This is a genomic window from Pseudoalteromonas sp. SWXJZ94C (genome assembly GCF_015864385.1).
Classification (GTDB): domain Bacteria; phylum Pseudomonadota; class Gammaproteobacteria; order Enterobacterales; family Alteromonadaceae; genus Pseudoalteromonas.
Genome location: NZ_JADYXF010000034.1, coordinates 1 through 57671, shown reverse-complemented (window position 1 = coordinate 57671; position 57671 = coordinate 1). Strand labels below are relative to the sequence as shown.

The 57671-nt window shown below is 38.7% G+C and carries 60 protein-coding genes and 1 tRNA gene (1 of these 61 running past the window's edge); 34 read left to right on the top strand and 27 right to left on the bottom strand.

What is annotated here, in order from left to right; genetic code table 11:
• From nusA to I6F65_RS14875, 14 genes are all read left to right on the top strand, one after another.
• Positions 1–783: the 3' portion of a transcription termination factor NusA gene (nusA, locus tag I6F65_RS14940; RefSeq protein ID WP_024610133.1), read on the top strand. It extends 717 nt beyond the left edge of the window; only the last 783 of its 1500 coding nucleotides appear in the window; the start codon falls outside the window, past its left edge; its stop codon occupies positions 781–783.
• A 25-nt stretch (positions 784–808) separates the two neighbouring features.
• Positions 809–3469, top strand: a complete 2661-nt coding sequence (gene infB / locus I6F65_RS14935; protein ID WP_166111100.1) for a translation initiation factor IF-2 — start codon at positions 809–811, stop codon at positions 3467–3469.
• A gap of 158 nt (positions 3470–3627) precedes the next feature.
• Entirely contained in the window at positions 3628–4134 is a 507-nt protein-coding gene (gene rbfA, locus I6F65_RS14930) for a 30S ribosome-binding factor RbfA (RefSeq protein ID WP_197113644.1), read from the top strand.
• Positions 4118–5077, top strand: a complete 960-nt coding sequence (truB, locus tag I6F65_RS14925; RefSeq protein ID WP_166111103.1) for a tRNA pseudouridine(55) synthase TruB — start codon at positions 4118–4120, stop codon at positions 5075–5077. The genes rbfA and truB overlap by 17 nt, the downstream gene beginning before the upstream one ends.
• 156 nt (positions 5078–5233) lie before the next feature.
• A complete protein-coding gene (rpsO, locus tag I6F65_RS14920) occupies positions 5234–5503 on the top strand; it encodes a 30S ribosomal protein S15 (protein WP_024610129.1) in 270 nt (89 codons plus the stop codon).
• A 352-nt stretch (positions 5504–5855) separates the two neighbouring features.
• The gene (gene pnp, locus I6F65_RS14915) at positions 5856–7982 is read left to right on the top strand and encodes a polyribonucleotide nucleotidyltransferase (RefSeq protein WP_166111107.1); all 2127 of its coding nucleotides are present in this window, start codon (positions 5856–5858) and stop codon (positions 7980–7982) included.
• A gap of 284 nt (positions 7983–8266) precedes the next feature.
• On the top strand, positions 8267–9145 hold the full coding sequence (gene nlpI, locus I6F65_RS14910; RefSeq protein ID WP_024610127.1) for a lipoprotein NlpI: 879 nt from the start codon (positions 8267–8269) through the stop codon (positions 9143–9145).
• Positions 9146–9179: 34 nt separating this feature from the next.
• Positions 9180–10259 (top strand): hypothetical protein, encoded by a 1080-nt coding sequence (locus I6F65_RS14905; protein WP_231613205.1) that lies wholly within the window; start codon positions 9180–9182, stop codon positions 10257–10259.
• A gap of 197 nt (positions 10260–10456) precedes the next feature.
• On the top strand, positions 10457–13249 hold the full coding sequence (locus I6F65_RS14900; protein WP_166111110.1) for a monovalent cation/H+ antiporter subunit A: 2793 nt from the start codon (positions 10457–10459) through the stop codon (positions 13247–13249).
• Positions 13249–13602 carry a Na+/H+ antiporter subunit C gene (locus I6F65_RS14895; RefSeq protein ID WP_024610124.1) on the top strand — a complete coding sequence of 118 codons (354 nt, stop codon included), beginning with the start codon at positions 13249–13251 and terminating at the stop codon, positions 13600–13602. Before I6F65_RS14900 ends, I6F65_RS14895 begins: the two co-directional genes overlap by 1 nt.
• Positions 13599–15116 carry a monovalent cation/H+ antiporter subunit D gene (locus I6F65_RS14890; RefSeq protein ID WP_166111113.1) on the top strand — a complete coding sequence of 506 codons (1518 nt, stop codon included), beginning with the start codon at positions 13599–13601 and terminating at the stop codon, positions 15114–15116. Before I6F65_RS14895 ends, I6F65_RS14890 begins: the two co-directional genes overlap by 4 nt.
• The gene (locus I6F65_RS14885; RefSeq protein WP_166111116.1) at positions 15116–15652 is read left to right on the top strand and encodes a Na+/H+ antiporter subunit E; all 537 of its coding nucleotides are present in this window, start codon (positions 15116–15118) and stop codon (positions 15650–15652) included. The genes I6F65_RS14890 and I6F65_RS14885 overlap by 1 nt, the downstream gene beginning before the upstream one ends.
• Positions 15646–15915 carry a K+/H+ antiporter subunit F gene (locus I6F65_RS14880; protein ID WP_013464545.1) on the top strand — a complete coding sequence of 90 codons (270 nt, stop codon included), beginning with the start codon at positions 15646–15648 and terminating at the stop codon, positions 15913–15915. The genes I6F65_RS14885 and I6F65_RS14880 overlap by 7 nt, the downstream gene beginning before the upstream one ends.
• A gap of 9 nt (positions 15916–15924) precedes the next feature.
• On the top strand, positions 15925–16257 hold the full coding sequence (locus I6F65_RS14875; protein WP_166111119.1) for a Na+/H+ antiporter subunit G: 333 nt from the start codon (positions 15925–15927) through the stop codon (positions 16255–16257).
• Positions 16258–16338: 81 nt separating this feature from the next.
• On the opposite strand, the gene I6F65_RS14870 is transcribed toward I6F65_RS14875, so the two are convergent.
• The 3 genes from I6F65_RS14870 to I6F65_RS14860 form a co-directional block, all read right to left on the bottom strand.
• On the bottom strand, positions 16339–16899 hold the full coding sequence (locus I6F65_RS14870) for a hypothetical protein (RefSeq protein ID WP_166111122.1): 561 nt from the start codon (positions 16897–16899) through the stop codon (positions 16339–16341).
• On the bottom strand, positions 16893–17036 hold the full coding sequence (locus tag I6F65_RS14865; protein WP_197113641.1) for a hypothetical protein: 144 nt from the start codon (positions 17034–17036) through the stop codon (positions 16893–16895). The genes I6F65_RS14870 and I6F65_RS14865 overlap by 7 nt, the downstream gene beginning before the upstream one ends.
• A gap of 213 nt (positions 17037–17249) precedes the next feature.
• Complete coding sequence (locus tag I6F65_RS14860) at positions 17250–17810, bottom strand: hypothetical protein (protein WP_197113639.1); 561 nt, start codon at positions 17808–17810, stop codon at positions 17250–17252.
• 346 nt (positions 17811–18156) lie between these two features.
• Here I6F65_RS14860 and I6F65_RS14855 point away from each other — a divergent pair, with 346 nt between their 5' ends.
• From I6F65_RS14855 to I6F65_RS14825, 7 genes are all read left to right on the top strand, one after another.
• Positions 18157–18591, top strand: a complete 435-nt coding sequence (locus tag I6F65_RS14855) for a MerR family transcriptional regulator (RefSeq protein WP_197113637.1) — start codon at positions 18157–18159, stop codon at positions 18589–18591.
• Complete coding sequence (locus I6F65_RS14850; RefSeq protein WP_197113635.1) at positions 18591–20837, top strand: heavy metal translocating P-type ATPase; 2247 nt, start codon at positions 18591–18593, stop codon at positions 20835–20837. Before I6F65_RS14855 ends, I6F65_RS14850 begins: the two co-directional genes overlap by 1 nt.
• 30 nt (positions 20838–20867) lie before the next feature.
• Positions 20868–21221, top strand: coding sequence for a cupredoxin domain-containing protein (locus I6F65_RS14845; RefSeq protein WP_197113633.1), 354 nt, complete (start codon positions 20868–20870; stop codon positions 21219–21221).
• Positions 21222–21296: 75 nt separating this feature from the next.
• A complete protein-coding gene (locus tag I6F65_RS14840; protein WP_197113631.1) occupies positions 21297–21512 on the top strand; it encodes a TIGR02450 family Trp-rich protein in 216 nt (71 codons plus the stop codon).
• A 532-nt stretch (positions 21513–22044) separates the two neighbouring features.
• Positions 22045–22257, top strand: coding sequence for a calmodulin (locus I6F65_RS14835; protein ID WP_197113629.1), 213 nt, complete (start codon positions 22045–22047; stop codon positions 22255–22257).
• Positions 22258–22422: 165 nt separating this feature from the next.
• Entirely contained in the window at positions 22423–22635 is a 213-nt protein-coding gene (locus I6F65_RS14830; protein WP_197113626.1) for a calmodulin, read from the top strand.
• A gap of 81 nt (positions 22636–22716) precedes the next feature.
• Positions 22717–22932, top strand: coding sequence for an EF-hand domain-containing protein (locus I6F65_RS14825; RefSeq protein WP_197113623.1), 216 nt, complete (start codon positions 22717–22719; stop codon positions 22930–22932).
• 361 nt (positions 22933–23293) lie between these two features.
• On the opposite strand, the gene I6F65_RS14820 is transcribed toward I6F65_RS14825, so the two are convergent.
• Together I6F65_RS14820 and I6F65_RS14815 are read right to left on the bottom strand one after the other, a co-directional pair.
• Positions 23294–24913, bottom strand: a complete 1620-nt coding sequence (locus tag I6F65_RS14820) for a M28 family metallopeptidase (protein WP_197113620.1) — start codon at positions 24911–24913, stop codon at positions 23294–23296.
• A gap of 705 nt (positions 24914–25618) precedes the next feature.
• The gene (locus tag I6F65_RS14815; protein WP_197113617.1) at positions 25619–25858 is read right to left on the bottom strand and encodes an RNA-binding protein; all 240 of its coding nucleotides are present in this window, start codon (positions 25856–25858) and stop codon (positions 25619–25621) included.
• A gap of 219 nt (positions 25859–26077) precedes the next feature.
• Between I6F65_RS14815 and I6F65_RS14810 the strand changes: the two genes are divergently transcribed.
• On the top strand, positions 26078–26395 hold the full coding sequence (locus I6F65_RS14810; RefSeq protein WP_197113614.1) for a hypothetical protein: 318 nt from the start codon (positions 26078–26080) through the stop codon (positions 26393–26395).
• A gap of 23 nt (positions 26396–26418) precedes the next feature.
• On the opposite strand, the gene I6F65_RS14805 is transcribed toward I6F65_RS14810, so the two are convergent.
• Positions 26419–26670 carry a hypothetical protein gene (locus tag I6F65_RS14805; protein WP_197113610.1) on the bottom strand — a complete coding sequence of 84 codons (252 nt, stop codon included), beginning with the start codon at positions 26668–26670 and terminating at the stop codon, positions 26419–26421.
• Between the two features lie 199 nt (positions 26671–26869).
• Between I6F65_RS14805 and I6F65_RS14800 the strand changes: the two genes are divergently transcribed.
• Positions 26870–27319: an SMI1/KNR4 family protein gene (locus tag I6F65_RS14800; RefSeq protein WP_197113607.1), complete on the top strand. Its 450-nt coding sequence runs from the start codon at positions 26870–26872 to the stop codon at positions 27317–27319.
• 160 nt (positions 27320–27479) lie between these two features.
• Positions 27480–27866 (top strand): hypothetical protein, encoded by a 387-nt coding sequence (locus I6F65_RS14795; RefSeq protein WP_197113604.1) that lies wholly within the window; start codon positions 27480–27482, stop codon positions 27864–27866.
• Positions 27867–28056: 190 nt separating this feature from the next.
• On the opposite strand, the gene lipA is transcribed toward I6F65_RS14795, so the two are convergent.
• The 13 genes from lipA to leuS form a co-directional block, all read right to left on the bottom strand.
• Positions 28057–29022 carry a lipoyl synthase gene (gene lipA, locus I6F65_RS14790; RefSeq protein ID WP_002958515.1) on the bottom strand — a complete coding sequence of 322 codons (966 nt, stop codon included), beginning with the start codon at positions 29020–29022 and terminating at the stop codon, positions 28057–28059.
• Positions 29019–29672, bottom strand: a complete 654-nt coding sequence (gene lipB / locus I6F65_RS14785; RefSeq protein ID WP_197113601.1) for a lipoyl(octanoyl) transferase LipB — start codon at positions 29670–29672, stop codon at positions 29019–29021. The genes lipA and lipB overlap by 4 nt, the downstream gene beginning before the upstream one ends.
• A 19-nt stretch (positions 29673–29691) precedes the next feature.
• Entirely contained in the window at positions 29692–29970 is a 279-nt protein-coding gene (gene ybeD / locus I6F65_RS14780; RefSeq protein WP_002958517.1) for a DUF493 family protein YbeD, read from the bottom strand.
• Positions 29971–30197: 227 nt separating this feature from the next.
• Complete coding sequence (locus tag I6F65_RS14775; protein ID WP_024610969.1) at positions 30198–31361, bottom strand: serine hydrolase; 1164 nt, start codon at positions 31359–31361, stop codon at positions 30198–30200.
• Between the two features lie 53 nt (positions 31362–31414).
• Positions 31415–32188 carry a septal ring lytic transglycosylase RlpA family protein gene (locus I6F65_RS14770; protein ID WP_166111151.1) on the bottom strand — a complete coding sequence of 258 codons (774 nt, stop codon included), beginning with the start codon at positions 32186–32188 and terminating at the stop codon, positions 31415–31417.
• Entirely contained in the window at positions 32188–33294 is a 1107-nt protein-coding gene (rodA, locus tag I6F65_RS14765) for a rod shape-determining protein RodA (RefSeq protein WP_024610967.1), read from the bottom strand. The genes I6F65_RS14770 and rodA overlap by 1 nt, the downstream gene beginning before the upstream one ends.
• A complete protein-coding gene (gene mrdA / locus I6F65_RS14760; RefSeq protein ID WP_197113598.1) occupies positions 33291–35159 on the bottom strand; it encodes a penicillin-binding protein 2 in 1869 nt (622 codons plus the stop codon). Before mrdA ends, rodA begins: the two co-directional genes overlap by 4 nt.
• A gap of 9 nt (positions 35160–35168) precedes the next feature.
• The gene (gene rlmH / locus I6F65_RS14755; protein WP_024610965.1) at positions 35169–35639 is read right to left on the bottom strand and encodes a 23S rRNA (pseudouridine(1915)-N(3))-methyltransferase RlmH; all 471 of its coding nucleotides are present in this window, start codon (positions 35637–35639) and stop codon (positions 35169–35171) included.
• A 37-nt stretch (positions 35640–35676) separates the two neighbouring features.
• Positions 35677–35994, bottom strand: a complete 318-nt coding sequence (gene rsfS / locus I6F65_RS14750) for a ribosome silencing factor (protein WP_024610964.1) — start codon at positions 35992–35994, stop codon at positions 35677–35679.
• 55 nt (positions 35995–36049) lie between these two features.
• Entirely contained in the window at positions 36050–36685 is a 636-nt protein-coding gene (gene nadD / locus I6F65_RS14745) for a nicotinate-nucleotide adenylyltransferase (RefSeq protein WP_166111157.1), read from the bottom strand.
• A gap of 20 nt (positions 36686–36705) precedes the next feature.
• The gene (gene holA, locus I6F65_RS14740) at positions 36706–37743 is read right to left on the bottom strand and encodes a DNA polymerase III subunit delta (protein ID WP_166111160.1); all 1038 of its coding nucleotides are present in this window, start codon (positions 37741–37743) and stop codon (positions 36706–36708) included.
• Positions 37743–38234: an LPS assembly lipoprotein LptE gene (lptE, locus tag I6F65_RS14735; protein WP_024610961.1), complete on the bottom strand. Its 492-nt coding sequence runs from the start codon at positions 38232–38234 to the stop codon at positions 37743–37745. Before lptE ends, holA begins: the two co-directional genes overlap by 1 nt.
• A 1-nt stretch (position 38235) precedes the next feature.
• Positions 38236–40824: a leucine--tRNA ligase gene (gene leuS, locus I6F65_RS14730; protein WP_024610960.1), complete on the bottom strand. Its 2589-nt coding sequence runs from the start codon at positions 40822–40824 to the stop codon at positions 38236–38238.
• 196 nt (positions 40825–41020) lie between these two features.
• On the opposite strand from leuS, the gene I6F65_RS14725 reads away from it, so the two are divergent.
• From I6F65_RS14725 to I6F65_RS14705, 5 genes are all read left to right on the top strand, one after another.
• On the top strand, positions 41021–41479 hold the full coding sequence (locus I6F65_RS14725; protein WP_024610959.1) for a hypothetical protein: 459 nt from the start codon (positions 41021–41023) through the stop codon (positions 41477–41479).
• A 77-nt stretch (positions 41480–41556) separates the two neighbouring features.
• On the top strand, positions 41557–43974 hold the full coding sequence (locus tag I6F65_RS14720) for a Lon protease family protein (protein WP_231613204.1): 2418 nt from the start codon (positions 41557–41559) through the stop codon (positions 43972–43974).
• 2 nt (positions 43975–43976) lie between these two features.
• On the top strand, positions 43977–44453 hold the full coding sequence (locus I6F65_RS14715) for an FKBP-type peptidyl-prolyl cis-trans isomerase (protein ID WP_197113592.1): 477 nt from the start codon (positions 43977–43979) through the stop codon (positions 44451–44453).
• A 25-nt stretch (positions 44454–44478) separates the two neighbouring features.
• Complete coding sequence (locus tag I6F65_RS14710) at positions 44479–44733, top strand: hypothetical protein (RefSeq protein WP_197113589.1); 255 nt, start codon at positions 44479–44481, stop codon at positions 44731–44733.
• Between the two features lie 135 nt (positions 44734–44868).
• Positions 44869–45396 (top strand): hypothetical protein, encoded by a 528-nt coding sequence (locus tag I6F65_RS14705; RefSeq protein ID WP_197113586.1) that lies wholly within the window; start codon positions 44869–44871, stop codon positions 45394–45396.
• A 163-nt stretch (positions 45397–45559) separates the two neighbouring features.
• Here the strand turns inward: I6F65_RS14705 and I6F65_RS14700 are convergent, their stop codons facing one another.
• A complete protein-coding gene (locus I6F65_RS14700; protein WP_197113583.1) occupies positions 45560–46084 on the bottom strand; it encodes a CIA30 family protein in 525 nt (174 codons plus the stop codon).
• An 82-nt stretch (positions 46085–46166) separates the two neighbouring features.
• Positions 46167–46910 (bottom strand): hypothetical protein, encoded by a 744-nt coding sequence (locus I6F65_RS14695; protein ID WP_197113580.1) that lies wholly within the window; start codon positions 46908–46910, stop codon positions 46167–46169.
• Between the two features lie 711 nt (positions 46911–47621).
• Between I6F65_RS14695 and I6F65_RS14690 the strand changes: the two genes are divergently transcribed.
• The 3 genes from I6F65_RS14690 to I6F65_RS14680 are packed head-to-tail and all read left to right on the top strand — an operon-like array spanning position 47622 to position 48870.
• On the top strand, positions 47622–47873 hold the full coding sequence (locus tag I6F65_RS14690; RefSeq protein ID WP_197113577.1) for a type II toxin-antitoxin system Phd/YefM family antitoxin: 252 nt from the start codon (positions 47622–47624) through the stop codon (positions 47871–47873).
• Complete coding sequence (locus tag I6F65_RS14685; protein WP_197113574.1) at positions 47863–48147, top strand: type II toxin-antitoxin system RelE/ParE family toxin; 285 nt, start codon at positions 47863–47865, stop codon at positions 48145–48147. The genes I6F65_RS14690 and I6F65_RS14685 overlap by 11 nt, the downstream gene beginning before the upstream one ends.
• 36 nt (positions 48148–48183) lie before the next feature.
• Positions 48184–48870 carry a hypothetical protein gene (locus tag I6F65_RS14680; RefSeq protein ID WP_197113572.1) on the top strand — a complete coding sequence of 229 codons (687 nt, stop codon included), beginning with the start codon at positions 48184–48186 and terminating at the stop codon, positions 48868–48870.
• Positions 48871–48932: 62 nt separating this feature from the next.
• Here the strand turns inward: I6F65_RS14680 and lnt are convergent, their stop codons facing one another.
• From lnt to miaB, 5 genes are read right to left on the bottom strand one after another with little or no spacing between them, the layout of a single operon-like run.
• Positions 48933–50483, bottom strand: coding sequence for an apolipoprotein N-acyltransferase (lnt, locus tag I6F65_RS14675; protein WP_197113571.1), 1551 nt, complete (start codon positions 50481–50483; stop codon positions 48933–48935).
• Positions 50464–51345 (bottom strand): CNNM family magnesium/cobalt transport protein CorC, encoded by an 882-nt coding sequence (gene corC / locus I6F65_RS14670; protein ID WP_024610060.1) that lies wholly within the window; start codon positions 51343–51345, stop codon positions 50464–50466. Before corC ends, lnt begins: the two co-directional genes overlap by 20 nt.
• 23 nt (positions 51346–51368) lie before the next feature.
• Complete coding sequence (gene ybeY / locus I6F65_RS14665; protein ID WP_197113570.1) at positions 51369–51827, bottom strand: rRNA maturation RNase YbeY; 459 nt, start codon at positions 51825–51827, stop codon at positions 51369–51371.
• 4 nt (positions 51828–51831) lie between these two features.
• Entirely contained in the window at positions 51832–52890 is a 1059-nt protein-coding gene (locus tag I6F65_RS14660) for a PhoH family protein (RefSeq protein ID WP_197113569.1), read from the bottom strand.
• A 57-nt stretch (positions 52891–52947) separates the two neighbouring features.
• On the bottom strand, positions 52948–54396 hold the full coding sequence (gene miaB, locus I6F65_RS14655) for a tRNA (N6-isopentenyl adenosine(37)-C2)-methylthiotransferase MiaB (protein WP_024610063.1): 1449 nt from the start codon (positions 54394–54396) through the stop codon (positions 52948–52950).
• A 244-nt stretch (positions 54397–54640) separates the two neighbouring features.
• Here miaB and I6F65_RS14650 point away from each other — a divergent pair, with 244 nt between their 5' ends.
• Together I6F65_RS14650 and I6F65_RS14645 are read left to right on the top strand one after the other, a co-directional pair.
• Positions 54641–55822 (top strand): FAD-dependent monooxygenase, encoded by a 1182-nt coding sequence (locus tag I6F65_RS14650; protein ID WP_197113568.1) that lies wholly within the window; start codon positions 54641–54643, stop codon positions 55820–55822.
• Between the two features lie 370 nt (positions 55823–56192).
• On the top strand, positions 56193–57590 hold the full coding sequence (locus I6F65_RS14645; protein ID WP_231613202.1) for a bifunctional diguanylate cyclase/phosphodiesterase: 1398 nt from the start codon (positions 56193–56195) through the stop codon (positions 57588–57590).
• Between the two features lie 5 nt (positions 57591–57595).
• Here I6F65_RS14645 and I6F65_RS14640 read toward each other — a convergent pair.
• A tRNA-Gln gene (locus I6F65_RS14640) sits at positions 57596–57670 on the bottom strand.
• Position 57671 lies beyond the last annotated feature (1 nt).

The window sequence follows — 57671 nt, the reverse complement described above, 5'->3', positions numbered from 1 at the left end:
AAAATCGCCGTGAAATCTAACGACAAACGCATTGATCCAATTGGTGCATGTGTTGGTATGCGTGGTGCTCGTGTTCAAGCTGTATCGTCTGAGTTAGGTGGTGAGCGTGTTGATATCGTACTTTATGACGATAACCCAGCACAGTTTGTTATCAATGCAATGTCACCAGCAGAAGTAGCTTCAATCGTAATGGATGAAGACACTCACTCAATGGATATCGCAGTAGAAGCTGATAACCTAGCGCAAGCAATCGGTCGTAATGGTCAAAATGTTCGTTTAGCAAGCCAATTAACTGGCTGGGAACTAAACGTAATGACTGTTGAAGATATGCGCACTAAAAATGAAGCCGAATCTGATAAGTTACTTAACTTATTCACTGAAAGTTTAGAAATTGATGATGAGTTTGCATCATTACTTATTAATGAAGGTTTCTCGACACTTGAAGAAGTGGCGTATGTACCTGCATCTGAATTTTTAGAAATTGATGGCTTAGATGAAGAAATGGTCGATCTTTTACGTTCACGCGCAAAAGATGCATTAACGACTAAAGCCCTTAAAACGGAAGAAAGCTTAGATGGTGCAGAACCAGCTGAAGACTTACTTGCGCTTGAAGGCTTAGAACGTCACTTAGCATTTGTTATGGCGAGCAAAGGTGTTGTTACACTTGAAGACTTGGCAGAGCAAGGTATTGACGAATTAGTTGATATCACAGAGCTTACATCTGAAAAAGCGGGTGAACTAATTATGGCTGCACGTAACATTTGTTGGTTTGCAGACGAGTAATTTATTAACGGAGGTATTACACACTATGGCAGAAGTAAATGTTGAAAAACTAGCCGGCGATATAGGTACAACTGTTGATAAATTGCTACAGCAGTTTTCACAAGCAGGTATCACTAAGCAGGCTACTGATAATGTAACTGAAGCAGAAAAAGCAACGTTACTTGATCATTTAAGCAAGCATCATGGCGGTACTGGTTCAGATGGCCCAGCGCGTATGACTTTACAACGTAAGAGTAAGAGCACATTAAGTGTAACTGGTTCTACGGGTAAAGCTAAAGCTGTTCAAGTTGAAGTTCGCAAAACACGTACATACGTGAAAAAAAGCGCAATGGAACAAGAACAAGAGCAAACACGCTTAGCCGCTGAAGAAAAAGTGCGCCTTGAAGAGCAGCAAAAAGCTGAGCTAGAAGCCGCAGAATTAAAAGCGAAACAAGAGGCAGAACGTAAAGCGAAAGAAGACGCTGATCGTAAAGCCAAAGAAGAAGCTAAACGCAAAGCTGATGCAGAGCGTAAAGCGAAACAAAAGCAGATGACCCCAGAGCAAAGTGCTAAGTCTGAGAAAGATCGCATAGAAGCTGAGCGTCTGCAAAAAGAAGCAGAAGAGGCCGCATTGAAGAAAGCTGAAGAAGAAGCGAAACGTCAAGCAGAAGAAGCAAGAAAGCTAGCTGAAGAAAACTCGGCACGCTGGAAGAAAGAAGAAGAAGAACGTAAGAAACGCGAAGAAACAGCGGATCACCATCTTACGACTTCTACTTATGCACGTGAAGCAGAAGATGTTGCCGATGCTCGTGATGAGCAAGGTACACGCCGTGTGAAGAAAAAGAAAAAAGCGCCAGCAAAAGATAAATTTGCAGCGTCAAGAGGCCGTAATAAAGCCAAGCTAAAAGCACCAGCATCATTACAACATGGTTTCCAAAAACCAACTGTTGATGTTAAAAATGAAGTGCGTATTAGCGAAACAATTACAGTAGCTGAGCTTGCATCACGCATGGCAGTTAAAGGCGCTGAAGTTGTTAAAACAATGATGAAAATGGGTGACATGGTTACCATTAACCAAGTGATTGACCAAGAAGCTGCACAATTAGTTGCAGAAGAAATGGGTCACAAAGTTATCATTGTTAAAGAAAACGAATTAGAGCAAACAGTACTTAATGATCGCCATGAAGATGGCAAATCAGAGCCACGTGCTCCAGTAGTTACTGTTATGGGTCACGTTGACCATGGTAAAACATCTACGCTTGATTACATTCGTTCAGCAAAAGTTGCTTCAGGCGAAGCCGGTGGTATTACACAGCACATTGGTGCATACCACGTAGACGTGAACGGTCACATGATCACGTTCTTAGATACACCAGGACATGCTGCATTTACTTCAATGCGTGCTCGTGGTGCTAAAGCGACAGATATCGTAATCCTTGTGGTTGCAGCAGATGATGGTGTAATGCCACAAACTAAAGAAGCGGTACAGCATGCTCGTGCTGCTGGCGTTCCTTTAATTATTGCTGTAAACAAAATGGATAAAGAAGGCGCAGATCCAGATCGCGTTAAAAACGAACTTGCTGTACTAGACGTTATTCCAGAAGAATGGGGCGGTGATACGCAGTACGTTCATATTTCTGCAAAAACAGGTTTAGGCATCGATGACCTTCTTGAAGCTGTATTAAACCAATCAGAGCTTTTAGAGCTTTCAGCTCCTACTGTAGGTATGGCTGCTGGTGTTGTTATTGAATCTCGTCTTGATAAAGGTCGCGGTCCAGTAGCTTCTGTTCTTGTTCAATCTGGTACGCTTAACCAAGGTGACATTGTATTATGTGGTCTTGAGTACGGTCGTGTTCGTGCAATGAGAGATGAGAACGGTAAAGACATTAAGTCTGCTGGTCCATCTATTCCAGTAGAGATTTTAGGTCTTTCTGGTATTCCTGCTGCAGGCGATGAAGCGACAGTTGTTAAAGATGAACGTAAAGCGCGTGAAGTTGCTTTATACCGTCAAGGTAAATTCCGTGACGTTAAGTTAGCTCGTCAACAAAAAGCTAAGCTTGAAAACATGTTTACTAACATGACTGAAGGCGATGTCTCTGAAGTTAACGTGGTACTTAAAGCAGACGTTCAAGGTTCAATCGAAGCAATTTCTGATTCACTAACTAAGCTTTCTACTGATGAAGTAAAAGTGAAGATTGTTGGTTCAGGTGTTGGTGGTATTACCGAGACTGACGCAACACTTGCTGCAGCGTCTAACGCGATTGTAGTTGGCTTTAACGTTCGTGCTGATGCATCAGCTCGTAAAGTTATCGAGACTGAAAACTTAGACTTACGCTACTACAGCGTAATCTACAGCTTGATTGACGAAGTTAAGCAAGCAATGTCAGGTATGTTAGCACCAGAATTTAAGCAAGAGATTATTGGTCTTGCTCAAGTTCGTGACGTATTCAAATCTCCAAAAATTGGCGCTATCGCTGGTTGTATGGTTACTGAAGGTGTTATTAAACGTAGCGCGCCTATCCGTGTACTTCGTGAAAACGTTGTTATCTACGAAGGTGAACTTGAGTCACTTCGTCGCTTTAAAGACGACGTTGCTGATGTTCGTAACGGTATGGAATGTGGTATCGGCGTTAAGAACTACAATGACGTTCGCGTTGGTGACCAAATCGAAGTATTTGAAACAGTTGAAGTACAACGTACTCTATAATTGTTACTAGGGCATATTGAACCGCTGGGGTTAACACCTCGAAGTTTGATACGCTCTACGCTAAGATTTTAAATGGGGGCTTAGCCCCCATTTGTGTATCCATTATTTAGTTAACTTATTATTTAATTTCAATAAGTTATTATTTTAGGACAAGTATAATGAGAGAATTTTCTCGCACTGATCGTGTTGCTCAGCAAATTCAAAAAGAAATTGCTGTAATTTTACAACGCGAAATTAAAGATCCACGCTTAGGTATGGTGACAGTGTCAGCGGTAGAAGTGTCGCGCGATTTATCTTATGCAAAAATCTTTATTACTGTGTTTAATACACAAGATGAAGATGCAGCAAAGCAAAGCGCAAAAGTACTCAACGAAGCGACTGGTTATATTCGCTCGTTACTTGGTAAGCGTATACGCGCACGTATTATGCCTGAGTTAAAGTTTGTTGTTGATAACTCACTTATGGAAGGTATGCGTATTTCTAACTTAGTTGATTCGATTATTCGTGAAGATAATGCTAAGCATGTAGATGACGAAGTTGAGCATGTAGATGACGAGGCTGAGAGTGTTGATGCTGTTGAAGTTTCAGACAGCGAAGAAAGTACTAAGCACGTAGACGATACAGATAGCGAAGAAGGCACTAATACAGATGGCAAAACGCAGTAAAGGCCGTGCGGTTGACGGTATTTTGTTGTTAAACAAACCTGAAGGCATTTCATCAAATAAAGCACTACAGCAAGCAAAAGGTGTTTATTTTGCGCAAAAAGCTGGACATACAGGTGCTTTAGATCCACTTGCTACAGGTATGCTGCCAATTTGTTTTGGTGAAGCAACTAAGTTTACGCAGTTTCTACTCGATACAGATAAAACCTATATTGTTCGAGCGCAACTGGGTGAGCGTACAACAACATCAGATTCTGATGGTGAAATTGTTAGCACAAAAGATGTGAACGTAACGCGTGAGCAGCTAACAAAAGAAATTGCCGCATTTGTTGGCGAGTCTGATCAATATCCATCAATGTATTCAGCGCTTAAGTACCAAGGCAGACCTTTATATAAGTATGCTCGCGAAGGTATTGAAGTACCTCGTAAATGCAGAAAGATAAATGTATTTAGCTTATCATTTGACGAATTTGATGAAGAAAGCAACATATTACAAATGACGGCCCATGTATCTAAAGGGACTTACATTCGTACTATCGTTGATGACTTAGGTGAAAACCTTGGCTGTGGTGCTCATGTTATTATGCTTCACAGAACTGCTGTTGGTCAGTATCCCGCAGATAAAATGGTAACGCTTGACGAAATTGAAGCGTTGCTTGCTAAAGCGAAAGAAGAAGAGGTTGCTCCTTCTATCTACTTAGATTCGCTATTATTGCCAATAGATACTGCTTTAACCGATCTGCCTGTTGTTGAAATAACAACTGAACAGGGTTCGGTGTTTAGCCACGGGCAGGCGGTAGAACTTCCTGTTACTTTGCCTGAAGGGGCAATTAAAGTGGTTGCAGAAGGGGTGTTTATTGGTACTGGTGAGCGTAATTCAAGCGGTCATTTAAAAGTCAAACGTGGTCTTGCTAGTCAGCAAGATGATTACGTTAAACCGCAATAAAAAGTAATATGTATTATTAACGACAGCTTATTAATACATATTGGGGATAATTAACTTGTAGTTATCCCCACAGTTGGTAGAATACGCCCGCTTAATCGTTTTGGCTGAATTAGTGATCGGCTAAGACACCTTTTAAATTTAATTTCTGGAGTTATTATGTCACTAAGTAATCAAGAAAAAATCGATATCATTGCTAAATTTGCACGTGCTGAAGGCGACACTGGTTCACCTGAAGTACAAGTAGCTTTACTTACTTTTGATATCAACAAGCTTCAAGGTCACTTTGCTGACCACAAGCATGACTTCCACTCACGTCGTGGTCTGCTTCGTAAAGTAAGTACTCGCCGTAAACTGCTTGATTACCTTAAAGGTAAAAACATCACGCGTTATACAGCATTAATCCAAGAACTTGGCCTACGTCGCTAAGAACTTGATTACAAAGAAAGGAGCTTTTTAGCTCCTTTTTTTGTGCCTAAAATTCCTGCTAAAACCTGCAATTCGTTTTTAAACTTCTTGAATTTAAAAATAAAAACCCCATTATTCAAACTAGATAAAATGATTTTAAATACGTATTTAGAGTCGTGTTTATCTGATTGCTAGGCTCGCATTTTAACGGTGCTTTGGTATATACTACGGCACAAGCTAAAAAGGTTTAGCTTGATTATTTACGTCATCGCCAATTGTAGTACTTAATTGATTTTAAAATAAATACAATTATGTACTGTAATTGGTTCTTTGATGGCAACTTATTTAAGAACACATTTAAGGAACATTTTAAGTGCAAGCAATTATTAAAAAATTTCAACTAGGTCAACACACAGTAACCCTAGAAACAGGTGCTATTGCTCGTCAAGCTGACGGCGCAGTACTTGTAAGCATTGGTGATACTTCAGTTTTAGTAACTGTTGTAGGTAAGCGTGAAGCTCAACCAGGTCAAGACTTTTTCCCACTAACAGTTAACTACCAAGAGCGTATGTACGCTGCTGGTCGTATTCCAGGTGGCTTCTTAAAGCGTGAAGGTCGTCCTAACGATGGCGAAACACTTATTGCACGTCTTATTGACCGTCCAATTCGTCCACTTTTCCCAAGCGGTTTCGTAAACGAAGTACAAGTTATTGCTACTGTTGTTTCTGTAAACCCTGAAATCCAACCTGATATGGTTGCGATGATTGGTACTTCAGCAGCACTTGCTATCTCTGGTATCCCGTTCAGTGGTCCAATTGGTGCATCTCGCGTTGGTTACATCAACGGCGAATACGTACTTAACCCTACATTAAAAGAGCTTGAAGAAAGCCAACTTGATTTAGTGGTAGCCGGTACTGATAAAGCGGTACTTATGGTTGAATCAGAAGCTAACGTACTTGCAGAAGACGTAATGCTTGGCGCTGTTGTATATGGTCATGAGCAATCTCAAGCGATCATCACTGCAATCGAAGAATTTAAAGCAGAAGCAGGCAAACCTACTTGGGATTGGACTGCACCGGCTAAAAACGTTGCACTTGAAGATAAAGTAGCAGCAATTGCAGCTGATAAAGTAGGCGCAGCTTACTTAATCACTGATAAAGTAGCGCGTAAAGAAGCACTTGGCGAAGCGAAAGACGAAGTTGTTGCAGTACTAACAGCTGAACTTGCTGAAGGCGAGTCTTTAGACAAGCAAGAAGTTGGTAAAATCTTCGGTTCACTTGAGAAGAAAATCGTTCGTGGTCGTATCGCTGCTGGCGAAAAACGTATCGATGGTCGCGAACCAGATATGATTCGTGCACTAGACGTAATGACTGGCGTATTACCGCGTACTCACGGTTCTGCTATCTTTACTCGTGGTGAAACTCAAGCGTTAGTAACAGCTACACTTGGTACAGAACGTGATTCACAGTTAATCGACGATTTAACTGGTACTCACAAAAACCACTTTATGCTTAACTATAACTTCCCTCCATTCTGTGTAGGTGAAACTGGTTTTGTTGGTTCTCCTAAGCGTCGTGAAATCGGCCATGGTAACCTTGCTAAGCGTGGTATCGCTGCTGTAATGCCAACATTGACTGAATTCCCATATTCAATCCGTGTAGTATCTGAAATCACTGAATCAAACGGTTCATCTTCAATGGCTTCTGTATGTGGTACTTCACTTGCACTTATGAATGCTGGTGTACCAATTAAAGCATCTGTTGCGGGTATCGCGATGGGTCTAGTTAAAGAAGACGAAAAGTTTGTTGTTCTTTCAGATATCTTAGGTGATGAAGATCACTTAGGTGACATGGACTTTAAAGTTGCGGGTACTGCTGCCGGTATCACTGCGCTTCAAATGGACATTAAAATTGAAGGTATTACTCAAGAGATCATGCAAATTGCTCTTAAACAAGCAAAAGCAGCACGTTTACATATCCTAGCGGTAATGGACGAAGCAATCTCTACACCTTCAGAAGAGCTATCTCAATTTGCTCCTCGTATTTATACTATGAAGATCCCACAGAAGAAAATCGCTGAAGTTATCGGTAAAGGTGGCGCAACTATTCGTCAACTTACTGAAGAAACTGGTACAACGATTGAAATCGGTGATGATGGTACAATTAAAATTGCAGCTACAGATGGCGAAAGTGCAGCTAATGCAATTAGCCGTATTGAGCAATTAACAGCTGAACTTGAAGTAGGTACTATCTACGAAGGTAAAGTTGTACGTATCGTAGACTTCGGTGCGTTTGTAAACATTCTTCCTGGTAAAGATGGTCTAGTACATATTTCTCAAATTAGTACTGAGCGCGTTAATAACGTTGCAGATCACCTTTCTGAAGGTCAAGAAGTTAAAGTTAAAGTACTAGAAGTAGACCGCCAAGGCCGTGTACGTCTAAGTATTAAAGAAGCAATGGAATCAGCAGCACCTGCAGCTGACGCGCCAACTGACGCGTAATTGCTAATACTTCATCCAGATATATTTACTGGATAATATAAAAGGGGGCTGTTTAGCCCCTTTTTTTATGCTTTAATGAGGCTAATTAAATTTAAACAAAGATTATTCAAGGAAGCTAAATTACTCATATATAGTGATCAAAACTTTAAATGGAATACCAATGCATTTAAATTTGATGTTGTTATTGAGCAATTTTAGTGTGGCAATAATAGTTCGTCGGTTGTTATGAACCTATTCAGGCATTTCCTGTCATATTGTTACATATCTTGGTACTAAGGATTTTAATGAGACTCAAACACTTAGCTTTGGCATCTTTCGCTATTTTGTCTTTAAGCGCTTGCCAATCAACTGCACAGTCAGAACCTACACCTATTATTAATGTGCCTTTTACTGCTCCATTAGCTTCTGACTTTAGAAGTGAAATTGCTATAGCACGTTATTCAGAGCTACTTAACAGAGCCGATCTTAGTCCCGAACAACAAGCAAAGCTGTACTACGATCGTGGTGTACTATTTGATAGCTTAGGTATGACTACACTTTCGCGCATTGACTTTAATCGTGCAATAAAGTTAAAACCTGATTTATCAGAAGTGTATAACTTCTTGGGTATTCAACATACGCTAATGCAGCAATACGAAAAAGCTTATGAGTTTTTTGATTCGGCATTAGAACTAGATGAACAACACGAATACGCTTATTTAAATCGTGGCATTGCACTTTATTATGGCGACAGAGCCGATATTGCTAAAAGCGATTTCGTTGAGTTTTTAGCGCGCTCTCCAAATGATCCTTACCGTGTACTATGGCTTTATTTGGCAGAGGCTCAAGAAAATAAAGAGCAAGCGCTTACTGAGCTAAAAACAAATGCAACAGCGCTTGATGAATCACAATGGGCGTATCAGCTAATTTCGCTTTTTACGGGTGATATGAGTGAACACACATTTTTATCAGGCATCAGTGAGGGTGTTAAGTCAGAACAAGAATATGCGCAGCGCTTATGCGAAGCTTATTTTTATTTAGCTAAGTTACACCAAGCCGCAGGTAATGAGTATTTAGCCTCTGATTATTTTAGATTAGCGCTTGCTACTAACGTCCATGAGTTTATTGAATATAAGTATGCGCGTTTAGAGCTTGAGCTAATGACTGGCGAAAACGCGGGTTAATATTTTAAAGATAGTTGGTGTATTACTGTGTAGCTTGTTAATTTCTGGCTCCAGTAATCACCATAATGTACTTGGCTTTTGGCACGTTTTAAACGCAAAAGCCAATGCTGTGCAAAGTTATTGGCAGTTTCCTCGTTATTTTTCTCAGCATTTACAATTACTCCCTGATTTTAAGCTCGCTTTGTTAGCACGTAACAAAATTCCTTTGGCGCAATATGTGTATTCTCTTAGGTTATTAAAAAATAAACGTAGCGATACAGCTAAACTATTTTGGCAAGCAAGTATTTATAGCTTAAGTGAATCACAGCGGCAAAATTTAGCACGTCAGTTATTTACCCAATCTCGGTGGGATGATCTTAAATTATTAGCTAAAAATGGTTTACTGCCTAAAGGCGATACTTTGAATCACCTTAATTTAAAATTAAGTGCGCCTTACACCAATATTCCAGAATCGTTCATACACAACCTTGGTTTTTTAGCATTAGGTTCAGAGTTGCCTGTAAATAATCAATGTTTGTTTAATGTGGTAACGATGAGCGATCATCGTAGCGGACTTTATAAACTCTCTGAGCTGATAAAAAAATACAACGAAAAACCAGAACCTGATAACAATGTATTTTGTTTCACTAAGCCTGTTTATGTTGCAGGCGCTATTGATTGCACAAATACAGTAAATAAAATGGCGCAGTGCAATTGGCAGTCATCATCATTAAAAAAACAACTTTCTGGAAAATTTGATTTTATAATAATGATGCCAAGGTATGGCAGTGCGAATGTACAAAACAACATAATGCAGCTGAATTCACATGTTAACTACAACGTATTTTTACATGAACTTATGCATTTTAGTGGTTTTGAGGATGAATATGCGCTGCCAAATACAAAACAAGCTTGGTTATGTAGTAAAAAAGGGTTTGTTGCACCTAACTTATTTATTTCGCACGGGGAACCTGCACCTAAAGGGTGGTATAAAAGTGAGAGCTGCCAGCAAGGTGGGACAGCTTATAAACCATCTAAAACTTGGTCCATTATGGAATATCAACAGATAGGGCTTTCAGGGCAATATAGGGCGCTTTGGCAAGCACATATAAAGGCTACCCCTCACCGTTTTTAACCCTAGAATACTTTTTTCGTAATTTTACTTTCTTCGTTCAATATTCATTCAGGTACTACCGCTTTTTATAGACAAAAAGCATGTTTATCAGTATAACTATATGTATTAATGTCGTTAAAAAACAGGCAGTAAAAGCATCACTTAATGTAAACCAAGTGATGCACTGATAAACTTATGACTCTAAAAGGCCCTTCATTATGACTTTGCTCTGGATACCTTTGTTATCCTTAATTGGCAGTGTTATTTCAGCATGCACTGGCAAACTTTCACGCAATCAATCTGCTAGCTTAACGGCTCTTGCGCCATTAATTGCTTTAGGCATTACGCTATACCATGCGCCTGCAGCTTTAGCGGGTGAAACAATTCGTTACTCAATGTCGTGGATCCCATCTTTAGGACTTGATTTATCACTGCGGTTAGATGGTCTTAGCTTATTGTTTATGTTTATGATTTTAGGCATAGGCTTACTAGTTATTTTGTATACCCGGTATTACTTAAGTTCTAACGATTCGATGGCTAAGTTATACAGTTATTTAATGCTGTTTATGACCGCAATGCTTGGCATTGTCATGTCTAACAACGTTATTCAACTTTGGTTATTTTGGGAATTAACTAGCATAAGCTCATTTTTACTCATTAGTTTTTGGTGGCATAAATCTGAAGCACGCAAAGGTGCGCGTATGGCACTTGCTGTAACGGGTGCTGGCGGATTGGCATTACTTGCAGGGTTAATGATACTTGGTGATATTGTTGGTAGTTACGACCTTGATGTTATTTTAGCAAGTAAGGCGATTATTCAGTCGCATGACTTATACGAACTTGCGCTTGTATTAGTGTTACTTGGTGCATTTACCAAATCGGCACAATTTCCGTTTCACTTTTGGCTGCCACACGCAATGGCTGCGCCTACACCTGTAAGCGCTTATTTACACTCTGCTACTATGGTAAAAGCAGGTATATTTTTATTGGCTCGTTTTTATCCTGCTTTAGCGGGTACCGATATTTGGTTTGCAATTGTAGGGTTAACAGGCTTAACAACTTTATTATTTGGCGCTTACATTGCGTTATTTAAACACGATTTAAAAGGGCTATTGGCCTACTCTACAATAAGTCATTTAGGTTTAATTACCTTATTACTTGGTCTAGATACTGAGCTTGCTACCGTTGCAGCTATTTTGCATATTATAAATCACGCAACGTTTAAAGCGTCGTTATTTATGGCTACAGGCATAATAGATCACGAAACAGGCACGCGTGATATGCGTAAACTCAATGGTATGTGGCGATTTTTACCCTATACCGCAACGCTTGCTATGGTTGCTGCTGCATCAATGGCAGGTGTCCCATTGCTTAATGGCTTTTTATCAAAAGAGATGTTTTTTGCAGAAACATTGCACCAACAAGTTCTTGGTTCTATGTCTTGGTTGATTCCAGTACTGGCTACAATAGCAGGTGCATTTTCGGTGGCGTATTCTGCTCGCTTTATCCACGATGTATTTTTTAATGGCGACCCAATTGATTTACCACGTACACCGCATGAACCACCACGTTATATGCGAGTACCAATAGAGATACTTGTTGTTCTTTGCTTATTAGTTGGTATGTTTCCACATTTTGTAGTTGGCGATATTCTATCTGCAGCATCCACTGCTGTTTTAGGTAAAGCAATGCCTGATTATCAAGTTGCTATTTGGCATGGATTTAACTTACCACTTCTGATGAGTGCAATGGCTGTGGTTGGCGGTTTGTTTATATATGTAAATCGTAAGTATTTGTTCCAGTTCCAAGCTTCATTACCGCCATTTAATGCTAAAAAAACATTTGAACGCGTTATCCTCAGCGTTATAACTTGGTGTCAATCAAAAATTAGTCATACTGAAAATGGTTCTTTACAGCGCTACCTTGTCGTTATGCTAGGTGTAGTATTGCTGTGTGCTGGTTGGCCATTATTTGAAATGCAACAATTAGCTGGCAGTATGCCAAGAACCCCAATTGACGTACACAATGCTATTGGTGCCGGTTTATTAATGATAGGTGCATTAGCAACTGTTATTTGGCACAGGTCGCGAGTGGTTGCATTGTTAATGCTCTCTATTGTGGGTCTTATGGTGTCAGTCGCATTTACGCGTTTTTCGGCGCCCGACTTAGCACTTACTCAACTTACCGTTGAAGTGGCTACCGTTATACTGCTTATGCTGGCGTTATTCTTTTTGCCTCAACATACGCCAAAAGAATCAAGTTCGCTGCGTATTTTACGCGATATCGGTATAGCTTCTACTTTAGGTGTAGTTATAGCTAGTATTTGTTATGCACTGCTTACACGCCCACTTGAATCGATTTCTGACTTTTTTATTGCCAACGCAAAAACAGGTGGTGGTGGTACTAACGTTGTTAATGTTATTTTGGTTGATTTTAGAGGATTTGATACGCTTGGTGAGATTACTGTTTTAGGTATTGCTGCATTAGGCATATTTAAAATGCTTTCTAGAATTCCTCTGTTTATGCCAGCGAGTGATGGTGAAGGACGCCCATGGGCACGAGAGCGTCATCCTATTTTGTTAGCGAGTATTTCACACAGTTTATTACCACTTGCTTTGTTAGTATCGGCGTATATTTTCTTACGAGGTCATAACTTACCAGGCGGTGGGTTTATTGCTGGCTTAGTTACATCTATTGCCTTTATTTTGCAATATATGGCGCACGGTTCAGCATGGATAAGCGAACGTTTTGATGTTAATTACCGTAAAATAATTGCCTCAGGTATCGCTATTGCAATGTTTACAGGCGTGGGTAGTTGGTTCTTCGATAAGCCATTTTTAACAACGTGGTTTGATTATTTCGATATACCATTTATCGGTAAAACAGAGCTTGCCAGTGCTATTGTATTTGACCTAGGTGTGTACTTAACGGTTGTAGGTGCAACACTAATGATTTTAGCAAGCTTAGGTAACATGACAGCAGATACCCAGAAAAAAGAGGTAAATATTTAATGGAATTATTGTACGCATGTTGCGTTGGAGTATTAGTGAGTTGCGGTATTTTTTTACTGCTAAGAGCGCGTACATTCCCTGTAGTGCTAGGGCTTACTATGATTTCATACGCAGTTAATTTATTTTTGTTTTCTGCTGGTCGTCTTACCATTAACAAAGCAGTAGTACTTGGTACTGGTGCCGACTACGCTGACCCTTTACCTCAAGCATTAGTGTTAACTGCAATCGTGATTGGTTTTGCAATGACAGCATTTGTCGTTATTTTAGCAATCCGTGGTCGTGCCGACTTAGGTAGCGACCATGTTGATGGTCATTTGGTAAAAATGTCAGCTGAAAATAAGGAGCAAAAATGATTCAACATTTAGCATCCTTACCTATTTTATTACCCATGTTTGCTGCGGTTATTTTACTGCTGCCACCGTGTGGTAAAAGCGTACCAATACGACGTATTGCCTCAAGTATTATGGGCATAATTACGTTTGCAGTAAGCGTGTTTTTATTAATACATGTGTATAACACAGGTATTAACGTGTACGCCATTGGCAACTGGTCTGCGCCGTTTGGTATAGTACTTGTTGCCGATATGCTCTCAACATTATTAGTAACGCTAACTTCTTTTTTAGGGTTAGGTGTTATTTTATATAGTTGTGCAGGGGATGATGAAAAAGGCAGCTTTTTTCACCCGTTAGTTCACTTTTTAGTATTGGGCGTTAACGGCGCTTTTTTAACTGGCGATTTATTTAACGTATTTGTATTTTTTGAAGTGCTACTTATTGCCTCATATGCATTACTTATGCACGCAGGCGATAAACAAAACACGCGTGCAGCGCTGCAATACGTAATATTAAACCTAGTAGGTTCAAGCGTATTTTTAATTGGCTTAGGTATTTTGTATGGCGTATTAGGCACGCTTAATATTGCTGATATGGCACGCAAAATGCCACTTCTTACTGGCGATGATGTTTATTTAGCAAAAGCGGGTGGTTTATTACTACTTGTTGTATTTGCGTTAAAAGGGGCGTTACTACCACTTCATTTATGGTTGCCAAATACTTATGCGAGTGCCAAACCTGTGGTTGCAGCGTTATTCGCAATTATGACCAAAGTTGGTGTATATGCCATGTTACGTGTATATACAGTGATATTTGGAGAACAAGCTGGCGAACTTGAGCATATGGCACAACCTTGGTTATGGGGGTTAGCTATTGCCACCATAGTTGTAGGTGCTATAGGCGTAGTTGCAGCGCAAGATTTACGTAAATTAACTGCTAATTTAGTTGTTGTTTCGGTAGGTACTTTAGTCGCACTGATTGCATTACAAAACGTAAATGCGACTGCTGCGCTGTTATATTATTTGGTACATTCAACACTTGTTAGTGCTGCATTGTTTTTACTAGCCGATTTAATAGCAACCCAACGTGGTAAAGCAGCCGATAGGCTGGTTGGCGGACGCATGGTTAATCAGCCTTTCTTGTTAGGTGGGTGTTTTATTATCGCAGCTTTAACGGTTGTTGGAATGCCACCATTTTCGGGTTTTGTAGGAAAAATTTGGATTCTTAAAACCACTTTAAATAGTGAACAAGCTTTATTATTTTGGCCTGTCTATTTAATTACAAGTTTTGTACTACTAATAGCATTATCTCGTGCAGGTACCGGCTTGTTTTGGGAACGTAAAGATAGAAAAAATGAAAGTTCTGATGGTGTAAATGCACACCCATTACAAGTAACCGTAATAGTTTGTTTGCTTGCTTGTTCGCCATTGCTGGTTATTTTTGGTGGACCGATAAGCGAGTACATGATTGGAGCTGCAACGCAACTCCACGATATAGGCGGTGGTATTAACGCTGTACTAAAAGGAGGTTCGTAATGAGATTACAAGCCCGTTTTCGATGGTTACCAACGCCATTTCGTAGTTTGTTTTTGTTTATTGTTTGGTTATTACTCAATAATAGTGTTTCGGCAGGGCATTTAGTATTGGCAGTGTTTTTTGCCATATTTATACCTTTACTAAGCTTTTCACTACGCGATCCTCAGCCGCTTATTTTAAAGCCTGGGTTAGCATTTAAACAGTTACTTATTGTGCTTTGCGATATTGTTGTTGCCAATTTACAGGTTGCTTTACTAATACTTGGTCCAACAAAAAAACTACGTCCAGCGTTTGTAAAAATACCAATTGATTTAACGCATAATATGCCAATCACTATATTGGCAAGCAGTGTATCGTTAACACCAGGCACAGTAAGCGCAGAGGTTTATCCTATTCCTGAATCAATAAATAAGGGCGATGAGCCAATACAGCGTTATTTACTTATTCATGTGTTGGACTTAAAAGACGAAGAGGCGCTAATTAAGCAAATTAAACAACGCTACGAAGCTCCTCTCAAGGAGATATTTCAATGTTAGACACTGTATTACTTATTGTTTTTTCAATGATTGGGTTATCACTGTTACTTAATTTATGGCGATTAATTATCGGTCCATCAGTACCTGATCGAATTTTAGCGCTCGATACTATGTATATAAATGTAATAGCACTTATTATTTTATACAGTATTAGTATGGGAACAGGGCTTTACTTTGAAGCAGCATTACTTATCGCTATGCTTGGTTTTATAAGTACGGTAGCGGTGTGCAAATATTTACTTCGTGGCGATATAATCGAATAAGGTGGAATAATGATTAGCGAATGGATTGTATCAATATTATTGTTGTTTGGTGGCGCGTTTATATTAATAGGCTCGATTGGGCTTATTAAATTACCTGATTTTTTTATGCGTTTGCATGGACCTACAAAGGCAACAACACTGGGTATGGCGAGCGTTTTAATTGCTTCAATGGTTTTTTTTACCAATGCAGAGAATGGGCTTAGTGTTAAAGAAATATTGATTACAATATTTTTATTAATTACAGCGCCTATTAGTGGTTATATGTTAATTAAGTCGGCAATACACCATAAGCTTAAAGCTAAAGAGGGCACCAAAGGTCTTGATAATATAAAAAACGATTAAGTGCTTTGACTTAACATAAGAGGGAGGCTTGATGCCTCCCTCTCTTCTACAATATAAGCTAAGTGATTTAGGTGTAATTTATTACCTGTTCTTCAAGTATTCGGCTGTTTCTATAATATCTTCATGATTGCCTGATGAAAGAGCTTCGCCAACCTGATAATCATGGCATAAGGATTCTTCTTTAGTCCAAGCAGTTACGTTTTTAGCATACTTCACAAGTGTGGTATCAAACATGGGGCATTCAATATAACCATGTTCGCGAGCAGCAGACTTCCAAATAATAGAGTGCACAAAAAAAGCCAAAATAACCAGAATCAACGTAACGCAAAAAATTGTCTGGAGGTGAACAAACACTTTCTTTAGCCAAGGTTTTTTAAATAATTCATAAACCCCACGAAATACGCCAGTAAGTAACGCCGTGAACAGTATCAACCAAAGGCTTGGCGTAGCTAAACTGTCATTTGAATAAACGATGACAGGGTAGCCGCTATATGGGTACGATAGCATTTGAAAAAAGTTATCTAGCGCATGTGAAAGTAGATACCATGTTATTGCGGCTGTGAACAAAGTTAATATAACTAGCCCGATAAAATAGCCAGCAACATTTAGATCATCAAGTTCGTCTTTAATAAGCTTTACCATGGGCTTTTAAGCCCATCTAAAAGTTTACTAGTTTCTTTTTTTATTTTAATTTCTATGTGCTTAGCTAGTGATTTTGTGGTGATTAAATAAATTGGGTGTTGGTTAACAGAGGTCTGGTTTATTAATTGAATTAGCATGTGTTCTATCCTTAGTTTTTCAGCTACATCCTTTATCTATAATACCCGATAAAATACCTATAATTAAGAGTCGTGTGTGTAATTAGTGGCAGATTTACCTTGTCAGATTAAATATTATTTTTTGGTTACTAGGTGATAATAGGATTTATAAAGTAGCAGAGAGCTTTATTTCTCCCTCCTACAATATAAATTAAGTAATTTAGGTGTAATTTATTACCTGTTCTTCAAGTATTCAGCTGTTTCTATAATATCTTCATGATTGCCTGACGAAAGAGCTTCACCAACCTGATAATCATGGCATAAGGATTCTTCTTTAGTCCAAGCTGTACTGCTTTTACTAAATTTTACAAGTGTAGTATTAGAGCTAGGGCATTCAATATAACCATGTTCGCGAGCAGCAGACTTCCACACGATAGAATAAATAAAGAAAGATAAAATAGTCAAAACAAATAGAACACAGAGACCTATCAGAAGGTAGTTAATTACTTTCTTTAGCCAAGGTTTTTTAAATAGTTCATAAACTCCACGAAATACGCCAATAAGTACAATTATGCACATTATTAGCCAGAGAGGTATTGTAACGAAATTGCCACTTGTATAAACGATGACAGGGTAGTCGCTATATGGGTAAGATAGTATTTGAAGGATGTCATCTAGGTCATATGAGAACAGGTACCATGTTATTGCGGCGGTGAACAAAGTTAATGAAACTAGCGCGATAAAATAGCTAGCAATATTTAGATCGCCAAGTTCATCTTTAATAAGTTTTACCATGGGCTTTTAAGGCCATCTAAAAGTTTACTCGTTTCTTTTTTAATTTTAATCTGTATGTATTCGGATATTGATTTTGTGGTGATTAAATAAATTGGGTGTTGGTTAATAGAGGTTTGGTTTATTAATTGACTTAGCATGTGTTCTATCCTTAGTTTTTCAGCTACATCCTTTACACATAGTATCTTATCAAATAACCATAATTAATAACAATATAAAGTAAGTAGTCAAAATCAGTTCAACTTAATTATGTTTGTGCCATTATTCTACTAATTTAAAAAATAGCTGTTGACCTATGTGTCGCACCTAGGTTTATCATTCAGGTATTGAACAACCATGGAGCTACATTATGTATGTTAAGCAACTAGCAAAATTAATGGGTGTTACCCCCGATACCGTTCGCCATTACACGCGTGTGGGATTACTTAATCCAATACGCAGTGAAGAAAATGGCTATCAAGAATATACAGCCAGTGATCAGCAACGTTTAAAGTTTATTATTAGCTCACGTCAGCTTGGTTTTTCGGTTAAAGATATTCAACAGATTATTGATGAGTCGCAGCAAGGCAATTGCCCATGCCCATTAACACGTAAACTTATAACCAAACGTTTAGAAGAAACAGAAGCACTCTTTCAAGAAACGCTAAAATTGCGTACACGTATGCAAGCTGCTCTTGCTCAGTGGGACTCTTCGGCAGACGGTGCAAATGCAAGCGACGTATGCAGCTTAATAGAATCGTTTGTTGACCCAATTGACAATCAAATGAACGAAGGGGAAGCGTAATGACTACTAATACAAAAAACACCGCGCAAAACTTTATGATTGAAGGCGCTAATTGTGGCAGCTGCGTAGGTAAAATTGAAAAAGCGTTGCAAAGTGTACAAGGTGCAAAGCTGGTAGAAATGAACTTTGCAGAACGTACCGTACGTGTAGAGGGAAGTGCAGAGGAAAGCACGCTTATCAAAGCTGTCGAAAATATTGGTTATGCCGCTAAGCCAATGAGCAACGACTCCGATCAAGATGCGCTTGATGAAAAAGCTAAATCAGACGAGGCACACTATAAAAAGCTGATGCGTAATATGATGCTCGCATTAGGTGTAGGCATACCTTTAATGATATACGGGCTTATTTTTGATATGAGCGTAGCCACAAATCCACAAAGAATTGCGTGGTTTATCGTTGGTATTATTACCTTAGCTGTAATGGCTGTGTCGGGTAAGCAGTTTTATAACGGTGCTTGGCAGGCATTTAAAAATCATGCAGCAAATATGGACACGCTAATAGCACTAGGTACAGGTACTGCGTGGTTATATTCAATGTTTGTCGTTATCGCACCTAATTTATTACCTGAAGTCGCAAGGCATGTGTATTTTGAAGCATCATCGATGATCATTGGTTTAATTAGCTTAGGGCTCGCCTTTGAAGTAAAAGCGCGAGGACGGACTTCGCAAGCGATTAAACGTTTAATTGGCTTACAGCCAAAAACAGCACGTGTTATTAGATGTGGCGAAGAGAAAGACATTGATATTAGTGACGTTATAAAAAATGATGAAGTAAGAGTGCGCCCTGGTGAAAAAATCCCTGTCGATGGCGACGTTATAGAAGGTAGTAGCACGGTTGATGAGTCAATGTTAACCGGTGAACCCATGGCCGTAAGTAAAAATACAGGCGATAAGGTAGTCGCAGGAAGTATTAATAAAAGTGGTACTTTACTATTTAAAGCCACCCATATTGGCAGTGAAACAACACTCGCTAATATTATCAATATGGTAAAGCGTGCGCAAAATTCAAAGCCTTCTATTGGTCGTTTAGCTGACGTTATATCGGGCATATTTGTACCAACAGTGATGATAATTGCTGTGCTTGCGGGTTTAGCATGGTTAAACTTTGGACCTGATCCATCAATTGCGTATGCAATAGTTGCAGTAACCACAGTACTTATTATTGCTTGCCCGTGTGCGCTTGGTTTAGCTACGCCAATGTCGGTTATGGTCGGTATTGGTAAAGCTGCAGAATCTGGAATATTAATCCGAAATGGCGAGTCACTGCAAACGACCTCTAAAATCACTACTATGATTTTGGATAAAACCGGCACTATTACTCAAGGTACACCTGAGGTGACCGATGTAATTACCTTTAATAACAGTGATAAAAATACCGTAATGCAACTTGTTGGCAGCCTTGAAAATAGCTCTGAGCATCCACTTGCTGAAGCGATTACACGTTATGCTAAAAACGAGGGCTTAAGTTTAAGTAAAGTAACCGACTTTAATGCACTTACAGGTAAAGGTGTAGCAGGGAGCGTTGATGGGCAGGTATTATTATTTGGTAATAAAGCCTTAATGGATAAATACAACGTGGCAGTTGATGATGCAACCGAGCAAGCACAAACACTTGCCGCAGATGCTAAAACACCTATGTATTTTGCTAGCAACAATCAGCTACAAGCGATTATAGCCGTAGCCGATCCGATTAAAGAAGACTCAGCTGCAGCAATTAAACGTTTGCAAAGTAAAGGTATTCACTTGGTTATGCTTACAGGCGACAACAAAGCCACGGCACAAGCGGTTGCTAAGCAAGTTGGAATTGATGACTTTATAGCTGAAGTTATGCCAAACGATAAAGTAGATGAAGTCACAAAGCGCCAAGCGAACGGTGAAATAGTGGGAATGACGGGCGATGGTATCAACGATGCGCCTGCACTTGCTCAAGCTGATGTTGGCTTTGCAATAGGCACAGGCACCGATGTGGCAATCGAAAGTGCTGATATAACCCTGATGCGTGGATCGCTGCATGGGCTAGCTGATGCAATAGCCGTGAGTAGCGCGACTATTTCTAACATTAAACAAAACCTATTTGGTGCATTTGTTTATAACGTAGCGGGTATACCTATTGCTGCTGGTTTATTGTATCCATTTTTTGGAATATTGCTCAATCCCGTTATTGCAGGTGCAGCTATGGCACTTTCATCATTAACGGTAGTAAGTAACGCAAATAGATTACGTTTTTTCAAACCAGAAAAATCATAAGCTAAAGCCTTTCATTTAGGAGTAACGATTATGTTGATGATTAATATATTAGGCGCTTTATTAATAGCTGCAATTATTTACTGGTTCTGGTTATACAAACCAGAACAAACCCAGAGTGACGACAATAAAGTAAAGGTTGTTGTTAATAACGGTGTATATCAGCCTGGGCATATTAAAGTAGCTGCTAATAAAGAAGTTGAGCTAATCTTTGATCGACAAGACAGCGCCCCTTGCGCCGAAATGGTCATATTCCCACAGCTCGATATTAGTAAAACCCTTGTAATGGGCGATGGTAATACTATTAAATTACCTGCGCTTGAGGCTGGCGAATATGACTTTCATTGCCAAATGCAAATGTATAAAGGTAAGTTGATTGCTCAATAGAGTTTGAACTAAATATATAATTGAGTCGTATTAGTTTGTAACATAAATTTAGGTTATCCGGACTTAATATAAACAATGAATAAGCTAAACCCTAAGAAATTATTGAATAGTAAGTGGACGGCAGTACCTGCAATTAATAAAGAAAAACACTTTATTATTGTAAGCGTTGATTACGATGAAGATGATAACGTAATTGAATGTATTACAGAGGCTATTATTTCAAAAAGCCAATATCCAATTAGTTGGCGAGATCTAAAAGACGCAAAAAATTGGTTACAAGGTTGGAAGTAATCACTTACACAATATTATTCAATAGATAACCATTGAAACCGCTATCTATTAGCGGTTTTTTATTATTAAAAAGTTACGAATTCGCCAAATGGCAACAAACTTACGTTTTTAATTTAAAACGGCTGAATATATTTTAATTAGTCATTATTTTTATAATAAATAGCTAATTATCAATTGATTAGCTGTTTTATTTTATTTGGTTATTTTTTAATGAAAATGTGTTCAGGGTGGGTATATTAAAAAAGTAGCTTTAAGGCATGATAAAAGCTATTTATTTTGTGTTTAGTGTCTTTTTATTTCATTTTAAGTTATTGATTTTTATGTTTTATTTAAAATCAGCCAATTGGCTGTTGCTAAAAGGCAACAGGTAAAGCCTCGAGTTTCAGCTAAACCCCTCAGAAATAAACTTAAGCTATTGCTTCTACAGTATTTTTTAAAGTTGGCATTGAACTTGTAGTACCTAGACTGTATTCAGCAAAACGTGATTTAAGCCAAACGGTTAAGTCGCAATAACCCAATGAAGGATTACATTATGAAAACTTTCCAATCAACACTGGTATTAATGGCTCTAGCTTCTTCATCGGCGGCTTTTGCAGCAACAGATTTTAACACATTAGATGTCGACGGTAACGGCGCAATTAGCCAAGCAGAAGTATCGGTAGATGCCGAGCTAATGAGTCAGTTTACCGACCTTGATACTGACCAAAATGGTGAGTTATCAGAAGATGAATTTTCTCAGGCGTAAGCCTTTTTAAAACAGTTTGATGCCCAGTAATGTTATTTAAATTCTGAGTTGCCAAAGACAACCTTAATAGGCAAGGGAGCTTATTAAAAAGAATAACAAGGACGTGTTAGTACTTACATATGGGCACATTTATTCGCTATACATTACACAATGAAGGATTAAATTATGAAAACATTACAATCAACACTTGTTTTAATGGCTCTTGCTTCTTCATCAGCGGTATTTGCAAGCACAGATTTTGACACACTTGATGTCGACGGTAGTGGCACAATTAGCCAAGCTGAGGCATCGGTAGACGCTGATTTACTGGCTTTGTTTCCTGAATTAGACGTTGATGGCGACGACGAACTTTCCAAAGAAGAGTTTTCAGAATATTAATAGTCATAAACTTTGACTCCTAAAGGATCTTTGAAAAGGACTTCTCACCATTTACTAAGGCTCAAGACGAAGGAATAAACTATGAAAACATTACATAAAACACTAGCACTTATTGCATTAGCATCTTCTTCAGCTGCATTTGCAGCAGTAGATTTTGATTCTTTTGATACCGACGGCGATGGTGTTATTAATCAAACTGAAGCACAGGTTAATACACAGCTAGCAAAGTTGTTTGACGACCTAGATACGGATGCCAACGGCGAGATCTCTAAAGAAGAATTCTCTAAAGTTCAGTAAATATGTTATTTAATTAAACAAATCATACTCGGGCAGCTTAATACGTACAGTGTTAAGCTGCTTTTTTATGTGTATTTAAAAATGAACCTCTAAATTCGACCAGGGTGAATAACCCAGTACCGACAAACATCATTGCTATTGCAGGCATTAAATACACTGATAGCCTAACGCCGCTCCAAGCATCATAAGTAGACTCTCTGTACTGCTGATGTAATTATTAGTGCCAACTTGAACACTACTAATAACACTCGTTATTTATATTTCCTTAAATGCAAAAGTAAAAATAGTATGAATACGAGCCCGCTTAATGCAAAAATCCTCCAAAAAGGAGGATTTTTAACTTATAAAATAAACTTAAAACTTATTTTTTATCTTCAGCACGTTTAGCTTTAAAGTCAGACTCGCTAGTCCATTTAGGCCAATCGCCATTATTAGCAAGTTGAGTTGCAATATCGACAATTAGATTTATATCCTGCTCAACACCGCCTAATGACCAATCTGGTGAGTAATCGTCACCTTCTTTATGATATTTATTAACAATATAATCAGGGTCAGTATCACCAAGGCTCATAAATAATAAGCTCGGTACACCCTGTTTAGCCAGTGAAAAATGGTCTGATCTAAAAAACAAACCATTTTGCGGGCGAGGATCCATTTTAACTTCGCGACCTTGTTTTTTTGCCGCTTTGGCTAAGTAAGTTTCCATTGTCGATAAATCTTTACCGTATTGTAAAATATAATCTGTGGCATCAAGTACATTCATACCATCAATATTTAATAGACCAACAATTTTTTTTGTAGGCACAACGGCACCTGACGCAAATTGTGCAGAGCCAAGTAAGCCCGTTTCTTCTGCGGTAAAATTAGCAAAAATAATTGAGCGCTTAAATGGATGCGCTCTGTTTATTTTACTCATAATACGCGCTATTTCTAACGTAGCAGCTGTGCCCGATGCATTATCTACTGCACCATTATAAATTTTAGGACCGCTGTCTGTTTGCTTTGTTCCAAAGTGATCCCAGTGAGCGCTAATTACAACGTATTCATCAGGTGATTCGCTCCCTGTTATTTGAGCAACCACATTATGTGATTTAGCGTGTGATACTTCATTTTTAAACGAGAGGTTTGCTTGTAAATTTAGTGCAGTTGCTTTGAAGTTTTTATTAAGCGCTTCTTGCTTTAATTGTTGATAGCTAAGATTTGCTGATTTAAATAGCTGCTCGGTTGCGTTAAGTGTCAACCAACCCATAACAGGTAATTCGGATGCGTTTAGATTGTTATCCATTAACGTATATTTTGTGCCAGTATTTGAGCTTTCAACAACACCCCAAGGGTACGCAGCAGGTGCTGTTTCATGGACAATAAATACCGCCTTTGCACCTTGGCGTGCTGCTTCTTCATATTTATAAGTCCAACGACCGTAGTAGGTCATGGCATTACCTGTAAAAAGGTCATCATCTTGCGTTGCAAAACCAGGATCGTTAACCAGCATAACAACCGTTTTACCGGTTACATCAATATTTTTATAGTCGTTCCAGTTATACTCAGGTGCATTAATACCATAACCAACAAACACAACATCAGAGTCACGAACATCAATTAGAGGCTGTAATTGTTGGGTACGCGCAGTAAAATCTGTACCTGCTTTAAATGTGAGGTCACCCATTTTTAACTGCATGTTTTGATCAGCTGTGATCATTGCCATTTCGACTGGTTGTAAAAATTTATTTTTATAGGCGCCAGTTAACCCCATCGCTTTATACTGATCGGCTAAGTAGCCAACTGTTTTTACTTCACCGTGGGTAAGTGGTCCGCGTCCCTCAAAATCGTCGGAAGCAAGCGTTTTAATATGCTGTTTTACATTGCTTAGGCTTACGCCAGTTGTTTTTTCGAGCTTTGGTTGTTCACTTGCTTGCTCTGAACAGCCAAGTAATGCAACTAGCAAGCTTAGGCTTGCCGTTTTTAAAATAGTAGATGCCATGGTCTTCATTTTATTATTAAAAGTTACATTTAATATAAGGAAGCAAAGCAGTGATGTCGAATGTTTATAGATACTTTTTACACAATTTTCGATTAGCTTTATCAAGTGCATAAATAACAGACAAGACAATGCCCAATTTAATGGGTTTTCGTGATTTATTTTTTTATAGAAATATTAGGGTCTGTTGTTCTTTCAAGGTTAAATTTTCAGCAGTCTGTTTGGTATTTAGGCAAGGCAGAGCCTATGCAGTGTGGTTATTCCCCATAAATAGGCGATAACGTAGCATAAAGGCAAGACAGGCGCTGCCCAAAGGGTTCTTACTAGGGGCTATTTACTCTTTGTTGCCTATAGGTAAGGGGCGTGAGCAGGACGCGTAAGCTTTGCTCGGTTTTTACTTATTCTTACATGGATGTAAGTCAGTAGAATAACGCAGGAGCAGTTATCGAGACCACTAGGTTACAAATCTCGCGCCGCGATTAAATAGCCCCTAGTTTGAACAAATTTTAATCCGCAAAGATCCACAGACCCTAAAGCACTAATTTATTAGGTATGTGCGCAGACACAATGAGGCCATTGTAAATGGTAGCTAGCAGTATTTTACTTCCGCGCGTAGTTTTCGTTAAACTATAACGTTTTTATATTATCCGCTTTTAGCAAAAAACCAGCATAAGCTGGTTTTTTGAACTTTAAGTAATGTGTTATTACTTAAGCGTCGGCTAATTTTACGCGAATTTTGCTTTTATCAACAGTAGCTTGGTTAAGAGCTGCAATAGCGCCTTTAACTTCTATGTCGTTTGGCATTTCTACAAAAGCAAAACCTTTTGATTGGCCAGTTTCTTTATCAAGTACTAAGTTACAGGTAGTCACTTTACCGTGCTCTGTAAATAAAGTACGAAGCTCATGCTCAGTTGTAGCACGAGATAAGTTACGAACTAATAGTTTCATAATGAACCTAAATAATTATGTCAGTACTAATTATCTCAAGTAACTCGGGTTTAACCTAATTTTATTTTAAAAAGGGCAAATTCATTTTATTAAACGCATATCGACTGCTATGAACACATACGTTAGTATGGATTTTATGGATATATTTTAGGTGGTAATTTCTGTACGAAAATAGAAATAACTAACACATAAAACTCACTCAATAAATAAGGATTATTCATGATTGATAATAAGTTTGATACCTATAACCCTGTAATTAATGAACTCGTATCAGAGAGTATTAACTGCTCACCAGACTCATGGGAAAAAGGTCGATTGTCAATTAGCTGTGATGGTAGGGCGATTAACTATAAATTAAGAAATAGTGATTCATCCGATACGGCAGTAATAAGTGAATCACTTAGGCGACTCTGTGAGCAGCTTTATGTGACAATGATGCAAAATGGTGACACATGGACAGAAGCCTTTATCAACTTTTTTGTAGAAGATGATTCGTGGTGCTTTAATATCGAATTTGAGTATGAAAATAAAAGTTAATTAAACTTTTACGTTAGTTACTTTTAAAAAATTAATAGTATTGCATCAAATAACCTCATGTTTTGGTCAAAAAATAGATTTAATATTATGGATACGTTAGACAGTTCATGGACACCCATGCTTGCATTATTAATACCTCTTTTATATGTGTTATTTTGCATTATTAAAAAAATGACAGCAAAATCTATATTTAAATATGGTGTACCTATCTGCATTTTATCAGGCATATTTATCGAAGTTGCAGTGCAACGCCACCCGCATGTTCCTGTTTTCATGGTATCTTTATTGATACTGGTATATTTTGTGACTATTGCTCTTTTTACTATTTTTATAAGAAGCCTATATCGAATATTTACAAGTAAAAAAGTAAGCGTTAAGGTGTAGGTTATTAATTTTATTAGAAAATATAGTGGGTTTTTTAATTTATTCATTCGATAAAAAATTACTATATAAGTTTTTATTAGGAAGTTATGTATGCTAAAAAAAATATATGAAAATTTTTGGTACAAAGAAGAGGATGAAAAGCTATTGGGCGCTAGTGTTCAAAGCCTACAGTCTTTTGAAGAGAAAACGGGCATAAAGTTACCTGTCGAATTCAAACACCTTTACACGTTATCTGATGGTGGATTTGTAAACCTTGAATTAAATTGTGATAGTGAAATAGCTCAAACATCCGTTCCAGCCTTTTCAGCTTTAAGTGAGTTAAATCTTAGTCATTATGATTCAAATACAGGGTTTGACTATGAAGCCGCAGGTATACCAGAGGGCTTAATTATTCTTGGCTCGCACGGACATGATTTTTATGCACTAGATTATCGAGGAGGAAAGAGTGACCCCAAAGTAGTTTATGGCGATGGGGAAGATAGAGTTGATGTTATTGCTAACAGCTTTTTAGAATTTATTTTATGTTTGGAACAAGAATAGTGATTTAAATATAGTGAGCTTCAACGTTAATGCGCTCTATTCCAAATTTTAAATAAAGTATTAATCTGCAAGTTTATGTATCTTTTTTTGTAACAGATTAAATGATTAAAATTAATTCCTCCTATTACATAAACTAACTTTTACAAGTGCGAAGGAATATATGCATTATAGTTTCGAAAAGTATTGTGAAAACCAAGGAGTGTATTTAAATAATCCAATATCAGCTGAGCTTAATAGCCATGTTACGCCATTATTTAAAGTATGCTTTGGGGATCGTTTTACCCTTGAATATATGCACTTTCTGACGTTGACTGATGGCATTCAAATAAATAACGCCATTCTTTTTAGTGCAGAGGAATTGTTAAGCGAACTGAATACATCTCAGAGTTCACTTGAGCTGGGGAGTAACGGCAATATGGATACTTACAAATTTTGTGCGATTCGTAACCAGTATCTAGTGGTTAACTTTTTCGCACACGATGAAGTATTTGAATCATTTGATACTTTGCCACAATTATTTGAGTACATAATATCCATTTCATTATAAAATTACTTCAATAGGGCAGAATTATAGCGTGTTGTTTAGTGCAATTTTCTTATCGTTAGATAGATTTTATGTAAGCATATAGGTTTTAAACGCAGGATAAATAAACGACTCCTCCTTTGCGTATACGCGCTTAACAAAAAAGCCGTTAGAGTTTTATCCCTAACGGCTTTTTTACGCATAATTAAAGTGACTATTTCACTTCTTTACCCGCTGCTTGTTGGTCTGCATGATAGCTTGAGCGTACAAACGGGCCTGACGCCGCGTGAGTAAATCCAATTTCATCTGCATACGCTTTTAAACCGTCAAACTCTACTGGTGGCACGTAGCGTTTAACAGGTAAATGGTGCTTAGAAGGCTGTAGGTATTGTCCTACAGTAAGCATGTCAACGTTGTGCGCACGTAAATCGCGAAGTACTTCTTCAATTTCGCTAATTTCTTCACCTAAACCAACCATTAACCCTGATTTAGTTTTAACTTCTGGGTGAGCTTCTTTAAAACGGCGCAGTAATTCTAACGACCATTTGTAATCGGCACCTGGGCGCGCGAGTTTGTATAAACGCGGCGCAGTTTCAAGATTGTGATTAAACACATCTGGTGGCGTCTCAATTAAAATTTCTAACGCACGGTCCATACGACCACGAAAATCAGGCACTAAAATTTCAATAGTAATAGTTGGGTTATGTTTGCGAATTTCGCGAATACAATCGGCAAAATGCTGAGCACCGCCGTCACGTAAATCATCACGGTCAACCGAGGTAATTACTACGTAGCTAAGCTTCATATCTTTAATGGTTAGCGCTAGTTTTTCAGGCTCGGTTGCATCTGGCTTTAATGGACGACCATGTGCTACATCACAAAATGGGCAGCGACGAGTACAAATAGCACCTAAAATCATAAAGGTAGCTGTACCGTGGTTAAAACATTCAGATAGGTTAGGGCACGAAGCCTCTTCACATACCGAGTGTAAGCCATGCTTTCGCAGTGCTTTTTTAATACCGTCAATGCGATCAGTTGATTTAGGTAAGCGAATTTTTAACCATTCTGGCTTACGCAACATTTCGGTTTTTTCTGTAGGTAAAACTTTAACTGGGATCAACGCCATTTTTTCAGCGTCGCGTAGTTTTACACCTGGTTCCATTTTGACTGGTTTATTCATTCGTTTTCAAACCCTTCAGTATGCTTAACCTGTGTTGCATTAAGCTTATTGATCATGTGTTTTACCAATCCTTCACCTGCACTTTCTAGGTTTTGAGGACCCTTTAATTCTTTAGTTTGCACCATATTCATGCCCGCATAACCACATGGGTTAATGCGTAAAAATGGACTTAAGTCCATGTTAACATTTAATGCCAAGCCATGAAATGAGCAACCACGACGAACTCTTAATCCAAGTGATGCTATTTTGCTATCGTTAACGTAAACACCGGGTGCATCAGCTTTAGCATACGCTTCAATACCGTACTCGGCGAGTGATTCTATAATGCACTCTTCAAGCCACGTAACAAGTTCACGTACACCAATTTTTAAACGGCGTAAATTAAATAATACATACATCATTTGCTGACCAGGACCGTGATAAGTCACTTGCCCGCCACGGTCTACTTTAATAACCTCTATGTCGCCAGGAGCAAGTAAATGCTCATCTTTACCAGCTTGACCTTGGGTGAATACACTCTCGTGCTCTACAAGCCAAATTTCATCTGGCGTATTTTCATCACGGGTGTCGGTAAAGTCCTGCATTTTTTGCCAAATTGGCATATAACGCTGACGACCCAGTTGGCGTACAATTAAGGTGTTTTCGCTCACAACAAATCTCAACTATGGCTTAAAGCATGTGTCGTACGTCATCAATATTACTGATCACGTTGTAAATTTCTTCAATATGTTTGCCACTCGTTACTGTTGCAACAAGACTTACTGACTCGTAATTACCTTTACTGCTTGGTTTTACTTTAGGTGCGTAGTCGCCAGGTGCAATTGGTTGTAACTTAGCTAAAATTTGATCCGTTAAATTTACATTAGCTAAACCCATTATTCTAAATGTGAATGGGCAAGGGTATTCTAAGTACTCATCAAATTTTGTATCTTTAACAGGTTGAACCACGACGGTGACTCCTCAAACAAGTAAAATGAAGGCGCTATGCAAAACGCTAGGCGTTAAACTGACAGGCTAATGGCAATCTTGAGTAAATACAGTTTTGGATACTCCAAAAATAACAACTCAATATGATTGGTTTATATGGGGCGCATTCTAACATTTTTCAAGCAAAAAAAAACGCCTCACAATGGAGGCGTTTAAATTAGTTTCTCAAGTTATGAGGCAATTGTAAATTACTGCATAATTTGTAAGCGTAAGTAGTCATAAATTTTACTAAAGAAGCTACCTTCTTCCACTTCTTCAAGTGTTACTAGTGGGTACTGAGCAATGTCTTCGCCTTCTAGTTGTAAGAATAACGTACCTACTTTAGTACCTTTGGCAAGTGGTGCTTCAAGTGTGTTATCTAGCTCAAAGTTAGCTTTAAGGTTTTTATGCTGACCACGTGGAATAGTAATAGGTGTATCTTCTAAAATACCTAAAGATACGTTTTCTTTATTACCCATCCAAATACGTTGTTCTGCAAAGCTGTCGCCTGCTTTGTAAGGAGTAATTGTTTCATAAAAACGAAAACCATAGTTAAGTAGCTTTTTGCTTTCTACTTTACGAGCTCGTTCGCTTGAAGTACCCATCACAACAGCAATTAAACGCATATCGTTTTTAGTTGCAGATGTTACTAAGCTATAACCCGCGTCTGATGTGTGACCTGTTTTAATACCGTCAACATCTAAGCTTTCGTCCCACAGTAGTGAGTTACGGTTGTATTGCTTAATACCATTGTAAGTAAATGACTTTTGCTTATAAAGTGCATACTCATTTGGTACGTCACGTATAAGTGCAGCACCTAACGTTGCCATATCTCGTGGCGTTGTATAATGCTCATTGGTATCAAGACCATGACTATTGATGAAGTGACTGTTGCTCATACCTAATTTAGCTGCGTGAGCATTCATTAAATCAGCAAACGCGCTTTCACTACCTGCTATATGCTCAGCCATTGCAACACAGGCATCGTTACCCGATTGAATGATAATGCCGTGATTAAGTTCATCAACACTAATTTGCTTACCTACTTCAATAAACATTTTAGATGATTCAGGGAAGTTTTTAGCCCATGCCTTTTCACTCACAGTAACCATATCGGTTGGTGCTATGTTACCGGCTTTAATTTCGTTACCAATTACATAACTGGTCATCATTTTAGTTAAGCTTGCAGGTGCTAATTGTGTATCGGCTTCACCTTCGGCGATTACTTTACCAGTAGTAAAGTCGACTAAAAAATAACCTTTAGCATTAACTTGAGGTGGTGCCGGAATAATCTGGGCGGTGGCTGAAAATACAGCGGCAGAACAAGCTAAGCCGCATACACCTTTGAGGATTTTTTGTTTAATAGATTTCATCATACTCATTAATGGTTAAAGTTAAAGATTCGCGTTACGCCATTTTAAAGGTCTTACTGAGTGTAAAGCAAGAACGCGTTTTGAAATTGATTTTGTTTTAATTTATTTAATACTTCTTGTGCATGTGAGGCATCTTTTATCGGACCTAAATGCAACCTGTAAATAGCGTCTTTTTGAACGATATTTGTTGGTAATTTATATTGCTCTCGCAAGGTACTCGCTAGTGCTTCTATATTCATTAAAGTGCTACCCGCAGCTACCTGAATGTAGGTCTGATGTGCAACCGAATCAGGAAGCGTAACGGCTTCAAGCTTAACCTTTGCTGTACCATGGTTGTAGTAACCGAGCTTATAAGCAGCTGCATATGAAAGGTCAATTAGTCTATCGTCATGAAAAGGACCTCGGTCATTTACACGCACAATAACTGATTTACCATTGGCTGTGTTTGTTACTTTAACAAAACTAGGTAATGGCAGCGTTTTATGCGCCGCAGTCATGGCAAACATATCATATGTTTCACCATTTGACGTGTGATAGCCATGAAACTTACGTCCGTACCACGATGCAATACCTTCTTCACTGTAACCCGTTTCGTCAAGCATAGGGCTATAGCGTTTACCAAGAACCTCGTAAGGTCTACCTGCACTGGCGCTTTTGGTTACTTCGGTTACGGTTGCATCTTGCATTTCAATTGCAGTAGGCACACGTAAAGGAGCTGAGTCGTGGCGCATACTATAACGGCTACTTGAGCCGCTATTAGAACTACTACAAGCGCTTAATAATGTAATTAATAGTGTAGTGAGTAAAAGTTGTATATAAAGTCGCATTATTTTAAAAGCATCCTTTTATCAGTCGCAATCGACATAATAATACCAAAACCAGCCATTAACGTGACCATTGACGTTCCACCATAACTTATTAGAGGCAACGGTACACCTACTACAGGCAACAACCCAGATACCATGCCTATATTTACAAAAACATAAACAAAAAAGGTCAGTGTAAGTGCGCCTGCAAGTAATTTACCAAAAGCATCTTGTGCGTTTACAGCAATGAACAAGCCACGACCTATAATAAATAAGTACAGGCTAAGTAATATGCATACTCCAAATAAACCAAACTCTTCACTTAAAACTGAGAATATAAAATCGGTATGGCGTTCTGGTAAAAACTCTAATTGTGATTGCGTGCCAAGCAACCAACCTTTGCCTTCAATGCCACCAGAGCCAATCGCTATTTTTGATTGAATAATGTGATAACCCGAACCAAGGGGATCACTCTCAGGGTCTAAAAAGGTAAGTACACGTTGCTTTTGATAGTCGTGCATTCCGTAATGCCAAAATGGCCATGCGGCAAGTGCAACAATAGAGCTTAAAAAGCCTATCAAGCGCCAGCTTAAGCCTGATAAAAACAATACAAATATACCCGAGCTTGCAATAAGTATGGCTGTGCCTAAATCGGGTTGTTCTTTAATTAATAAGGTAGGGAGCATTACTATCATAAAACCAATAATTAAATGGATAGGGCGAGGCGGTAGGTGATTACGACCTATATACCATGCAACCATCATTGGCACTGCAAGCTTCATTAATTCAGCAGGTTGAAACCGTGTAATACCTAAATCTAACCAGCGTTGTGCGCCTTTAGAGCTTACACCAAATAAAAGTACGCCAACTAACATAAGTAACCCAACACAATAAAGAGGGATAACTAAACGCTTTAAAGTAGCGGGTGAAAACTGCGCTAAAATAACCATGCCTAAAATAGCACCGCCCATGCGGGTAATATGACGAATCATCATAGAAGAATCTTGACCACTGGCGCTATAAACGACTGTAATACTGCCTGCCATCATTATTAGTAACGCAATGAGCAGTGGTAAATCAAGATGCATACGCATCCAAATAGAGCGTTCATCGTGCAAAGTGGTCATGGTGTATCATTCCTTGCAAGATCAACGGGATTTGCAGCAAAATAGTAATCCATAAGTTGGCGAGCAATTTGAATGCCGCCATGGTTGTTTTCTAATACAACAGAAACCACTATTTTTGGATCGGTATACGGTGCAAAGCCAACATAAATAGTGTTATCGCGTTGACGTTCTTTAAGTGACTCTGCATCGTAGCGTTCGCCTTGTGCAATACTTACTATTTGTGCAGTACCCGTTTTACCCGCAGAGTCATATGTCGTGCCTTTAAATGCTTTATGTGCGGTACCGGAAACTTTTTTAACCGTGTTATGCATTGCATCTAAAGAGACTTGCCAATGACGGGGATCTTTTAAAATAACAGGCGGCTTTTCTTCATTATTAATTTGTTGAATATCGTTATCTTTTTTTACAACCTGCACTAAATGAGGAGGGTGGTTAAGACCGCGATTCACTAATATATTTGTTGCGTTTGCAATTTGAATTGGAGTTGCAGTCCAGTAACCTTGTCCAATACCTACAGAAATAGTATCACCACGCCACCACGACTCTTTAAAGCGACCTTCTTTCCATTCTTTTGAAGGCAATATTGCAGTAGTTTCTTCGTGAATATCAATACCTGATAAGTCACCATAACCAAAGCGCGCCATAAAATCGCTTATTTTGGTAATACCTAAGCGATAAGCAGCGTCATAAAAGTAGGTATCACACGACTCTTCAATTGCCTTATAAACATCAACATGACCATGTCCCCAACGTTTCCAGTCGCGCCATTTATGTTCAACGTTCGGAATCTGAAAAAAGCCCGGATCCCAAAGAGAAGTTGTTTCACTTACTATGTTTTCTTCAAGTGCTAGTACCGCCATAAGCGGTTTAACTGTAGAGGCAGGAGCGTAACGCCCTTGCGTAGTTCTGTTTATAAGTGGGCGATCTTGATTAAGTAATGCTTTGTAATTTTTGCTACTTATACCGTGTACAAATAAATTAGGGTCGTAACTAGGGTTTGAATAAAGCGCCAGTACGCCACCATCTTTTGCATCCATAACCACAACAGCGCCACGCATATCTTTAAGTGCATGCTGTGCTATTTGCTGTAAACCAACATCGAGTGTCAGTACTAAATCGCTACCAGGCTGAGGAGGGGTCATACTTAATGTGCGAATAATACGTCCACGGTTATTTACTTCTACGCGTTGAGAGCCTACTTTTCCGTGCAGTATTTCTTCATAGTATTTTTCAATACCGAGTTTACCAATATCATGTGTTGCACGGTAATTAGTTGCTCGGTCTTCTTGTTCTAGTTGGTTTAGCTCTTTTCTATTAAGTTTTGCTACGTAACCCAACGCATGGGTGAGGGTATCGCCAAACGAATAATAACGAGCAAGACGTGCCTCAATGCTAAAACCAGGGAATTTATGTTGATTAACCGAAAATCGAGCCACATCGGTTTCATCTAAGCGTGATTTAAGAACCTGTGATTTAAAACGACGTGTGTGCTTTATATCTTTTAAAAAGTCTTCTTTTTCTTGCTCAGTAATAGTGATTAGCTTGCTTACTTGTTCAAGCGATTCGGCTAAATCGTCCACTTCTTCGGGTATTACTTCAAGATTATAAACAGGTTTGTTTTCGGCAAGTAATACACCATTACGATCGTAAATTAGACCACGGTTAGGTGCAATTGGTATAACTTTAATGCGGTTATCGTTAGAGCGGGTTTGATAGTCTTCGTGATCTTCTACTTGAATAGTATAAAGATTAGAAAGTAGTACAGCGACTAACGCTAATACAAAAACAAAACCCACAAATGCACGCCTAGCAAATAAGTTTGCCTCTGCGGAGTGGTCACGAATAGTGGGTCTATGTTTTAGCATGGCAAGGGGTTACTCGCGATGATAAGGATGGTTGTTATTTAAGCTCCAGCCTCGGTAAAGGCTTTCTGCAACAATTATACGCACCATAGGGTGCGGTAATGTTAAATTAGATAACGACCATTTTTGCTCAGAAGCGTCAATACATTCTGGAGCAAGTCCTTCAGGTCCGCCAATAAGTAAACTTACATCGCGCCCATCGAGTTGCCATTTTTCCATATTTTTAGCAAGTTGGTGTGTATCGAGTGCTTTCCCTGTTACTTCTAACGTAACAATACGATTGCCTTTTGGAATAGCCGCTAAAGTTTTTTCACCTTCAATGTGTAAAATACGCTTTATATCTGCATTTTTACCACGTTTTCCGGCTGGAATTTCGATTAACTCAAGCGCCATATCTTTAGGGAAACGGCGCTGATACTCTGCAAAACCCGTCTCTACCCATGCTGGCATTTTTGTACCAACAGCAATCATTTGTATTTTCACGTATTACTTCCAAGCATTGTCTAAAATGAGTGAGCGTTTAGCCCCACAGTTTTTCTAGATCGTAATAGATACGTGCTTCGCTTTGCATCACGTGTACAACCACATCACCTAAATCAACCAGTGCCCATTCGCCGTCGCTTTCACCTTCATAACCTAGAGGCTCTGAATCGGCATGGCGAGCTTCTTTTGCTAAATGATCAGCAATTGACTGTACGTGACGTTTAGATGTACCAGAACAAATAACCATATAGTCAGTGATGTCTGATGTCTTCGTTACGTCAATATGAATGATGTCACGCGCTTTCATATCGTCAATTTTATCCATTGCAAAGGCGAGTAGTTGTTTTGAATCCAAGGTTTTGTCTCAATTTAAAAATTTAATGGCGCGCATTTTAACACGCTAAGGGTTTTTAAGCATCAATTTGATAGAGCTGATGCACTTCTATGTAATGACTCACTGCATCGGGTAATAGTTCATTCTTTTTATTACTTTTTTTTAGCTGCTTGCGAATGGTACTAGAGGCCGCATCATGCGTTTCACCGGATAAAAAATAAAGTTTTCCAGCAAGAGTTTGCTCAAGTACTGTTATTTCATCTGTTTTTGATTGTTGCATGTAATTTTCAAGGTCACCCGTTACATTACAATGTTGTGCTGGGCGCTGATAAACAACTATATGACAAAGCTGCGTTATTGCTTGCCACTCAAACCATTTATCGAGGTTGTTAAATGAGTCCATACCAATTAAAAATAAAATGGGAGTAGTGGGGTTTTCTTTACGAAGTTCTTGCAAACTTAGTAACGAATAAGATGGACCTGTTCGGTTAAGTTCTCTTAAATCGAGTTCAAAATACGAATAAGGTGCAATAGCTGCATTTAGCATACCGATACGATGCTGCGTACTAATGCCAGGTGCTGCTTTATGAGCGGGGAGTGCACAAGGCATAAAATAAAGCGTGTTTAAATTAAATGTTTTAACACATTGCAACGCCATGTTTATATGACCAGAATGCACTGGGTCAAAAGTGCCACCAAAAATTGCAATCATTTAACACCCATTAGCTTTTATTAATTAACCGCGTGGCACGGCATAGGGATATCGAGCGGTTGACAAAACTTAATACAAATATGAGCGAGCGCTTGATAAGGAGCAATTAAGTTACCTTGTTTATAACTGGCATCAAACAAAGCTACTTCACTATTTATTTGTTCAAGTGTATTTATGCTTAAACGGTTAATTGCGTTTTGCACGGGACCTTGCTGATTTTTCCAAATTGCTTTTTGCTTAAACAAATTAGCAATTGGCTCACCATTTAATAAACCAAGTTGCACACTGATAAGTGTATTGAGCTCTTTGGTTATAGCCCATAAAATACTTACTACTTCGGTATTATCGCTAGCTAGTTTATTTAATACTTTTATAGCTTGTTTAGCATGACCATTTAACAGTGCATCACTTAAATCAAAAATATCAAACTTTGCTTGATTTAATAACCCTTGCATCACTAATTGCTGAGTAATTAACGCATCGCCATGTAATAACGAGAGCTTTTCGAGTTCCTGAAAACACGCTAGCAAATTACCTTCAGTCGCATTTATTAAGCTTAGTTTTGCATCGTTTTGCATATTAAGTGATAAACGTTGGCATTGCTCGTCTAGCCATCGTTTTACATGGGAGCCTGTAAGTGGGTAGCAAGGTACAAATACGCCGAGTTTATCAAGGGCTTTAAACCAAGCGCCACGTTGTACTTCTTGGCTGGCTTTAGCACCTTTAATAATGAGGATAGTATCTGGGTTTACCAGCTCAACAACTTTTTTAAAGGTGTTGCTGCCAATAACGCCTGGTTTTTGTTGGTTTAAATCAAGCTCAATAATAGTACGTGCGCTAAATAACGACATACTTTGGTATTGAGCTATAATTTCTTGCCAATCAAAGCCTTGCATTAAGGTAAACTTAATTACCTCATCAAATCCTTGTTGCTTAGCAACGTCACGAATTTGTTGTACGCATTGGGCTTCTTGAAATGGCTCTTCGCCGAACACTAAATAAAAGGGTTTTAACCCTTTATTTAACTCGCTCGATAATTGATTAGCGTAGCAGCGCATTATAGTTGCGACAGCTCTCTAACAATACGGCGACTCGCTTGCTGACGAATTTCAGTAATAAGTAACTCAAGTTCTTTTGCTTTAGCAAGTGCATGATCTGGATCATCTTGATAGTTACGGTAAAGCTCAAAGCGTTTTTCTATTGCGTCTTCACCTGGGCGTTTAACTATGTAAGACACACCATAAGCAAGTTCGTATTCAGCAACCTGACCATTTTGAAACAACGATAACGTTTGACGTTCAACTGTTTCTCTACGTAAGTACAATTGCGCCATATTGTGAGCGGGTGCTTTTAGTTCTACATTACTTGCTTTTAGCTCGCTTTTAAGATCTTCAAACAAGGCTGACTTTTCATCGTCACCCACAAGGGTAAGTTGCTTAAGGTTATCAGGCAGGCTAGAGGCTTTTTTTAAATGAAACCCACAGCTCGATAACAAAAAGCAGACTAGCACTAAGGCTAGTCCGTTTTTAATGGCGTTAAATGCGCCCATATTAGTTAGCTACCACATTAAGTAATTTACCAGGTACGTAAATAACCTTACGAATGGTTGCACCGTCAGTAAATTTAGTTACGTTAGATTCTGCAAACGCAAGGGCTTCTACTTGCTCTTGGGTTGCATCTGCTGCCACAGTTAGCTTAGCGCGAAGCTTGCCGTTTACTTGTACGATGATAAGTTTTTCATCTTCAACAAGTGCCGACTCGTCAACTTTTGGCCATGCAGCATCTAAAATCTCGCCTTTTTTACCAAGCTCTTTCCAAAGCTCATGCGATAAATGCGGAGTAATAGGTGCAAGCATAATAACTAATGCTTCAAGTGCTTCGTTAGCGATCGCTACATCTTGTTTGTCGCTTAATGGTGCTTTTAATAACTTATTAGAAAGCTCCATAATAGCTGCAATAGCGGTGTTAAAGGTTTGACGACGTTCAACATCATCAGTCACTTTAGCAATTGCTTTGTGTAAGTCGCGACGTAGTACTTTTTGTGGATTAGTTAGCGCTGATTTATCAAGTGCTTGGTAACCTACTGTTTTAACGTCTACCGCGTATTTCCAAACACGTTTTAAGAAACGATGCGCGCCTTCAACGCCTGAGTCTGACCATTCAAGCGTTTGCTCTGGTGGTGCTGTAAACATCATGAATAAACGCACTGTATCTGCACCGTACTGGGCAATTACATGTTGTGGGTCTATACCGTTGTTTTTAGACTTAGACATTTTACTCATACCTGATGAGAATACCGGCTCGCCGTCTTCCTTATGCCATGCTTTAGTAACGCGGCCTTTTTCGTCGGTTTCGGTGTTTACATCAGTTGGCGAAATCCAAATGTCGCCGCCTTTTTCATCTTTACGATAAAATGTTTCAGCAAGTACCATACCTTGACAAAGTAAGCGGTCAAACGGCTCGTCTGAATTAACTAAACCAAAGTCACGTAATAATTTATGGAAAAAGCGCGAGTACAATAAATGTAAAATAGCGTGCTCAATACCACCAATGTATTGGTTTACTGGTAACCAGTAGTTAGCAGCAGCCGGGTCTAGCATGCCTTCATCGTATCGTGGGCTACAGTAACGAGCGTAATACCAAGACGACTCCATAAATGTGTCAAACGTATCAGTTTCGTGAAACGCAGGTGCGCCATTAACTGTTGTTTTAGCCCATTCTGGGTCTGCTTTAAGTGGTGATGTTACACCGTTCATTACCACATCTTCTGGTAAGCGAACTGGTAGCATATCTTCAGTAGCCGCAAGTTCTTTACCGTCTTCATCGCTAAGCATTGGAATTGGAGAACCCCAATAACGTTGGCGACTAACACCCCAGTCACGTAAGCGGAAGTTTACTTTACGCTCACCAACACCGAGTGCTTCTAATTTATCGGCAATCGCTTTAAAACCAGCTTCAAAATCAAGTCCGTTAAATTCACCAGAATTTACAAGCACACCTTTGTCAGTGAATGCTTCTTTATCTAGGTTTACTTCAAGGTCTGAACCTTCAGCAGGTGCAATTACTTGTTTTATGTCAAGACCGTAAGCCGTTGCAAATTCAAAATCGCGTTGGTCATGTGCAGGTACTGCCATCACAGCGCCTGAGCCGTAATGCATTAATACAAAGTTAGCTACCCAAATTGGTACTTGCTCGCCCGTTAATGGGTGAGTTGCGTAAAAGCCTGTTGCAATGCCTTTTTTCTCCATTGTTGCCATATCTGCTTCGGCTACTTTGGTGTTTTTGCATTCTTCAACAAACATCGCAATAGCGTCGCTATTTTTAGCGGCTTCTTGTGCAATAGGGTGACCACCGGCAACAGCAACATACGTAACACCCATAAAGGTATCTGGGCGTGTTGTGTATACGCTAAATGTTTCGTTGTTATCAGTGCGTTTAAATTCAATGTCGCACCCTTCAGAGCGGCCAATCCAGTTGCGCTGCATGGTTTTAACTTGCTCTGGCCAATCTTCAAGCTTGTCTAAATCGTCTAATAGCTCTTGTGCGTAGTCGGTAATTTTAATAAACCACTGTGGAATTTCTTTTTGTTCAACCACAGCGCCTGAACGCCAACCACGACCGTCAATAACTTGTTCGTTAGCAAGTACAGTTTGATCCACTGGATCCCAGTTAACAGTCGACATTTTTTTATACACTAAGCCTTTTTCGTAAAGCTTAGTAAAAAACCACTGTTCCCACTTATAATATTCAGGATGACACGTCGCAATTTCGCGATCCCAGTCATAACCAAAACCTAATTGCTTAAGTTGGTTGCGCATGTAATCAATATTCTCGTAAGTCCACTTTGCAGGGGCTGTCTTGTTTTTAATAGCAGCGTTTTCTGCAGGTAAACCAAACGCGTCCCAACCCATAGGTTGCATTACGTTTTTGCCTTGCAGGCGCTGGAAACGAGAAACAACATCACCAATAGTGTAGTTACGCACATGACCCATATGCAGTCGACCACTCGGATAAGGGAACATAGAAAGGCAGTAATACTTTTCTTTGCTCTCATCTTCAGTGACTTTAAATACCTGGTTTTCTTCCCAGTAGCTTTGTACTTTTGACTCTATATCTTGCGGGTTATATTGCTCTTGCATCTATGGTTCCAGACTTCTTGCAAACTAATAAAAAATTGCCATTAGGATACCCCAAATAAAACACTATTCACAGCGTCAAAAACATGCTTTTATTAAATTGTAACTTTCAGTGCAGGTTAACCTGCTTTTTTATAGTGTGGTTAGCTAAATACATAAGTTACAGACTGATTTAACAGCAATTTTGAAGGAGTAAAAAATGACTGATTACAAAACATGGCTTAGTGACTTTACTGATTGGCTAAAAGATGTAAAAAATAATGGCGTGAAAGACGTTGTTACCGGATTTGTTGAATCTGAGCGGGCAATTAAAGATTTAAGTCAAGAAAGGTATGAGCTCTACAAAAGTTACTTAAAGCATGATATTGAGCATATTGTAGAGCACGAATCTTATTACAATTCACTTGCATGGCAAGAGCTTAAAGAGTCTCTTTGGTTTGAGCTTTCGAACATAGAAGACAAAACACAGCTTGAGTGGCAATCGTTAAGCCAAGATATTAAGCAAAATGGTGTGTATCACGTGGGCGAATGGATAGCCATGGGCACATTAGTATGTAAGAATTGCAGACATAGCCACGACATTTATCACGCTACGCAAATAACACCTTGCATAGAGTGTGATGGAACGCAGTTTAGCCGTAAGGCTTTGCAACCCTAAATATTAGTATTAAGTGGCTATAAGCCACTTAATACGTTTAAAAGCTAGCGAATATGCTGGTAAACAAAGAAGTTAGAATGACGAAAAAATTGCTGCCATTATCCGTATCTGCACTCGCACCGAGTATTTCTACTAATCATGTAAACACGTGTATGAGTAATCCGTATCCAGAGCAACTTACTTTTATAGGGCAACAACGTGCCCAAAGTGCGCTCGACTTTTCATTAGGTATGGAACTTCCTGGTTATAACGTTTATGTAATGGGGGAGGCTGCACATGGTCGTTTTACGCTTGTAAAAGATAAGCTCAAGCAACACGCAAAAGACAGACCCACGCCTAATGAATGGTTGTACGTAAATAATTACGACGATCATCGCGAGCCTATTGCACTATTTATGCAACCAGGCCAGAGCAAGCAATTATCTGACGACATAGATTCATTTTTAGATGAAGTGCTAGACACATTTCCGGCTGCTTTTGATAACCCAGCATACCAGCGCAAAAAAAAGTCGATAGACCGCGAGTTTAACGATGCCTACGACAGCGCAATTACCGCTGTTGAAATAGCTGCACTTGAACAAAGCGTTGCACTAGTAGAAGAAAAAAGCTCAGTAGGCTTTGCACCACTTGTTGATGGAAAACAGCTAAGCGACAGCGAATTTGGCGAGCTTGAAGAAACATTACGCGAAGAGTTTTTTGAAAAAATAGAAAAACTAGAAGATGCATTAATAGAAGCGCTAATAGAATTGCCTCGTTGGAAACGCGAATCTAAAGAAAAACTTCGTAATCTTAAAAAATCGACCGCAGAGCAAGCCACTAAGCCACTTTTAAAAGACTTAGAACATAAATATGCCACGCATATTGGTGTACTGCGCTATTTAAAAGATATACGCGTTGAAATTATTGATGCCGTGCTTGAATGGCTAGATGATGAAGATGAAAGCGAAGACAACAAAGAAGATTTTGACCGCAAAGGCATGCTTACCGACTTTTTTGCTCCTAATATATTAGTTGAATTTAAAGAAGACGACGCAGCGCCAGTGGTGTATGAGCCAAATCCAACCTTTGGTAATATATTTGGTAAAATTGAATATGCTACATCGCAAGGTACGTTAATTACGAGTTACCGCTCAGTTCAGCCTGGTGCATTGCATCGCGCTAATGGCGGTTACTTAATTATGGATGCCGAAAAAATAATGGCTAACCCACAAGTGTGGGATGGTTTAAAACTTGCGTTAAAAACACATCAAATAAAAAATGATTTACCGTATCAAGACAGCACAGTAGGAACAAGTTTTACACTTCGACCACAACTGATCCCACTTGATGTGAAAATTGTTTTATTAGGCTCACGCGAGTTGTATTACACCATAGGTGAATACGACGAGGAATTTGCAGAGCTGTTTAGAGTACTTGCCGATTTTGACTACTACTTACCAAGTAGCGATAAATTGCAGTACCAGTTTATTACTAAAGTTACTGAGTATTGCGAGCAAACTTTAAAGTGCACAGCAACGCAAGCCGCTATGGTGCGTTTACTTAAGTTTAGCTACCGCCAAGCTGAGCACCACAATAAACTATCGGCTCGCTTTGCCGATGTGCTAGAACTTGTTGCTGAGGCAAGTTACTACGCTAAACAAGATAACTTAACCGTTATAGATGCACACCATATTAATGAAGCTATTGAAGGTAAGCAATATCGTACCGGGCAAATTAGCGAAAACATGCTTAGTGACATAAAAGAAGGTCACACACTTATTGCAACCAGCGGTCAAGCTATTGGTAAAGTGAATGGCTTAACGGTATTACATATTGGCGACACCTCATTTGGAACACCAGCGCGTATTACCGCGACTGTTTATGCGGGCGCCGATGGCGTTATAGACGTTGAACGCGAAGTTGAATTAGGCAAAGCAATTCACTCTAAAGGGGTTATGTTACTTACCGGTTATTTAGGTAACAAATACGCTCAGCAGTTTAGTTTAACGCTTAGTGCTAATATTGCCATAGAGCAAAGTTACGGCTACATAGATGGCGATAGCGCATCTTTAGCAGAGCTTTGTGCACTTATTTCGTCTATTACAAGCCTACCTATTAGCCAATCAATAGCGCTCACGGGTTCTATAAACCAACATGGTGATGTGCAAGCCATTGGTGGCGTAAATGAAAAAATAGAAGGCTTTTTTAAGCTGTGTAAAATGCGTGGCTTAACCGGTACGCAAGGCGTTATTATTCCTAAATCAAACCAAGTTAACCTAGTGCTTGATGACGAAATACTTAATGCAGTAGAGAGCGGTAAATTTAATATTTACGCAGTAGAAACCGTAGACCAAGCACTTAACTTGCTAATGGATATAGAAGCGGGCGATATAATTGATGACCAGTACCCAAAAAGCTCAGTAAACGGTATTGCACTTGCTCGCCTTAAAGAAATTGCCGACATAGTAAATGGCGATGATGAAAAAGACGAAGAGCTAGATAACGAAAAAGGTTAATTATGATCAATATAATTTTGGCGGTGGTTATCGCCATTTTTTGTTTTTTAATATTTCAAAATAGTAAAAAAGCAAAGCAACAAGCAGGTATAAACGCACAAATAGGTGCAGATTACTTAGCCGCTAACGCAAAGGTAGAGGGCGTAGTCGAAACCACTTCAGGCTTGCAGTATAAAGTAATACATAAAAGCGAAAGCGAAAACACACCAAGCCCAACAAGCATGGTTAACGTGCATTACCACGGCACACTAATCGACGGCACTGTGTTTGACAGCTCAGTAGAGCGTAAAACACCTATTAGCTTTGGTTTGCACCAAGTTATTAAAGGTTGGACCGAAGGCTTACAACTAATGAGCCCAGGCGATAAATATACCTTTTATGTACCGTATCAATTAGCGTACGGCGAAAAACGGGTAGGGAGTATTCCTCCTGCCTCAGTACTTATTTTTGAAGTAGAGTTACTGGCAATTGAGTCTTAGTGATTAAATAACAAGGAAGTAAATTATGAATAAAGACGAATTACTTAAAATAGCCAAGGGTGATATTAACTTTACCTTTCAATCTATTATTTATGCATTAGCGGTATGCTTACTAGTTGCAGCTGTTTTTTTACTAGAGATGAGCGTTAACCTACAAATGGGTTTAATAGTTTGTATTATTGGTGTGTTTGGAATGACTATTTATAATAATTTAAATACTCGCCTAAATGCGGCGCTTGCACTTATTGCGCTCTCACAAGATAACCAAAGCACTAAGTAAGCAAACGAGTTAGTTTTAAGCCCTACTTTAATAAAGTGGGGCTTTTTGCTTTTAGCTAACATTAAAGTTTGCTCAAGGATTTTAATGCTAGGTCGATACCTATAATAGTTACAAAGCTATTTTAGGGATAAAATAATGAAGATTTCACCGACTCCCATTCCATACCAAGTACACAGCTCAAATACTCAACCTTTAGCGCAATCAGATAAACTACCTGTTGAAAAAGCGAGTGAAGAAAAGAGCGAGGAAGAACCAAAATATGTGCTATCAAAGTTTTTAGATACTAAAGCACAGCAATACAGTGAAGATAATGCAACGTTTGGCGATCAGTATAAAAATCTCGAAAAAGTATATAAGCATTTCACGGGGCGAGTTATTGCGCTGCAAGAGCAAATAAACAAACTAAAACAAAGCCCTGCACAACGTAGTTTAATCATAAGCACGACAGTAAATGAGTCAGATAAAAGTGATGCGAGTTTAATTTTAGATGCTGAGCATCTAGGTTCTAAAAAATATAAAAACACACAGCAACAAGATCAAATAGATATGTTAGAGATGCAATTAGGAGAGCTAAAATCAGAGCAAGCAGCAGTAAAACAACAAATGGTTGAATTAGTTATTAGTGAAATGAAAAGGCGAGGCGATCACGACTACACTGTTTAACCGAAACGCAGGATAAAATCTATATCAAGCAGTAATTTCAGCATTAACTGTGTTTAATTTACTTACAACCGACCAGCTATTTACGCGTAAATTTGCCTTTCTTTTCATTAAAAACCCCTTTAACCAAAGTTCAGTTTATTTAGCGCCACCACACGCTGGTGGGTTACCCTGTAAACTCAATTTTACCCACTTCAAGTTTAAATTTACCTTCTTGCTTACCTGCAATCATAAAGCCTAGTTGCTTAATATCATCAAAATCAATAACAGGCTGTTGCTCAAGCACACGACCGCGATACGTTAAAGTAAAATCACTCGGGGTAAAGTTTATATCTACCCATTCATTTATTACTGTTTTAAATGAGTGGGAATAGGCTGCGCCATCAAGGGAGCTGGTTGTTCTGAGCCTAAGCTGATAGGTTTGTCCATCGCCTTTAACACGCAGCGTTATACCTTTAGTATTTTGGCTTTGTGTATTTAGCGCTGTGCGTATTGATGCAAAGCCACCGTTGTTATCAAGCGAAACATTGCCTGTAAAAAGCAAACTTTCTTGAGTTTGTGTTACTTCGCTATTAGATACACCGCCCATTACTGAGTCGTTAACAACGTACCAGCGCTGGTTTGCATTCGCTTCAGTGCTTAAAAGTAATACATTAAATACAAAAAGTGATGATAGTTGTTTGGTTGTCATTGGTGCCTCTTAATTAGCTTTAAGTAAGTTGAGTACTTATAACTAATACGTTTTAACAACGTATTTGTTCACTTCTTTAAAACTAATTATTTTTACGAGCCCACTTATCCATTATTTTATTAAATAATATTTGGTCATCAGTTTGTTCACCGGGGCAGTTCTGCGCGCTGCCTTCAGGCATGCCATTACTACCAAATACGGTTGAAGTATCAATTAAATAGCATTTACCATTAAATTTTTCTAATCGTCGTGTGCCAGTTGTATTTTGGCTAATAACTTCCGATTTTTGTGTTTTAACCGGCGTTTTAATTGTAGGCGTTACTACTATTGCATCATCAGTGTTACTTGCTTCGCCAAAGGTGATCATTTTTTTATGCGTTAAGTTATTTATAGGTGCGCCATAAATTGGCGCATATGGGTTAAGTGTTTTAAACGTTTGCGTGTTTGTATTCGTAGTTTGGGAAGGACTTTGAAGTTTATCTATAATAGTGGGCTTTATTAATTTTGTTGCTTTTGATTTTTCGTAACGTTGTTTAGGTACTTTAATAACTTGTGTTTGAGTTGTAGGTGTTTTATTAGTGCTTACAGGTTCAGGTGCTTTTTTTACTTCTAGTTTTGCAGGCTCAATAATAGGTGCGTTAGTGGTGGTGTTAACGGTGCTTAACTTAGTTTGCGTTGATAAGTTAACCATTACATAAGCGCTTATTACAGTGTCTTTTTTTGTTTGAGGCGCTTTAACCTTTATCTCTTGTGAAAATAATAAGTACAGCAATACACTATGTATACATAACGATATAGCCCACGGCCACGCATTCCCTTTATTCACACTTATTCCTCATCGTAATAGCTATGTTATGAGTTAATAAAATGCATTTAGTTCGCCTAATATTAAGAGTTGTTATTAGTTTATTTACTTTAGCTTTACCTAGAGAAAAAATAAAATGCGTAAGTTAACCGAGTTATCTATTTTAATAACAACAATATAAATAAAAGCCAAAGAGGTAGAACAATCAGGATAATCGAATTTTGAAACCAAAGAAGTTGCTACCCCCTACGCTTTTAAAATTGACAGTGCTTTACTGGGCTTGCCTTTAGCTACGCCAATTCGGCGTGCACTAGCGATTATATTTGATGTTGCATTGATTTTTTAGCCACCATACTCAGTGCTGCTTTAGTCGCATTTGTAGGTGCAATGGCTTTTTATCACGGCACAGAAAAAAGCTCCTCCTTGAATAGAACTTTTGGCGAATAGTATTAAAAATATTAACGGCGGGTATATTTTTTTGTAAATCCACTGACCATACTTTCGATAGCGATAGACTTATTTGGAGACGATAACGCTATTCAAGAAATAAAAATAGAGCAAAAAGATCGGCTATGGTTGTTATTAAAGGTAACTTGAACCAATCAACGGACGTTGAAACGGTTGTAGATGCAGTGAAAGAGTAATAAAAACTAACGAGATTATAAAAAAGTGTAGCTTTAAATAAAAAAAGGTCTAAAATTAGTACTTAATTTAGTTCTTTATAGGTGTTTTATGAGACAGGTTTTAGCTGATTGTTCGGCAAGTATTTCTGAACTTAAAAAAAATCCAACAGCACTTTTGAATGAAGCAGATGGTGCTGCAATAGCCATATTAAATCATAATAAACCCGCAGCTTATTTAGTGCCCGCTGAGATGTATGAACTACTAATGGAGCAACTTGATGATTATGAATTAACTAAAGTTGTTGAGAGCCGCAGAGGCGATTTATCTCAAGCGGTTGAAGTTAGTATAGATGACTTATAAGCTAAAATTTTTACCTGCAGCACTAAAAGAGTGGGGAAAGCTTGCACCTCCACTTAAAAGCCAGTTTAAAAAGAAGCTTACTGAGCGCTTAGATAACCCACATGTGCCAGCCTCTAAATTGCGGGGCTTTGATAATGTTTACAAAATAAAATTGCGTACAGCAGGGTATCGCTTAGCTTACGAAGTTATTGACGACGAAGTAGTGGTTTATGTACTCGCAATTGGTAAGCGTGATAAAGATGCAATATATAAAAAGTTAACGTCACGAATTTAAATAGTTAATCAAAATTAGTATTGGACTAAGATATTTATGGAACTCGCAAAAGGATTTTTTTGTAACCGTAGTAATTGGGTTTATTTTACTGCAATTAGTTTTGTATTTATTGCAGGAATTATTGTCGGTATAAACTTACCAAAGATTAATATTATTATAAGTCTAATACCTCAGCCTCTAGCTGATTGGATAGTCGCTGCTAGTACAGTAGGTCTTCTTTTACTTGCTTTTATTACAAAGAATCAGTGGTTAAAACAAGCAGAACTATATAATCATTTAGAGTTTACTCAGGCTTTCCACCAGTATTATTTATTAAAGGTTAGTGCTGTGAAGCCTATGAAGGAAAAAATTGCCCTATTTGCCCAAATAGCTCAAATAAAGGAGATAAGGTCTAGCTTGAAAGAGAAACAGTCAAATGAACATAGACTGGATTATTTGCTTGAGGAAAAGGAAGAAGAGTTAAAGCAATATGAAATCAAATATAAAGATTTTTATTTAGAGATGGATCAGGGTAAAGAAAAAATGCTAATCAAGGCTTGTATAATCAATCTTAACAGAAAAAAAATTAATGATTTTGCTACTAGGTTAGCTACATATCAAATGGAAAGTATTATTAATGACTTCGGTACATTTAGATGCGAAGCAAATGAAGCATACCTTGAAATACAAAGAGCTTACTTCCCTGAAACTGAATTAGTTCACTTCCCCCCAATAAAGAATTAATTCGTTTTATTTAAAGGAGGGCTTAGTAAAACCTAAAGTTAAGTATGAGTAATTAGCCATTTTTAATTCCTAAACTTAACTCCAAACCCAACAACACCCAGCAAAAACACAAATCCCCATACAAACACATTACCGTATTGGCTGTACACGCTGTCGCCTTTTATAAGCTTAATGTTGGCTTTCAATGTGGTAGCTTCAAACTGTGGCATGGTTTGTTGTGTGTGGCTTATGGGGTCGTATACGGCGCTTACACCATTGTTGGTAACGCGCACTAGAGGGCGTTGAAGTTCTAAAGCGCGCATACGGGCTATTTGCATATGTTGCAAGGGGCCAATAGAGTCACCAAACCATGCATCGTTACTTACGGTAAAGAGTAGGTCTGAGTCGCTTTTGTAATTACCGCGTACTAAGTCGGCAAAGGCTATTTCGTAACATATAGCAGGGAGTAAGTTATAGCCGTTAGCACGTAAGTTGTTCTGTACTTTATCGCCACGGGTAAACGATGACATAGGTAAATCGAATAACGGGGCAATAGGGCGCAGTAAATCTTGAAATGGTACAAATTCGCCAATCGGTAATAATTGGTGTTTTTGGTAGCGGTTTTTACCTAAGTAGCGGTAATGTCCGTGCTCGTCGTTGCGCTCTTTATTACCTACAACAATAAGAGTATTGAATATATTTTTAGTGTCGTGCTGGTAGTCAACAATACCAGTTACAAGGGCGGTTTTGTTAAACGATGCAGCACTGTCGAGCCCAGCTAAGTATGAGTCGGCAAGCGTTTCTATTTCGGGCACTGCGGCTTCTGGCCATACAATTAAGTCGGCATCCCAATGTGGGCGCGTCATGTCTTGGTATTTGCTCATAGTGGTCCAAAACTCGCTTGGATCAAAGCGCAGGTGTTGCTGTATATTGCCTTGCACGAGCAACACTGACATATTTTTATCTGAGTAATGTACGGTGCCAGTGCTTTGCGCACCTATAAAAATAAGTACCACGGCAGTTGCGGTAACTGTTGGGGTTTTAAAATCTTTTTGAGTTAAACGATAAAGTGAAAAACCAATGGCAATACATACTAGAGTAAGACCAAACTCGCCAATATAAGGGGCAAGCAGCCTGAGTGGACCGTCGGTTTGCGTATAACCAAAACTTAACCACGGGAAACCGGTGAGCACTACGCCACGTAAATATTCGCTAATTGCAAAGCTGGTAATAAGGAGTGCGCCAAAGCTTTTAGGACCACTTGCAAAGCGGGTTGTTAAGTAAAAGGCAAGTGCGGGGAATAACGCTAAGTAAGAGCACAATAAAGCCATTAATGAGAGTGACGCTATTAGCGGCATGCCGCCAAAGGTGGCAATAGATACATGCACCCAGCTTATACCTGCACCAAACCAACCTAAACCAAATATAAAACCATATTTAGCAGCAGTTTTTGCATGTAATTTACCGGTATTATTGGGGTTAACACAAAAAGTAATGGCGGCAATGCTTAGAAACGCAATCGGCCAAATTTCAAAAGGGGCATAGCCAAAAGTTAAAACAAGACCCGCAACAAGTGCGAGCCATGCCTTTTTATCTTTTGCTAATCGGGTAAGTTTAGTTAGCAGATTCTTCACTGTCGTTATCATCAACCTTAGGAACGGTGACTTGCAGTTGTAAGATACGACGATTGTCGGCGTTGGTTACTTTAAATTGGTAACCATCTATATCAATAGTTTCACCACGACCTGGCATATGACCAAATGCATGCAGTACAGTACCACCAATAGTATCGGCGTCTTGTGTGCTGTAACCTGTTTTAAAATGCTCGTTAAAGTCATCTACAGGCGTTAGCGCTTGCACCACGTGAACGTGTTTAGCTAATTGACGAATATCTTCGTGTTCTTCTTCGTCGTGCTCATCTTCGATTTCGCCAACGATAATTTCAAGAATATCTTCAATAGTTACTAAGCCCGATACGCCGCCGTATTCATCAATAACTACTGCCATATGGTAGCGTTGCTGACGAAATTCGTTAAGTAGAGTATCAACACGTTTACTTTCAGGTACTACCATTGCTGGACGTAGGTAATCGCGTACAGATGGTAGGTGCTCGTCTTTGTTTAAGATTAATGGCAATAAATCTTTAGCAAGTAAAAAACCTTCTACGTGGTCTTTGTCTTCAATCACCACTGGAAAGCGTGAGTGGGTAGAGTGGACCATCATGGGTATTAGCTCTTCAAGCGGGCTGTCGATCTCTAGAGTGACCATCTGTGAGCGCGGTACCATTATGTCTCGCACTTTAAGCTCAGACACTCCGAGCACACCTTCTATCATCTCTTTTGTTTCGGGATCGATTACGTCTCGTTCTTGCGCATCGGCAATTACTTCGACCAGCTCTTCTCTATTCTGGGGTTCCCCTTGCAACATTTGGGCTATTCTGCCCAACCACGTTTTGCCAGAAGAACCCTGGCTAGATTGCGAGTTACCGTCGCTCATTGCGTCTAATTGCTCCATTAATTTTAAATATCGTCCCGGTATGGGTCTGCTATGTTTAGCTCTGCAAGTAATTGCTTTTCTATACTTTCCATCTCGAAAGCGTCTTCACTCTTTATATGGTCAAATCCAAGTAAATGCAAGCATCCATGAATGACCATGTGGGCAAAGTGGTCATGAAATGACTTCTCTTGCTCAATTGCTTCAGCTAATACTATAGCTGGGCAAATAATTAAATCACCCACGAGAGGAATATCTATTCCCGGTGGCGCTTCAAATTCAAACGATAATACGTTAGTTGGTTTGTTTTTACCGCGATAATCGTTATTTAGCTGCTGCGATTGTGCTTCGTTGCTTATGACGATACTGAGCTCTGACTCATCACGGTATTGGCTAAGTGCTTTGTCAGCCCATAACGCAAACTGCTCTTCGCTTGGCAAGTTTTCAAACTCGCACGCTATTTGTAAATCAAGTTCGGTTGTCAATGTATTACTCTTTAGTCGAAGGCGTTTGTTGAACAGCAAGCTGGTCTTTCGCTTTTTGCTTTTCAATACGGTTTAGTCGCTCGCGTTCGTCGTTTCGCTCATAGGCTTCAACAATGCGCGCTACTACAGGGTGGCGTACTACGTCGTGGGCTTTAAAGTAGTTAAAACTTATTTCGTCTACACCATCAAGTACTTCCATTGCGTGGCGAAGCCCTGAGCGTGTGCCTCGTGGTAAGTCTACTTGTGTAATATCGCCAGTAATAACTGCTTTTGAGTTAAACCCTATACGGGTTAAAAACATTTTCATTTGCTCGGCAGTAGTATTTTGGCTTTCATCTAAAATAATAAATGCATCGTTTAAAGTACGACCACGCATATAAGCAAGCGGTGCAACTTCAATGATATTTTTTTCGATGAGTTTTTCTACTTTCTCAAAACCAAGCATTTCGAATAGGGCATCGTAAAGCGGGCGCAGGTACGGGTCTATTTTTTGGCTTAAATCGCCAGGTAAAAAGCCAAGCTTTTCACCTGCTTCTACAGCTGGGCGAGTTAATAATATACGGCGAATTTCTTGGCGCTCAAGGGCGTCAACGGCAGTCGCTACAGCTAAATATGTTTTACCAGTACCAGCCGGACCAATACCAAATGTAATATCGTGATGCAAAATATTTGCAACGTATACACCTTGGTTGTCGTTACGTGGCTTAATTACACCACGTCGTGTTTTTATGACCATGTCTTTGCCGTAAGCACTGCTTGATGCATCTTGCTCTAGGGCTTTTGATTCGGTAATGGCTAAATGAACACTATCAGGTTCTATTTCACCTATTACGCCACGGACAGGTTGAGTATCAATATAAAGGTTTTTTAAGATTTCTACAGCGCCAGCGCTATTGTGCAACTTACCAGTGACTTTAAATAGGTTGTCGCGGTGGATAATTTCAACAGCCAGATGGCGTTCAATTTGTTTGATGTTTTCGTCAAACGGACCACATAATGAAGAAAGGCGTTTGTTATCGGCAGGTTCTAAATAAATCTCTAATGTTTTTAATTGATTACTCAAAATTACTTCCTATAGCATAGCGCCAGTATTAACTGGCGCAAATTCTAATTATGTAGACTATGGAACGAAAGTAGCAACGCCAATTTCGTTAATTGTGTCTGGTTTTGGTGCAGCACTAGCGGCTTTTGTTAAAATATCTGAAGGCGCTATTTCACGTCGTAAGTTCATTTCTGATTCTGTACGAATTAAATCACCACGTAAAGAGTTAGGTAGTGCTTCGGTAATACGTACGTCAACAAACTGTCCGATCACTGTATGTGGACCAACAAAGTTTACTACACGGTTGTTTTCGGTACGACCACGTAATTCCATCGGGTTCTTTTTAGAAGGACCTTCAACAAGTATACGTTGCTCTGTATCGAACATTTGACGGCTAATTTGCTGCGCCATTTGTGTAATACGGTTTTGTAGTAAGTATAGGCGCTCTTTTTTCTCTTGCTCTGTTACGTCATCTGGTAAATCTGCAGCAGGTGTACCTGGGCGAGCACTGTAAATAAAGCTAAAGCTCATATCAAAACCAATATCGCTAATAAGCTTCATGGTCGCTTCAAAGTCTGTTTGTGTTTCGCCAGGGAAACCAATTATGAAGTCTGACGACATGCTTAAATTAGGACGAATTTTACGTAATTTACGAATTGTTGATTTGTACTCAATAGCCGTATGACCACGTTTCATTAGATTTAATATACGGTCTGAACCACTTTGTACTGGTAGATGTAAGTGATCTACTAGTTCTGGTACATCGGCATAAACGTCGATTATGTCTGGTGTAAATTCTACCGGGTGCGATGTGGTGTAACGAATACGGTCAATACCATCAATAGCAGCAATTAGACGAATTAAATCTGAAAAGTAACAAATTTCGCCATCGTGGGTGTCACCACGATATGCATTTACGTTTTGACCAAGTAAGTTTACTTCACGTACGTTTTGCTCAGCCAGCTGTGCAATTTCAAGTAATACGTCATCTACTGGGCGGCTAACTTCTTCGCCACGAGTGTACGGTACAACACAAAAAGTACAGTATTTAGAGCAACCTTCCATAATGGATACAAACGCAGATGGACCATCCGCTTTTGGTTCTGGTAGACGGTCAAACTTTTCAATCTCTGGGAATGAGATATCTACAACCGATGACCCTTTATTGCCTTGTACTTGTTTTATCATTTCAGGTAAGCGGTGAAGCGTTTGCGGACCAAAAATAACGTCTACAAATGGTGCACGCTGGCGAATAGAATCACCTTCTTGCGAAGCAACACAACCACCTACGCCAATTATTAAATCTGGCTTGTCGTCTTTTAACAACTTCCAACGACCTAATTGGTGAAATACTTTCTCTTGTGCTTTTTCACGAATTGAACAGGTGTTGAGTAAGATTACGTCGGCATCTGTTGCATCTTCAGTTAACTGATAGCCGTTGGTCGCATCTAAAAGTTCAGCCATTTTCTGAGAGTCGTATTCGTTCATCTGACAACCCCAGGTTTTAATATGCAGCTTTTTACTCATTGAAATATAGCCTCGTGTTCAATTCGATAGTGGCACAAAAATGTGCTTAAAACAGGATTAAGGAGCAAGCATGCTCACTTAAAGGACGCGTATTTTAGCTGGATACCCGCCCAGATCCAAGTATAGTTTTCATGTTTGTGATCTCAAATCAATACAGACCCAGTTTAATATGCTGTTGAGGATATCCTCTGGCATAAAACAAATTAATTTTGATACAATCAAAACAGACTCAAGTAATAATAAAATGATGAAAAACATGACTCAAAATAAAGTGATAGTGGTTGGCGGCGGCATGGTTGGTGCGGCAATGGCTATAAAGTTAGCACAGCAAGGCAAAGCCGTACGCATAATAGAAAAGCACCTTATTGACCCTTCAAAAATTTTGAGTAGTGATATTGTTGATATTAGAGTGTCGGCTATTAATCGCTTTTCAGAAAATTTACTTGATGAATTAGGTGCAATGCCGATTTTAAGGCAAAACCGTATAGCGCCTTATCAACAGCTCGAGGCGTTTGAGCGTGGTGGTGATAACTTATTGTTCGATTGCGCCGATATAAACACGACACATTTAGGTCATTTGATTGAAAATAATTTAATTCAAGCAAGTTTGTGGCAGCAATTTGAGCAATACAACATTGAAGTTATTGAACAATCAGTGCCTATTACAAGTATTGAGCAAACTCCAGATGCAATTACGCTAGTGTATGGTGAGCAAACGTATACCGCTGATTTAGTTATTGCAGCTGATGGTGGACAGTCGCAACTTCGTGCTAAAGCAAATATAGGTATTACTGGTTGGCAGTACCAACAACATTGTATGGGTGTATTAATTAAGTTAGATGCGCCGCAACAAATTAAAACATGGCAGCAATTTACACCAACCGGACCGTTAGCATTTTTACCTATGCAGGCACCGTACGCTAATTTAATTTGGTACGACGATGCAAATACGCTTCAAGAGTTTAAAGGGTTATCTCCAGCAGAGCTAAAAGTACATATCCTTAATAAATTTCCTGAACTTGCTGGTGACTTTGAAGTACAAAGCCATGCGGTTTTTCCGCTTACCCGACAACATGCCAATAATTACTCACAAGGACGCTTAGTATTAGTGGGTGATGCCGCGCATACCATTAACCCGCTTGCAGGGCAGGGCGTTAATTTAGGCTTTCAAGACGTTGTAGCGCTTGCTGAAGTGCTGTTAAGTACGAGTGATGTAGGTTGTCTGTTAAAACTTAAAGAATATGAGCGCAGTCGTCGAAAAGCTAATCTATTAATGATGAGCATGATGGATGCCTGTTACTTTGGATTTTCCAACCAAGTTACACCACTAAAATGGGCGCGAAGCCAGTTTTTAAAAATGGCTAATAATACAGGACCGCTGAAAAACTGGGTCTTAAAGTATGCTATTAGCGGAGAACTGGGTTAATAATTTACTTTCAATAAACTGTATTTAAAAGGGCGCGCTAAAAATATCCTTGTTGGTGCGCTGGTCAATCCTATCTCTGTATCTCTTTTACATATCACATCTTTTTTATGTATTTTATTTCGTTATCAGGTTTATTAGCCATAATAAATATATAACGAATTGTATTAAAAGAGTGTATGTGGATAATCTATTTATTTTTATGATTATGGTAGGGGCATTGCTTCTAACTGTAAGCATAAGACCAACCTTAAAGGTATGTAAAAAAACGAACCGTTTAGCTTGGTGTTTGTTACTTGTTTTGATTATATTTTTTATTTTAGGGTATTGGGGAATACTCTATTATTTTGTTAATAATGATATAAGTTCATTTATGACATTGAGCGTATCTTGCATTTTGTTTGGTGGTGGTGCATTTGTATACATGATTATCCAGCTTAGCCTTAAAAGTATTATAGAAATAGAGCGTTCAGCCGACCATCAGCGATTTTTAGCAGATCACGATAGCCTAACAAACCTTCCTAATCGGAAAAAGTTTTTTGAAGTCCTCAATAAAAAAATAAATTACAATGAACCTTTCATTTTACTTTTAATCGATCTTAGCAATTTTAAGCGAATTAATGATTCTTACGGTAATACCTGTGGGGACTCATTACTTTGTATTTTTTCAAAAACGTTAAATCAAAATTTATTGGGTATCACTAAACTCTATCGAATTGGTGGTGATGAATTTGGGATTTTATTGAATTCTGTTTCTCAAGATAAGCTTACCTCATGCATTCAATTAATAAATAAAGCAATAGAAAGACCATTCTCTATTTTTGAGCAAACTATACGCGTTAAAATAAAAGTTGGGGTAAGTAATTATCCAGCAGACAGTATTCATATAAATGAGCTATTTAAGCAGGCTAATTTAGCATTGCACGAGGCAAAAAAGACACATCAGCAGGTTGTTAGTTATTTTAGTGATTTAAGCGTAAGAGCCGATGATTTATTTAATATGTCGAGCAAAATAAAAAGCGCTTTAAAAAATCAAGAATTCGAACTTTATTTACAGCCTATCTTCTCTTCACAGTTTGATGAAATACATGGCGCTGAGGCATTAATTCGCTGGCCGCAAAGTGATGGCTCATTTATCAGTCCTGAAGTGTTTATAAAAATTGCAGAACAAACTGGAGATATTTTAAATATATCTAAGTGGGTGGTTCTAGAAACTATAAAACATTTAAATAAATTAAAAAGTGCCGGATTCGCTGGCTCATTACACGTTAATTTATCAACAAGAGATTTAGAGAGCCAAGATTTTTACGAATTTATGGAGCCGTTAATTAACTTAGACCCTACCTTAAGCGATTCTATTATTTTTGAAATTACCGAAGGTGCAATGATGACGAATTTAGATGCAGCACGTAGCATGATGTATAAGTTGAATGACAGAGGTTTTGAATTTAGTGTAGATGACTTTGGTACTGGGTTTTCTTCGTTATCGTTATTAAGGGAATTGCCAATTAGCCAAATAAAAATAGATCAGTCGTTTATTAAAGATATGCTGACACAAATAGCTAATTACGCAATTGTTGAGTCAACGTTATTTTTAGCAAATAGACTTAATTGTAAAGTTGTAGCAGAGGGTATTGAAAATAAAGATCTTCAAGAAACGCTCACATCAATGAACTGTGATTATTTACAAGGATATTATTTTAGTAAGCCAATTAATTTAGAAGAGTTTATTAAGAAGTATTCTAATGAAGATATGTATCAGATAATTTAACAAATTGGCTGGGATACCAGGATTTGAACCTGGGAATGCCAGGATCAAAACCTGGTGCCTTACCGCTTGGCGATATCCCAA

Bases quoted from the DNA above. Each gene is read 5' to 3' on its own strand.
- infB (WP_166111100.1), top strand. From the start codon at position 809: ATGGCAGAAGTAAATGTTGAAAAACTAGCCGGCGATATAGGTACAACT.
- rbfA (WP_197113644.1), top strand. From the start codon at position 3,628: ATGAGAGAATTTTCTCGCACTGATCGTGTTGCTCAGCAAATTCAAAAA.
- truB (WP_166111103.1), top strand. From the start codon at position 4,118: ATGGCAAAACGCAGTAAAGGCCGTGCGGTTGACGGTATTTTGTTGTTA.
- rpsO (WP_024610129.1), top strand. From the start codon at position 5,234: ATGTCACTAAGTAATCAAGAAAAAATCGATATCATTGCTAAATTTGCA.
- nlpI (WP_024610127.1), top strand. From the start codon at position 8,267: ATGAGACTCAAACACTTAGCTTTGGCATCTTTCGCTATTTTGTCTTTA.
- I6F65_RS14900 (WP_166111110.1), top strand. From the start codon at position 10,457: ATGACTTTGCTCTGGATACCTTTGTTATCCTTAATTGGCAGTGTTATT.
- I6F65_RS14895 (WP_024610124.1), top strand. From the start codon at position 13,249: ATGGAATTATTGTACGCATGTTGCGTTGGAGTATTAGTGAGTTGCGGT.
- I6F65_RS14890 (WP_166111113.1), top strand. From the start codon at position 13,599: ATGATTCAACATTTAGCATCCTTACCTATTTTATTACCCATGTTTGCT.
- I6F65_RS14885 (WP_166111116.1), top strand. From the start codon at position 15,116: ATGAGATTACAAGCCCGTTTTCGATGGTTACCAACGCCATTTCGTAGT.
- I6F65_RS14880 (WP_013464545.1), top strand. From the start codon at position 15,646: ATGTTAGACACTGTATTACTTATTGTTTTTTCAATGATTGGGTTATCA.
- I6F65_RS14875 (WP_166111119.1), top strand. From the start codon at position 15,925: ATGATTAGCGAATGGATTGTATCAATATTATTGTTGTTTGGTGGCGCG.
- I6F65_RS14870 (WP_166111122.1), bottom strand. From the start codon at position 16,899: ATGGTAAAGCTTATTAAAGACGAACTTGATGATCTAAATGTTGCTGGC.
- I6F65_RS14865 (WP_197113641.1), bottom strand. From the start codon at position 17,036: ATGCTAATTCAATTAATAAACCAGACCTCTGTTAACCAACACCCAATT.
- I6F65_RS14860 (WP_197113639.1), bottom strand. From the start codon at position 17,810: ATGGTAAAACTTATTAAAGATGAACTTGGCGATCTAAATATTGCTAGC.
- I6F65_RS14855 (WP_197113637.1), top strand. From the start codon at position 18,157: ATGTATGTTAAGCAACTAGCAAAATTAATGGGTGTTACCCCCGATACC.
- I6F65_RS14850 (WP_197113635.1), top strand. From the start codon at position 18,591: ATGACTACTAATACAAAAAACACCGCGCAAAACTTTATGATTGAAGGC.
- I6F65_RS14845 (WP_197113633.1), top strand. From the start codon at position 20,868: ATGTTGATGATTAATATATTAGGCGCTTTATTAATAGCTGCAATTATT.
- I6F65_RS14840 (WP_197113631.1), top strand. From the start codon at position 21,297: ATGAATAAGCTAAACCCTAAGAAATTATTGAATAGTAAGTGGACGGCA.
- I6F65_RS14835 (WP_197113629.1), top strand. From the start codon at position 22,045: ATGAAAACTTTCCAATCAACACTGGTATTAATGGCTCTAGCTTCTTCA.
- I6F65_RS14830 (WP_197113626.1), top strand. From the start codon at position 22,423: ATGAAAACATTACAATCAACACTTGTTTTAATGGCTCTTGCTTCTTCA.
- I6F65_RS14825 (WP_197113623.1), top strand. From the start codon at position 22,717: ATGAAAACATTACATAAAACACTAGCACTTATTGCATTAGCATCTTCT.
- I6F65_RS14820 (WP_197113620.1), bottom strand. From the start codon at position 24,913: ATGGCATCTACTATTTTAAAAACGGCAAGCCTAAGCTTGCTAGTTGCA.
- I6F65_RS14815 (WP_197113617.1), bottom strand. From the start codon at position 25,858: ATGAAACTATTAGTTCGTAACTTATCTCGTGCTACAACTGAGCATGAG.
- I6F65_RS14810 (WP_197113614.1), top strand. From the start codon at position 26,078: ATGATTGATAATAAGTTTGATACCTATAACCCTGTAATTAATGAACTC.
- I6F65_RS14805 (WP_197113610.1), bottom strand. From the start codon at position 26,670: ATGAAAACAGGAACATGCGGGTGGCGTTGCACTGCAACTTCGATAAAT.
- I6F65_RS14800 (WP_197113607.1), top strand. From the start codon at position 26,870: ATGCTAAAAAAAATATATGAAAATTTTTGGTACAAAGAAGAGGATGAA.
- I6F65_RS14795 (WP_197113604.1), top strand. From the start codon at position 27,480: ATGCATTATAGTTTCGAAAAGTATTGTGAAAACCAAGGAGTGTATTTA.
- lipA (WP_002958515.1), bottom strand. From the start codon at position 29,022: ATGAATAAACCAGTCAAAATGGAACCAGGTGTAAAACTACGCGACGCT.
- I6F65_RS14775 (WP_024610969.1), bottom strand. From the start codon at position 31,361: ATGAAATCTATTAAACAAAAAATCCTCAAAGGTGTATGCGGCTTAGCT.
- I6F65_RS14770 (WP_166111151.1), bottom strand. From the start codon at position 32,188: ATGCGACTTTATATACAACTTTTACTCACTACACTATTAATTACATTA.
- rodA (WP_024610967.1), bottom strand. From the start codon at position 33,294: ATGACCACTTTGCACGATGAACGCTCTATTTGGATGCGTATGCATCTT.
- mrdA (WP_197113598.1), bottom strand. From the start codon at position 35,159: ATGCTAAAACATAGACCCACTATTCGTGACCACTCCGCAGAGGCAAAC.
- nadD (WP_166111157.1), bottom strand. From the start codon at position 36,685: ATGATTGCAATTTTTGGTGGCACTTTTGACCCAGTGCATTCTGGTCAT.
- holA (WP_166111160.1), bottom strand. From the start codon at position 37,743: ATGCGCTGCTACGCTAATCAATTATCGAGCGAGTTAAATAAAGGGTTA.
- lptE (WP_024610961.1), bottom strand. From the start codon at position 38,234: ATGGGCGCATTTAACGCCATTAAAAACGGACTAGCCTTAGTGCTAGTC.
- leuS (WP_024610960.1), bottom strand. From the start codon at position 40,824: ATGCAAGAGCAATATAACCCGCAAGATATAGAGTCAAAAGTACAAAGC.
- I6F65_RS14725 (WP_024610959.1), top strand. From the start codon at position 41,021: ATGACTGATTACAAAACATGGCTTAGTGACTTTACTGATTGGCTAAAA.
- I6F65_RS14720 (WP_231613204.1), top strand. From the start codon at position 41,557: ATGACGAAAAAATTGCTGCCATTATCCGTATCTGCACTCGCACCGAGT.
- I6F65_RS14715 (WP_197113592.1), top strand. From the start codon at position 43,977: ATGATCAATATAATTTTGGCGGTGGTTATCGCCATTTTTTGTTTTTTA.
- I6F65_RS14710 (WP_197113589.1), top strand. From the start codon at position 44,479: ATGAATAAAGACGAATTACTTAAAATAGCCAAGGGTGATATTAACTTT.
- I6F65_RS14705 (WP_197113586.1), top strand. From the start codon at position 44,869: ATGAAGATTTCACCGACTCCCATTCCATACCAAGTACACAGCTCAAAT.
- I6F65_RS14700 (WP_197113583.1), bottom strand. From the start codon at position 46,084: ATGACAACCAAACAACTATCATCACTTTTTGTATTTAATGTATTACTT.
- I6F65_RS14690 (WP_197113577.1), top strand. From the start codon at position 47,622: ATGAGACAGGTTTTAGCTGATTGTTCGGCAAGTATTTCTGAACTTAAA.
- I6F65_RS14685 (WP_197113574.1), top strand. From the start codon at position 47,863: ATGACTTATAAGCTAAAATTTTTACCTGCAGCACTAAAAGAGTGGGGA.
- I6F65_RS14680 (WP_197113572.1), top strand. From the start codon at position 48,184: ATGGAACTCGCAAAAGGATTTTTTTGTAACCGTAGTAATTGGGTTTAT.
- corC (WP_024610060.1), bottom strand. From the start codon at position 51,345: ATGAGCGACGGTAACTCGCAATCTAGCCAGGGTTCTTCTGGCAAAACG.
- miaB (WP_024610063.1), bottom strand. From the start codon at position 54,396: ATGAGTAAAAAGCTGCATATTAAAACCTGGGGTTGTCAGATGAACGAA.
- I6F65_RS14650 (WP_197113568.1), top strand. From the start codon at position 54,641: ATGATGAAAAACATGACTCAAAATAAAGTGATAGTGGTTGGCGGCGGC.
- I6F65_RS14645 (WP_231613202.1), top strand. From the start codon at position 56,193: ATGACATTGAGCGTATCTTGCATTTTGTTTGGTGGTGGTGCATTTGTA.